Genomic DNA, 56,463 nt, shown 5'->3' with positions numbered 1-56,463 from the left:
GCACGGCGCACGATCTCCCAGGCATCGCGGTAGTCGTTGACGTGACGGCCCCAGGCCAGCGCCTCGTAGCCGACGCGTAGAGAACGCTTTGCCGCGCGATCGCCGAGCTCGCGGAAATCGTCCGCGGCGCGGTCGATGCCACCAAGCGAAGCCGGCGAGACATTGCTACAGATCAGAAGGAGATCGGTGCCGAGCTCCTGCATCAAATCGAACTTGCGCTCGGCGCGGGCAAAGTTGCGCGCGCGCTGCGGCTCCGGCATGCCCTCGAAGTCGCGGAACGGCTGGAAGGCGCAGATCTCGAGATTGAGGTCCTTGCAGAGGCGCGCCACCTCGCGCGGGCTCGCGCCGAACGACAACAGGTCGTTCTCGAAAATCTCGACGGCATCGAAGCCGGCCGATGCGATGGCGCGGAGCTTTTCGTCCAGCGTGCCTGAGAGGGAGACCGTTGCGATCGAGCGCTTGTTCATACTGCTGTCTCCTCCATGGCGCCGCCGAGGAACAATTGTCCGATGCGCGGATCGTTCAGAATTTTCTGTGCCTTGTCGACCATGCGGGTCTGCCCGAGCTCGAGCACGATGCCGAAATCGGAGATCTCCAGCGCCGAGCGGGCGTTCTGCTCGATCATCAGGATCGTCACGCCGCGATCGCGCAGGGATTTTAGGATATCGAAGGTTTGCTGCACCATCAGCGGCGACAGGCCAATCGAGGGTTCGTCGATCAGCACGAGCTTTGGCTCCAGCAGGAGCGAGCGCGCGATCTCGAGCTGCTTTTGTTCGCCGCCCGACAGCGTGGAAGCCTGCTGCGCCGACTTGCGCCGTAGCGCCGGGAACAGATCGAGCGCGGCCTCGATGCGCGTGTGTAGATCGACGTCCTTTGCGGCCGCGACGCCGCCGAGCTCGATATTGTGGCGCACCGACAGCTCGGGAAAAATGTTGCGGCCCTGCGGCACGTAGCAGATGCCGGCATTGAGCAGCGTACGCTGGCTCAAGTTCGTGACGTCGCGATTCGCGAAGCTGATCTTGCCCTCGCGCAGCTTCAAGAGGCCGAAGATCGCCTTGAACACGGTGGATTTGCCGGCGCCGTTGGGGCCGATGATCGTGGTGATGGTGGCCGGCGGCACAGAAAACGTCGTGCCGTTCAGGATCGTCATCTTGCCGTAGCCGCCGACGAGATTGTGAACCGAGAGGATCGGATCGCTCATGGTCTAGTGTCCCAAATAGGCTTCGATCACGGCGGGGTTCCTGCGGACTTCGTCGGGCCGTCCCATCGCCAGTACCTTGCCTTCCGCCATCACCATCACGCGCGAGCACAGCGACATCACGAATTCCATGTTGTGCTCGATCACCACGAAAGTCGCGTTCTTCTCGCGGTTGATTGCGATCAGGCGCTCCTTCAGGTCCGACAGCATCGTCGGGTTGACGCCGCCTGCGGGCTCATCGAGCAGCACCAGGCGCGGCCCGCCCATGAAGGCCATCGCGGCATCGAGCAGCTTCTGTTGGCCGTAGGAGAGGCCGCCAGCAGGTTCAGCGGCGAGATGGTCGAGCTTGAAGAAGCCGATCATCTGGTTGGCGGCGTTGGTCAGGCCGGCATCGGAGCGGCCGACCAGGCGCGATGCCATGTTGCCCTGGTGCTCCTGCCCGGCAAGGATCAGGTTCTCGCGCACCGAGAGTTTTGGAAACACTTGCAGGAGCTGGAACGTGCGGCTGACCCCGAGCTTGTTGAGCTCGGAGGGGCGCAGGCCCGTGACGGTCCTGCCGTCGAGCTTGACCTCGCCACTGCTCGGCATGAGCTGGCCGAGGATGCAGTTGAACAGCGTCGACTTGCCGCAGCCGTTCGGCCCGATCAGGCCGAGGATCTCGCCTTCGCGGACGTCGAAGCTGACGCCATCGACCGCGTTGATACCGCCGAAGTTCTTCTTGATGTCCGTGACTTCGAGCACCGCACTCATTGCGCCGTCTCCAGGCGGGATTTTGCGACGGCCCGCAGCGCCGACGCAGCCTTGGTGCGCCGCGCCGCCATGTAGCGATCGAGGATCCCCAAGATGCCGGTCGGCGACCAGATCAGCAGCAGCATCACCGCGATCGCGTAGAGCATCAGGTAATAGCCCTCGGTGAAGCGCAGCCATTCCGGCAGCAGCACCGCGATCATCGCGCCGAGAAAGGGACCGAGGTAGAAGCCGGCGCCGCCGACGATCACCATCATCAGGAGATCCAGCGAGAGCGACAGGTTGAACGGCACCGGGTCGATATATTGCGTCAGCGGCGCATAGAGCGCGCCGGCGACGCCGCCGAGCGCCGAGCCGATTGCGAACGCCATCAACGTGTAGCGGCGGGTGTCGACGCCGAGCGACTGCGCGCGCAGCGGATTCTCGCGCAGCGCGATGAAGGCGCGGCCCCAGGGCGAGCGAATCAGCCACCACACGGCGAGCGAGACGATGGCAAGCGAGCCGAGACAGACATAGTAGAACGGCAACGGCTTGTTGGTCGCGATGCCGAAAATATGTGGCCGCGGAATATTGGAGATGCCGTAGATGCCGCCCGTGAGCCAGCTCTCATTGCGGAACACCAGGAAGGCGAGGGTGGAGAAGGCGAGCGTGACGAAGGCGAGGTAGTGGTGCTGCACGCGCAGCGCCGGGTAGCCGAGCACCCAGCCGACCGCAAAGCTCAAGCCGATCGCGACGAGGATCGCGGCCGGCAGCGGCCAGCCGTGGGTCGTCATGATCGCCGCGGCGTACGCGCCGATGCCGACGAAGGCGCCCTGTGCCAGCGAGACCTGGCCGGCATAGCCGAGCGTGAGATTGAGCCCCATCGCGGCGATCGTCATCACGGCCCACTGGCTCAGGATGAACAGGCCGTAGCGGTTGAAGTTCATGGGGACGACGATCAGCGCAGCGATGACGATAAGGCCGAGCGCGATCTTCAGGGGTTTGGCGAATCCGGTCATACCGTACGCTCCTCGGCGCGGCCGAGCAGGCCCTGGGGACGGAACAGGATGACGATGATCAGAACGAGCATCGGCACTGCCGAGCGATATTGCGTCGAGACGTAGGAAGCCGCGAGATTGTCGAGCACCCCGATCAGGAGGCCGCCCGCAATCGCGCCGCGCACCTGGTTGAAGCCGCCGACGATCGCGGCGATGAAGGCAGCCTGGCCCAGCACCTCGCCGGAGGAGAATTTCGCCAGATAGATCGGCGTGATCAGGAGCGAAGCCAGCGCGACCAGGAAGGCGTTGATCAGGAAGGTCAGGAGGATCATCCGCTCGACCGGTACGCCGATGATGCGCGCCACCGTCGGGTTCTGCGCCGCCGCCTGCATCTGGTGGCCGAGCGAGGTGCGGTTCAGAAGCGCAGTCAGGCCGACCACGGCGAGAATAGCGACGACGAGCACGCCGATGCTTTGCAACGAGACCGCATGTCCAAAGACAGAGACGTCACCAGTCGGCACGATCGAGGGGAAGGGCGAGGCTTCGGCGCTGAAGAACTGCTTCACGGCCTCCTTGATGCCGATTGCCAGCGCCATGGTGGCGATCGCCAGCGGCAGCACGCCATGGCGCAACATCGGATCGACCAGCAGCATCTTGAAGGCGAGGCCAAGCAGGATCATCGAGAGCAAGGTGCCGAGGATGATGGCGAGCCAGAACGGCGCCCCCACATGCATCGCCGCCAGCATCAGAAACGCCGGCAGCATCACGAACTCGCCCTGCGCGAAATTGATGGTCTGCGAGGTCTGCCACAGCAGCGTGAAGCCGACCGCCACCAGCGCATAGATGGCGCCTGTTGCAAGTCCCGCGACCAGAAGATCGAACAGATTGGACATTTTCCCCTCTCCCCGCTCTCACTCTTCTCCCTCTCACCGTTCTTACGGGCCGCGACGAGCATCGCTCGGGCTGAGAGGGTCGGGTGAAGGGCTCGCTCCGCAAATACGGTGATAATTCGCGGAAGCCGCCCCTCACCCCAACCCTCTTCCCGCGAAGAGCGGGGAGAGGGAGTAGGGCGCAAGGTCACTTCAGCTTCGGCAGCACCTGCTTCACCACCTGCTTGCCTTCCACGACCTCGACCAGGAAACTCTGGCGGTCGATGTCGCCGTTCTGGTCGAAGGTGACGTCCATCAGGATGCCCGGTTCGTCCGCGGCCTTGATGGTCAGGCCGTGCAGCGTGTCGGCAAACGCCTTGGGATCGACCTTGCCCATCTTCTCGGTGGTGGCCTTCACCATGTAGACGGCGAGGTAGCCCTTCAGGCCGTTATGGTCGGGCACGTAGTTGTACTTTTTGGAGAACCGATCGCGGAAGCCCTTGATCAGGTCGACCGGTGCGTCGGTGGTGAGGCCGACATGGCCGCGCGCGCCGTTGGCGGCGTCGCCTGCAAGCTCGATCACCTTCTGGCCGATCAGCGTGGTCTCGCCCATCAGCGGCGCGGTGACGCCCTGGCGCTTCAGCTCTTTGAGGATGCGCGCGCTCTCTTCCTCGTTCAGATAGACGAACACCGCGTCCGGATTGGCGGCCTTGATCTTGCCCACGTCGGCGGCGAAGTCGGCTTGGCCGGCTTCGGTCGAGAGATCGGCGACGACCTTGGAGCCGAGGCGGTCGAGCTCCTTGACGATGACGTCGCGTCCGCCGCGGCCGAAATCATTGTTGACCCAGACGACAGCGACCGTCTTCGCCTTCATGTCGTCGTGGATGTACTTTGCGACCTTCGGCATCGAGGATTGCTGGCCAAAGGAGGTGCGGAACAAGAACTTGTTGCCTGCCTGGGTCAGCTCGGCGGCCTCACCGCCCATGATCTGCGCGATGCCAGCTTCGGCCGCGAGCGGCGCGGTGACTTTCACCGAGCCGGAATAGCCGGGCCCGAGCAGCACATAGGGCTCGGCGTCGAGCGCCTTTTGCACTTGCGCGCGCGCCACGCCCGGGTTGGACTGCGAGTCGGCATGGGTGACCTCGAGCTTGCGACCGAGCACGCCGCCCTTGGCGTTGATTTCCTCGATCGCGAGATCGATGCCGTTCTTCCAGTTGGTGCCGACGGTGGCGCCGCCGCCGGACAGCTCGGCGACGTCGGCCAGCTTGATCGGCTGCGCAAAGGCGCTCGTTGCCATGGCAACCGCAAACAGGGCGCCCAGTAATGTCGATTTCATCTCACTCCTCCCATTTCTCTTCAGTTATGCAAGCGGTCTTGTTTCCGGCCGCTTTCCGTCAAGCTACCTGATAGGCGGCGCTGCGCGCTGCCATCACGGCGTCAAAAGCCTCGCCCATGACCTCGGTCGATGGGGCAAGGCCGGTGAACAGTTCGAACGCGTCTGCGGCCTGGTAGATCGCGAGCTCGCGGCCGGTCATGATCCGCGCGCCCTTGGCCTGCGCTGCCGCGAGCAGCGGGGTGATCAGCGGTGAATAGACGGCGTCGGCGACCCAAAGGTCTGCACGCAGCAGCGCCGTCGGCACCGGCGTGTCCCGGTTCGGCAGCATGCCGACCGGCGTTCCGTTGATCAGGCCAGTTGCGCCCTCGAGCGCATCCTCGATGCTGGATGCGACTTTTGCGCCGTTCGTGGTCAGGAGCGATGCGAGCTTCTCGGCCCGCGCCGGTTCGCTGTCGACGATGCGGATGTCGGAGACCTTCTGGCTCGCCAGCGCGAAGGCGATCGCCTTGCCGACGCCGCCGGCGCCGATCACGGCGACCGCATTGCCCGCGGGCGCCAGCAGGGGCGCCACCGCACGGGCAAATCCCGTGGTGTCGGTGTTGTGGCCGATCAGCCGGCCATCGCGAACGACGACGGTGTTGACTGCACCCATGGCGGCTGCGCCGGGCGCAAGCTCGTCGAGTAGCGGCACCACCGCTTCCTTGTAGGGATAGGTGACGTTGACGCCGGCAAAGCCGAGCCGCCGCACCCCCTCGAGCATCATGCTGAGCCCGGCAGAATCCGCGCCGGCGACCTCGATGAGCTGGTAATGGCCGCGCAGCCCCAGCGCCTCGGCGGCGTGCTCGTGCATGGCAGGCGAAGCGGAATGCTTAATCGGCGCACCGATCAGGCCGGTGAGGAGTTTCTGAGGTGCGGCAGGTCGGCGCGTTGACATGATCCGAATTGGTCTGGGTGTGTATGTGTTTCGCCACGCGGTGTTGCGCGGAAATCGGCAAAGCTCAAGCCCGACGATAGCCTGTCCCCCGCCTAACACAATTACCCATTTATCCTACAAACCTAACATAATGTTATTTCCTGCGACCGCGAGCCGCGGCGCCCTTCTGGCCGCTGCGCGAGGGCTCGACCGCGCGCATCTCGGCGCGGAGCTGCTCGATGAAATATTCGACGTGGAGCGAGAGCGGTGCGCCGCGTTTCACCGCGATATAGGTGTCGAACCGCGTCGGCTCGGTGATCCTCAACAGCTCGATGCCGGGATAGCCGCCATGGGCGACCGTGAACTGGTCGATGATCGCGATCCCCAGGCCCGCCTTCACCAGCGCGCACACCGTGGTGCCGAAGCGAGCGCGGATGGTGATGTTGTATTCGAGCCGGTGACGGGCAAAGATCTCGGCCATGATCCTTCCGTAAGGATCGTTCGGATCGATGCCGATCAGCGGATAGCGCGTGATCTCGGCCGCCGAGACCTGCTTGCGGCCGGCGAGCTCATGGCCGGGCGGCACGATGCAATAGAGCTCGCCGGAAGCGAGCGGCATGAAATCGAGGCCGGAATGCTCCAGGCGGTAGCTCATCGCGACGCACTCGCCGCGGCCGAGCATGAGATAGTCGATCGCTTCCTCGAGCTTGAGGATGTTGATGTCGATGCCGAGATCCGGATAGCGCCGCCGGACCCGCTCGATCGCACGCGGCACCATCACCTGCGAAATGCTCGGCACCGAGCCGATGCGCAGCTCCGACAATCCGCCGCGGCCGATCTTGGAGATGATCTCGGAGAGGTCATCGACCTTCTTGTAGACGCCGTTGATCTGCTCGAAGATGTTCTCGGCCTCGGGCGTCGGGAAGTAACGTCCGTTCTGGCGCTGGAAGAAGCGGATGCCGAGCGAGCGTTCGGTGTATTTGACGAGACGGCTGATGCCGGGCGCCGATACGTTCAATAGCTTCGCCGCGCCGCCAATGGTCCCCGTCACCATCACGGCGCGGATCACTTCAACCTGGCGTAGCGTCATCATGCTCTGGGACATCCCGACGGACGATCGTGAGTGACGATCATCTCACGACAGGCGTCATGTCATCCAGCCGCAAATGCCTGTCAACGTGAATAGCCCGCGGCGCGCGCTATCTTTGGCCATGAAGGGAGAACGGACTAGGAAGCGAGAACGGACTCAATTTCGCGGTCAGATTGTTTCAGCTAAAACCGGCGCGTTCGAATAGAAGGCCATCGCATCGCGACGTCTCACCCGCGCGATTGCTGCAACTGCGTTCTAGCGTGCCGGCCCTTCGGGTGAGACGCTATCGGGCAGCGCGGCGCGTTCGCTTTCCAGCACCTCGCGCGCGAGCTCGATGATCTTCTGCTTGTTCGCGGTCTCGCGCACGGCGAAGAACACGCGGTTGAGTTCCAGGCCGAGCACGCTGTTGAGGGCGATGTTCTCATCTTCCATCGTGGCTCTCTCGCTCCAGACGACGGAGGTGTATCTTGACCTCCCTTCCTCCACAAGTAGATTAAATCTTCAGAGCCTGCCGCACCGTGAAACTACGGAGGCGATGCATTGAGACGACGCCCGAGTCAGGCTACAAAGCAAGCTACGGAGCGAGGGGGCAGGAACGAACCGATGTCCGCTGTGGACTATGGCCGGGAAGCGCTCGACTTCATCGAAGGCCTGGAAGCTTACAGCAGGGTTCCGGATGCGATGAACGCGCTTGAGGCGGCATTTGGCCGCTTCGGTTTCGAGCACATCATCGTCACGGGGCTACCGAATCCGGAGCAGCACTTCGAACAGATGGTGCTCGCCAAGCGCTGGCCTGCGGAATGGTTCAGGATGTACACCGAGCGGAACTACGTCCGCTTCGATCCGGTGATCCGGATGTGCCGGCAGTCGGTGAATCCCTTCGAATGGTCGGAAGCACCGTACGATGCCGAGCGGGAGCCCGGTGCGGTGGAAGTGATGAACCGCGCCACCGATTTCCGCATGTCGCGCGGCTTCGTCGTGCCGATCCACGGGCTGACCGGTTATGAGGCCGGTGTTTCGCTCGGCGGCGTGCATCTCGATCTCAATGCACGAAGCAAGCCGGCGCTGCACCTGATGGCGATGTACGGCTTCGACCGCATCCGCCGCCTGCTCGATCCGCGTCCGACGCCGCCGGCGCTGCTCACGCCGCGCGAGCGCGAGGTGCTCGCCTGGGCCTCACAAGGCAAATCGGCCTGGGAGATCGGCGAGATTCTTCACATCACGCAGCGGACCGCGGAAGAGCACCTTGCAACCGCTGCGCGCAAGCTCGGTGCCGTCAACCGTACGCATGCAGTCGCGATCGCGATCAAGCACAAAATCATCAATCCATAAGCTCTCACTGGGAAATTTCCCAATATCGAAGCCGCCTCTTTTCAACGAGGCTTCCCCCGTTTCGAAGAACGGGGGATTTCATGATCCATGCAATTTCTTCGGCGAACCGACATCTGTACGAAGACGTCGTCGAGCAACACTTCCGCTTGCGGCACGAGATCTTCGTCGACGAGCGCAAGTGGGAAGCGCTGCGCAAGCCCGACGGCCGCGAGGTCGACGTCTACGACGACGACGATGCGATCTACATGCTCGCGCTGGAGAGCCGCCGCGTGATCGGCGGCTACCGGCTGTATCCGACCACGAAGCCGACGATGATGAGCGAGGTCTTTCCGCATCTCGCTGCGGTGCGCGGCTGTCCGGCTGGCGCGCTGGTGTGGGAATGGTCGCGCTTCTTCGTCGCGCGTGACCGCCGCGATGGAGCCATCAATCTGCAATTGATGGCGTCGGCGCAGGAGTTCTGTCTCGACCAGGGCATCGAGCGTCTCTGCCTCGTCATGGAGACCTGGTGGTTGCCGCGCTTCCACGACATCGGATTCGTCGTCACGCCTCTGGGATTGCCCGCGCTGGTCGACGGCTCTTGGACCATGGCTGCCATGATCGACGTTTGCCGGGAGTCGCTCGATACCGTGCGCGAGCGGATCGGCATGGCGAGCGTCGTACGCCAGGATGGTCCGCGCCTCGACGCCGTCGCCCGTGCCAACACCTGCGGCCTCACCGCCGCGCAACGAAAGACCGCCTGAGATGTCGAACATGATGCGAGACACCCGAACCCTTGCGAAGCTTAAGATGAAAATGAAGGAAGAGAATCTCGGCTACATGTCCGACATGGCGCTCGAGCTGGCGCAGATGGCGGATGATTGCGGCCACGCCACGCTCGCCTATCTGTTCCGGATGGCGGCGCTCGAAGCTTCCACCGCCGACGGCGTCGCGACTGACCGGGATGACTTTCCTCACTCGATGACCTCGCACTGAGCGCGACGATGGCCTGCCTCTCCCTCTCCCCGCACGCGGGGCGAGGTGAAGCGCGTTACTCGGATGAATCGTGAGGCGAGCTGTCGACCTCAGCATTCTTGATGTGAGTGCGCGAGACAATCGCCGGGATGCCGGCAGCAACCTCACCGTTCAACATCTACCCTGCGCCTCGTCTGAGTAGACGTGGGTGCGGCAGCTTGACCCATCCCCCACGCAATCTTCTTGCAAGTCGCACTCAACGCCTGTTCGATGAGATGCAACAAAGTGCATGTCGGGCATAGAATCGCTCTTGCGTCGGAACGATACTGCCGTTACCGATTTTGGCCTTGAAGAGGTAGGGGGAGCTCTTTCACTGATGGCGGCCGTGTTCGAACATCGGCGCAACGTGATGCCTGGCTGAAAGAGCGTCGATGCTGCTCGTCGTCGAACAATTCCTCAACGGATTGCAGTTCGGGCTGCTTCTCTTCCTGCTGGCCGCCGGGCTGACGTTGGTGTTCGGGATCATGGATCTCGTCAATCTCGCGCACGGCTCGCTCTACATGATGGGCGCCTATTTCGCCGCGACCTTCGTCGCCTGGACCGGCAATTTCCTGCTCGGCGCGCTGCTCGCACTGGGCGCGACGCTCGTGCTCGGCATCGTGCTCGAAGTGGTTGCGCTCAGGCATCTCTATGGCCGCGACCATCTCGACCACGTGCTCGCGACCTTCGGCCTGATCCTGTTCTTCAATGAAGCGGTGCGGCTGATCTGGGGCCCGGCGGGTCTCGCGCTGCCGCTGCCGCCCTGGCTCACCGTGCCGGTGCCGATCCTGCCCGGCATCTATTACCCGGCCTATCGCCTTGCCATCATCGTGGTCGCGCTTCTCGTCGCGTTGCTGCTCTATCTCGGCGTGATGCGCACGCGCATCGGCATGCTGATCCGCGCCGGAGCCTCCAATCGCGAGATGATCGGCGCGCTCGGCATCAACATCAAGCTGCTCTATACGCTGGTGTTCGGTCTTGGCGCGGCGCTCGCCGGCCTCGCCGGGCTTATGCAGGCGCCGATCCTCACCGTGCAGATTGGCATGGGCGAGAACATCCTGATCCTTGCCTTCGTCATCATCGTGATCGGCGGCATCGGCTCGATCCGCGGCGCGTTCCTCGCGGCGATCTTCGTCGGCATGATCGATACGCTCGGCCGCGCCTTCCTGCCGAACCTGCTGCGCCAGATCCTGAGTTCAACCGCAGCGTCCACCGCCGCGCCCGCGCTGTCCTCCATGCTGATCTATCTCTTGATGGCTGTCGTGCTGGTGGTGCGGCCGGAGGGGCTGTTTCCGGCCAGTCGTCGATGAAGGCTTTGAGCGTGAGCAAGGCCGTCACGGCCCTGGTGCTGGCAGGCCTCGTGTTGCTGCCGCTCTATTCGCAGCTTTCCGGCAACATCTTCATCCTGACGCTATTCACCCGCATCGTCATCCTGGCGCTCGCGGCCGCGAGCCTCAACCTCATCATGGGCTATGGCGGCATGATGAGCTTTGGTCACGCCGCCTATCTCGGCATCGGCGGCTACGCGGTGGGCATCCTGGCGCAGGAAGGCATCGGAAGCGGCTTCATCCAGTTCCCGGTCGCGCTTGCGGCGTCCGCGCTGTATGCGCTCGTGATCGGCGCGCTGTCCTTGCGCACGCGCGGCGTCTATTTCATCATGATCACGCTCGCCTTCGCGCAGATGGCCTACTACGTCGCATCGGGCCTCGCGCGCTACGGCGGCGACGACGGTCTCACCGTCTACAAGCGCAGCGATTTCTCCGGGCTGATCAATCTCTCCAGCCGTGTGCAGTTCTACTATCTCTGCCTCGGCTGCCTGCTGGGCGTCATTGTCTTGATCTGGCGCATCGTCAATTCGCGCTTCGGTCTTGTCGTGCAGGGCCTGCGCTCGAACGAGCAGCGCATGCAGGCGATCGGATTTCCCGCGAAGCGCTATCAGCTCGTCTGCTTCGTCATATCGGGCACCATGTGCGGCCTTGCCGGTGCGCTGCTCGCCAACAACACCGACTTCGTCAGCCCGGCCGTGATGTACTGGACCCGCTCCGGCGACCTCATGGTGATGGTGATCCTAGGGGGAATGGGTACGCTGTTCGGCCCGGTCGTGGGTGCGGTGGTATATCTGCTGCTGGAAGAATTCCTGTCGCAGATCACCGAATATTGGGCGCTGATCATGGGCCCGCTCCTGCTGCTTATCGTGCTGTTCGGGCGCGGCGGCATCATGGGCCTGCTCGGGAGGGCCGGTCGTGGTTGAACCGCTGCTCCGCGTCGAAAAGCTGGTGCGCCGCTTCGGCGGCATCATCGCGACCGATCACGTTTCGCTCGATGTTGCGGCCGGCGAGCTGCACGCCATCATCGGTCCGAACGGCGCCGGCAAGACCACGCTGATCAGCCAGCTCACCGGGCACCTCTCGCCGCATGCGGGCAGCGTCTTGCTCGGCGGGCGCGATATCACCTATCTGCCGGCCTATCGCCGCTGCGCGCTGGGGCTCGCGCGCTCGTTCCAGATTACCTCGCTGCTGCTCGACTTCACCGCCGCCGACAATGTCGCGCTGGCGGCGCAGGCGCACGCGGGCACGTCGTTCCGCTTCTTTGCCAATGCGCGGAAGGAGCGATCCTTGCGCGATGCCGCGCAAGCCGCGCTTGATCGCGTCGGCCTGTCGCATCGCGCAGATGTCGTGGTGAGCAGGCTCAGCCATGGTGAGCGGCGCGAGCTCGAGCTTGCGGTCGCGCTCGCAAGCAAGCCGAAGATCCTGCTGCTGGACGAGCCGATGGCCGGCCTTGGCGTTACCGAATCCCAGCGCATGGTGAAGCTGCTTCAGGATCTCCGGAAAGAAGTCTCGATCGTACTGGTCGAGCATGACATGCCGGCGGTATTCGCGCTCGCCGACCGCATCTCGGTGCTGGTCTATGGCCGCGTCATCGCCTCCGGCGATCCGGCCGCGATCCGCGCGAACGACGAGGTCAAGCGCGCCTATCTCGGCGATCAGCATGTGGTGAGGCGCCATGATTGACCAGATGGCCGACTCGCTGCTCGACGTCGACGGCATCGAGACCTGCTATGGCCTCTCCCAGGTGCTGTTCGGTCTGTCGCTATCCATCAAGGCGGGCGAGATGGTCTCGCTGATGGGCCGCAACGGCATGGGCAAGACCACGACCATCCGCTCCATCATGGGCCTGACACCCGCGCGCGCCGGCGCGATCCGCTTCGCGGGCTCAGAGGTGCGCCAGCTTCCGCCCTACCGGATCGCAAAACTCGGCGTCGGCCTCGTGCCGGAGGGACGCCAGATATTTCCCAATCTCACCGTGCGCGAAAATCTCGTCGCGGCGGCCGCTGATCGCTTCGGCATCGACAATCCCTGGACGCTGGCCGCGATCTACGTCCTGTTTCCGCGCCTCGCCGAGCGTGCGTCGAACATGGGCAACCAGCTCTCCGGCGGTGAGCAGCAGATGCTCGCCATCGGCCGCGCGCTGATGACCAATCCAAAGCTCCTGATCCTCGACGAAGCGACCGAAGGCCTCGCCCCGCTGATTCGCGAGGAGATCTGGAATTGCCTGTCGCTGCTCAAGAAGCGCGGGCAATCGATCCTGGTCGTCGACAAGAACGTCGACCACCTCGCCCGCATCTGCGACCGCCACTACATCATCGAGCGCGGCAAGACGGTGTGGAGCGGCACCTCGGACCAACTGACGGCCGAGCCTGAGCTGCAGCACCGGTATCTCGGAATTTGACGCGTTCCTCAGTGCGGGCACAACGTCGTCCGTTCTAGCCGCGCTCACGGGGGATCGGCAGCCGTCTTCGACGAAATCTAGTTTCGAAGCCCTCCAAACTGTTCGCACAGCTCTTGAGCGCACCGTCGCTGGTCGTAAAAGTTTGCAGCGTAGTGATGCAAGACTTCTATGATCAAATCGTCGGACGGCGTGGAGACAACGTTGACGCCACACGATCCGGCGCTTCAGCGGCGGCGCAATGGCTGGATTTCCCGGGCTGCCTGTTTGTGAGGGGTGAGTTTCAAGCCGCTGCAGACTGGCCTGCGATCGCGCAGCCGGGATTGTTCATTTCCGTGGCGTTCGACGGTGGGAAGGGCCGCGGCAATCTGGCGCATGGGAGGGGTTGCAGAAAGCAGATCACGGTGATTGCCGTCCGCGAAGCCGCTGCAGTCGCGCGCCCGGTTCAGTGTGATGAAAGGCCTGCGATAGGCCTGGCGTTGCCCAAAGCTTCCATCGACGGTCTCGGTCTCGAGCATGATTTCCGGGCACTGTTTGAGAACGACGAGTCCGGTGCGGTTGTCGTCTCTTTGAAGGCATCGCCGCGCATTCAGGCCATCGCGGCAGAAATGTTCTCGCCGCCGGTCGACGGAAACGCTGCAAAATTGTTGCTGTCGGCGCACGCTGCCGAGATCATCGTTCATGCACTGGCCGGCGAGCAGGGCAGGATCGAGATCGATCCGGTAGCCGATCTCCAGCGGATGCGATTGCAGTCGGTCAAGGCGCGCATGGACGCCGATCTGGCCTACCCGTGGAGCATCGACGAGTTGGCGCGGAACGCCGGGCTGAGCCGCCGGTCCTTCAACCAAAAATTCAAGATGGCGTATGGCGAGAGCGCGATCGATCACTTGAGGGCCCGGCGGCTGGATGCTGCTCGGGCCCTTCTGATTCATCAGCGGTTGTCGGTCACCGAAGCGGCCTATCGGGTCGGCTATGCCCATCCGGCAAATTTCGCAACGGCCTTCCGCAGACGCTTCGGCTATTCGCCGAGCGACTGCCAGTAGCAGAGTTCGACTGAGCTCGCGGGCGTTCTGCACGCAGCTGCATGAGTCTGCACGACGTGTCCATGTCGTCGACGACGAAGGCCTATCCGTTCGCAGACTTGAGAGCCTCCACGTGGAATCAAAGGTGATTTGCGCACGCGCAAAGGCGGTGCGCGCCGCGATCTGATTACTCCCCGATCGTTCGAAGATGGAACTCGGGGACGACGATGAGACGCGACGACGGGCATAAGTTGGTTTGGGAGCGGTTGATGAGATCAGGCCTGGGCCTGGGGATGGCTGGCCTGGGAGTGCTCCTGCAACCGACACCGTCGATCGCGCAGATATCCGAGCCGAGGTCCGGCTCGAGCGCAGGGACCTCATTGCCTCCCGTCACGGTGGATGCACCCGGACAGGCGCGTCCGCGCGCCCAGTGAGCGTCGCAATCGCCGCGCGACCGCAACCTGACACAGCGCAATGCCGGGCCCGTGGATACCAGAAATCAAAACGCGCGTGAGGCCGGTGCCGGTCGCGGCAATGCGTCAAGCGAGAGCAGCTACGTTGCGGGCACGAGCTCGGCAGGCACGAAGACGAGCACGCCATTGCTCGAGACGCCGCAGTCGATCTCGGTCGTGACGCGCAAGGAGCTCAACGATCGCACCGTGCAGACGCTGACGGAGGCGGTCGGTTACGAGCCGGGCGTCCGCATCGATGCTGCCGGCTACGATCCGCGCTTCGATTCGATCTCGATCCGCGGCTTCGATATCACCTATAACGGCACCTATCTCGACGGACTGCGCCTCGTCGGTGCCGGTCTCGGCGTGTTCAAGACTGAACCTTATGGCATCGACAGCATCACCGTCGTTCGTGGGCCGAGCTCAGCGCTTTATGGCCTCGGCTCCCCCGGTGGACTGATCGATCTACAGAGCAAGCTGCCGACCAGCCAGCCGTTTCACGAGGTGCAGACCCTGTTCGGCGACCGCAGTCGCTTTGAGGGCAATTTCGATCTTTCCGGGCCGCTCGATGCCAGCGGCCAGTTTCTCTATCGGTTGACCGGGGTCGTTCGCGAGGCGGACGTGTTCGTGCCGGGCGGCAAGGACGATCGTGTCTATGTGGCGCCAGCCGTCACTTGGAAGCCTGATCAATCGACGTCTTTCACGGTTCTCGGCGCCTACCAGAAATCGAAGACGCCGGGGTCGATGTTCACCTACTCCTCGGGGACCGGGACGACCAACGACATCTACACCGGCAGTCCGTCCTACAATTCGCTGGATCAGGAGCAGGGGCGCGTCGGCTACATCTTCGAGCATGCCTTCGACAACAGCGTCACGGTCCGGCAGAAGTTCCGTTACACGGATGTGGACGCGGTCACCCGCTATGTCGGCTTTCTCGGCGCTCCGGTGGGCGACGTCGTTTCGCGCTATACCGGCTACGTCCACGACAGGCTGCAATCCGCCATCGTCGACAACCAGGTCGAGGCCAAGGTCGCTACGGGACCTGTGCAGCACACCCTCCTGATCGGCACCGACTACACCTGGTCGAAATTCTCTGACATGCAGGGGTTCGGCTTCGGTGTGTCCGATCTCAATCTGGCAGCGCCGGTCTATGCGCCCGAATCCATTCCTGATCCGGCAATCTCGTCCTCGACGGCACAGCGGCAAATCCAGTCCGGCGTCTATGTCCAGGACCAGGCCAAGCTCGATCACTGGATCTTGACGCTGAGCGGTCGCAGTGACTGGGTGCGCACCACGGGCGAGGATCTGTTCGCGGTGACCCGGCAAGTGCAGTCCGACCAGGCCTATAGCGGGCGAGCCGGGCTGACCTATGTGTTCGATTCCGGCGTTGCGCCCTACGTCGCCTATTCGACGTCGTTCTTTCCCAATCTCGGCGTTGATCCGTCTGGCGCCTTCTTCAAGCCGACCACCGGCCGGCAGACCGAGGTCGGTGTGAAGTATCAGCCGCCCGGCACCAGGAGCTTCATCACCGCCGCTGTCTTCGACCTCACCCAGGACGGCGGGCTCGTGACGACGGGGACGGGGGTCACGGTCCAGCGCGGAGAGATTCAAAGCCGCGGCTTTGAATTGCAGGGGCTCGCGAGTCTGGGTGGTGGTTTTGATATCACCTCGTCGTACACCTATCTCGACATGGTCACCAAGCAGGCTGCAGACAGCTCGACGCTTGGTAAGTTTCCATCCGGCAACCCCCCGCACACCGCGACGTTGTGGGGCAACTATGCCCTGCCGCTGGCCAGTCCGTTCGCAGGACTAAGCGTCGGCGCGGGCGTGCGCTACATGTCCTGGAGCTTTGGCGACGACGAGAATACCTTCAAGAACAGCGCGGTTACCTTGATCGATGCGGCGCTGAAATATGATCTTGGCCAGGCGGCGAAGGAATTGAAGAGTGTGCAGTTCCAGGTCAATGCCAAGAACCTCTTCAATCTGCACTACACCACGTGCCAGGTTGGATATTGCTACCGCGGTGCGCCGCTGACCGTCATCGCGACACTCGGCTACCACTGGTGAATGGATCCCCGGGGATGACGCGTTTTGCCCTGCAACCCGCGTCATAAGGTCAATCCGTCTTACCTAAGCGTACCTGGCGCTCAGCGTGACAGGCGATGCACGCCGATCTCGATCAGGGTGGTGCGGCAGGACAGACGGTAAATCAGGCTGAACAATTGACCCCACATGACCGAACTCCATCGTCTGATCACATAATCGCACTCTAGCGCTGCAGTCTTTCCGGCGCTTTTCGAGGCATACGGAAAATGGCTTCGTCCGGCGGCAACGTGATGTCGTCGGAACAGGCGGGACGAAGTCGTCTCACAGGAGGGTGAGGTATGCCCGCAGGGCGCCGTGGGGTTACCGTCACCACGGCGAGTAGCCGGTCTCAAAACATCTCGAAATATTCGCGATGCTCCCAGTCGGTCACCTCGGCCAGGAAGCGGTCGATCTCGGCATTCTTGATGTGGGTGTAGTAGTCGACGAACTCCGCCCCGAGCTTCTCGCGGAAGAATGGGTCGTCCTTCAGCGCGCCGACGGCATCGCGTAAGGATTTTGGCAATAGCGGCGCCTTGGTCTCGTAGGGCGCGTCCGCAGATGGGCCGGGATCGAGCTTGCGGTCGACGCCGTCCAGCCCCGAGAGGATTTGCGACGCCATGTAGAGATAGGGGTTGGCTGCGGGCTCGCCGATCCGGTTCTCGAGCCGCGTCGCCGGATCGTTTGCACTGCCGAGCACGCGGATCATCACGCCGCGATTGTCGCGACCCCAGATCGCGCGGTCCGGCGCCAGCGAATAGGAACGGTAGCGCTTGTAGCCGTTGATCGTCGGCGTGGTGAACACGGCTGAGGCGCGGGCGTGGTCGAGCAGGCCTGCGAGCCAGGCGCGGCCGAATTCGCTCAACGGCTGACTGGCATCTTTCGCCATGAACAAGTTCTCGCCGCCCGCGCGCGAGGTGATCGACTGGTGCAGATGCCAGCCGCTGGCGAACACGTTCGGCAGTTTTGGCCGGCACATGAAGGTGGCGTGATAGCCGTGACGGCGCGCGATCTGCTTCACGGCCGAGCGAAACAGCACCATGTTGTCGGCGGGCTCGATGCCCTTCCGCGGCTGGAAGGTGAACTCGCACTGGCTCGGCCCGAACTCGACCTCGACCGAGCGCAAGGGAAGCCCGAGCGCGACGATGTCGCGGCGCAGGATCTCCAGCACCGGCTCCATCTGATCGAAGCGCTGCTCGGTGAGGTATTGATAGCCGTGGCTGAGCAGGCTCACCGAGGGCGGCGTGCCGGGCTGGCCGGCATCCTCCGGGCGCATATGCCCGTCGTCGAGCTTGAAGATGTGGAATTCCACTTCGAGGCCGGCGACGAAATCAAGGCCGCGCGCGCCGAGCTCGTCGAGGACCCGCCGGTAAAGCCCGCGCGTCGCGAATGGCACAGGCCGTCCGTCGTTGAAATGGAGATCGCACAGCAGCCAGCCCGTGGTCGGCGCCCAGGGCAGCACGCGGAAAGTGGTGGGGTCCGCGACCATCAGCACGTCGGCCGCGCCCTCCATCTCCTTCATGCCGAAGCCGCCGCCCGATGTGAACACCGGAAACACCGTGCGGTGCGAAGTGTCCTTGGCGAGCATGGTGGTGGTGATGGAGCAGCCGCTCTCCAGCGAGGCGATCGCCTCGGCCGCGATGATGGTCTTGCCGCGCAAAATGCCGTGCTGGTCGGGGAAGGCGAGGCGGATGACTTCGAGGTTGTTCTCCTCGACCATCCGCCGCACGCGCAGCGCCGCGTCCTTCTGCTCGGCCGACCAGAGCTCATGACGCGCGACGAAAGTCACTGCATTACTCCGTCAGTTATTAGGCGTGAAGTACGCGCCACATACTCCGTCATTGCGAGCGCAGCGAACCAATCCAGAGTCTTGCGCCGGCGACAGTCTGGATTGCTTCGCTGCGCTCGCAATGACGCGGGAGGGGCCTTCACGTTTACTCCACTGCCGTAGGGCGGGCAAAGGCGCAAAGCGCCGTGCCCACCAGCTCTCCACGATATCGACAGAAGTGGTGGGCACGCTTTGCTTCGCCCACCCTACGATTTTCATGATGTGGCCTCACGAGCGCGAGCCTCACTCTGCCGCCGTCAGCCGATGCACCTTGCCTTCAATGTCCTTCGGCACCGGCGCCGTCCAGGGCGCGCCGCGGCGTCGCTTGACGTCGACTTCCATCCAGTAGGTCTCCCAGCCCCGTGTCGGCCCGATGCCGTCCATCGTTGCAGGCCCTTGGATCGAACGTGCGTTATCTTCATCGAGAAACAGCATCGGCTTCTCGCCGCCCAAGACCCTCTCGATCTCCTGCCGCAACAGGCGGCGATACTGCACGATCGCCTTGTCGCTCTGGCCGAGATGCTCCTTGGTACGATCCTGGATCGCGCCCATCGATTCCACCGCCCACTGGTCGTGGACGTTGATGTCGGTGCCCATGCCGGTATAGGTCGCGGTCTGCTGCTCGTGCGGATCGAAGCCGTAGTCGTTGGCCTTGTTCTTGCGCGATTTGTAGTCGGGCAGCTCATAGAGTTCGAGCCGCTGGTCGCGCATCTTCTTCTTGTCGACCGGGTTCGTGTAGCTGGTGAAGATCGCGTACCAGTAGCAGTTCTCGTCATCGACCGGCACGTGCCACTGCGTGATCGTCATCTCCGTGCTCATGGGGATGACGAAGCCGTGCGGGAAGAGCTGATTTGTCACCCGCACATGCGTGCGCTCGTCGTCGATCTCGCGTAGCGCGATCAGCCGCAGGCCGTATTCGGTGTGCTCGACGTTGATGATCGGGCGGTCGTATTCGCGCAGGATTTTGGTCATCGGCAGGTCAGAGCCGGCAGATGCGCCGCGGAACTGTTTGCCGTAGGCGGTCGAGGTGTCCTCGTCCTCGAAGAAGCGGTGCAGATAGGAGGCGTGTGCGGGATCGATGCCGACCTCCAGCGCCTGGAGCCAATTGCAGGCCATGTGGCCCTTGAAGGCAAAAGTGTGCGTGCCGGGTGCGACGAAGCAGTCGAGCTCCGGAAAAGCGGGCGGGGCGCCCTCGCCAAGATAAGCCCAGAGGATGCCGCTCTTCTCCACCACGGGATAGGAGCGCTGACGGATGTTCTGGCAGAGTTTTGAATCCTTCGGCTCGGCCGGCGTCTCGATGCACTGCCCCGTCGCGTCGAACAGCCAGCCATGGAAGGCGCAGCGCAGGCCGCCAGTCTCGAGACGTCCGAAGGCGAGGTCTGCGCCGCGATGCGCGCAGTGGCGGTCGATCAGGCCGTAGCGGCCGCTCTCGTCGCGGAAGAGCACGAGGTTTTCGCCCAAAAGTTTGACGGGCCGTACCGGGCGAGCGTCCTCCAGCTCGTCCACCAGCGCCGCCGGCTGCCAGTAGCTCCGCATCAGTCTGCCGCAGGGATCTTTCGGCCCGGTGCGGGTGATCAGGTCGTTCTGCTCCTGGCTCATCATGGCGGCGGCGTCCTTTTTGCGCGGAGGGGCGTTGTTCGCCTATTGAACGAATGGGCGAATTATGACATGCCGTGGTTTGGCAGCAAGCAATATTTTGCAGGCGCGGAGCGGATGCCCAAGCTGAAGCGGAACGAGACGGACGAGCGCGCGACGGATTTCGTCGAGAGCCTCGATCGCGGCCTGCGACTGTTACAGATGTTCGGCGCGACCGCCGGCCCGATGACGCTGAGCGATCTCGCCCGCGCCGCCGAGCTGCCGCGCGCCACCGCACGGCGCATCCTGTTCACGCTCCAGCGCGGCGGTTTCGTCGCCAGCGACGGCAAGCTGTTCGCGCTGACGCCCCACGTGCTGACGCTCGCAGCGTCGTATTTGCGCTCCAACCAGCTCGTTGCCGTGCTGCAACCGGCGCTTGACCGCATCGCAACCGCGGCGCAGGAGATCTCCTCGCTCGCGGTGCTCGACGGCGACGACGTCCTGTTCATCGCGCGCGGCAGCCCGATGCGGGTGTTCTCCGGCGGGCTCGAGATCGGCTACCGGCTGCCGGTCTTCTGCACCTCGGTCGGCCGCGTCATGCTTGGCCAGTTCGACGACGCCACGCTCACCGTCCGCCTGAAGAAGATGAAACGCGAGGCGCTGACGCCGCAGACCGTGACCGATCCGAAGCTGCTCGTTGCGAAGATCGCCGCCGATCGGGCGCAGGGTTTTTCGCTGGTCGATCGCGAAGCCGAGCCGCATTTCCGCTCGATCTCCGTTCCTGTCCGCCGCTACGACGACACCATCGTTGCCGCCATCAACATGGGTGCCCATGTCGACCGCGTGCCGACGCGGGAGCTGATCGACCGCTTCCTGCCGCTGCTCCGCGAAGGCGCGGAGGCGGTGCGCTCGCAATTGCTGTAGCGCCACAGTAGCTACGTAGGGTGGATTAGCGAAGCGTAACCCACCGCTTCGCCCAACGCGTGGCGAGCAAAGAGGTGGGTTACGCTGACGCTAACCCACCCTACGCCGCTCGCTTGTGCTATAATTCCCGCAAACGCAAAAACCCAGGGAGCACGCCATGCACACCATGGTTCCCAGCGATCGCGTGGAGCACGTCGCCGTCTTCGGGCGCGACGGCACGAAGCTCGGCACGATCGAGCGGCTGATGCTCGACAAGCTGAGCGGAACGGTCGCCTATGCCGTGATCAAGACCGGAGGGCTGCTCGGCACGCATCACCATTATCCCCTCCAGTGGAGCGCGCTGAGATACGATCCGCACCGTCAGGCCTTCCAGGTCGAGGTGACGCTGGACGAGCTGAGCACCGGCCCGTGCGAGTTCGACGGCGAGGAATTCGATTGGGGCGACCGCTCGCGCGCCTACCAGCATGCGAATTACTGGTCGGTATAGCTGGGCTGTGTAGGGTGGGTTTAGCCGGAGGCCTAACCCACCACTTCTGTAAACGCGGAAACGAAAGAGGTGGGTTACGCTTCGCTAACCCACCCTACGACCTGTTTGCACGCTCCCGTACGGACTAGGCTAGTTTCGTGCCTCGATCACCGACCGCCGTGCAGCAAGGTAAGACTCACAATGACATTCTCCGGACTAGGCCTCCATCTCGGCAATCTCTCGCGCCTGTCGAACGCGCGGTCGCGCTCGATCAGTCCGGAAAATTTCACTGGCGAGAAAGGCAAGGGCGGCATGGCCGTCGATGGCCCGGCAGCACCTCAGGCGCGCGATCTCGGACGAGGCTGGAAGATTTCACCTTACGTCGTCATCGCGCCCGGCGCGACCTTTACGCTTGCCGACATCGAAGGCGCGGGCGCGATCCAGCAGATCTGGATGACGATTTCGCGCGGCCGTCTGCGCCACTCCATCCTGCGCATCTATTGGGATGACCAAGCGCACCCGAGCGTCGAATGCCCCGTCGGCGACTTCTTCGCCTGTGGCTGGGAGGAATTTGCGCAGGTGTCCTCGCTCGCCGTCTGCGTCAATCCGGGCCGCGGCTTCAACTGCTATTGGGAAATGCCGTTCCGCAAGCGTGCGCGCGTCACTCTGGAGAACCGCAACGAGGAGGCGCAGACCATCTATTACCAGATCAACTACGCGCTGACGGATGTGCCGGAAGATTGCGCCTATTTTCATGCGCAGTTTCGCCGCGCCAATCCGGTGCCGTACAAGGAGGTCCACACGCTGCTCGACGGCGTCACCGGGCACGGCCACTATATCGGCACCTACATGGCCTGGGGCTCGAACAACAATGGCTGGTGGGGCGAGGGCGAGATAAAATTCTTCATCGACGGCGACGGTGAATTTCCGACCGTCTGCGGGACCGGCACCGAGGATTATTTTGGCGGCGCCTATAATTTCGATCCGCGCGTGCCGTGGCAGCTCGCCAATCCCGGTGCGAGCGGTGGGCCAGTGTCGCGCTATCTCGAGTTCACCACGCCCTATGCCGGCCTGCCGCAGGTGATCCGTCCCGACGGCGTCTACAAGTCGCAGCAGCGCTTTGGCATGTACCGCTGGCACATCCCCGATCCCGTGCGCTTCCAGAGCGATCTGCGCGTGACGATGCAGGCACTCGGCTGGCGCTCCGGCGTGAAGGAGCCGAAATACCTGCCGTTGCAGGACGACGTCGCATCAGTCGCGTTCTGGTACCAGGCGCTGCCGACGGCGCGGTTTCCGGAATTGCCGGGGGCGGATTATCTCGAGGTGGATTGAACCCGCGCTTCCTCGATGTCGGAGATGGCGGGAATTACGTCGCCGGCGCCGCCGCGCGCTTACAGCGCCACGCTGCGCAGCCCGAAGCTGCGCGCTTCGTTCTGCAGCACCGGCCGCACCGCATCGATCAGCCGCGCCGCCGCGGCGTCTACGCTCAGCCCCGCAGTATCCACTACCGCCGTCGCCCGCGAATACAGCGGCTCGCGGCTGAGCAGGATGTTGCGCAGCTCCGTCATCGCGGAGCGGTCGTCGGCCATCGGGCGCAGGTCGCCCTGGCGGCGCACGCGCGCCATGTGCTCTTCGGGCTCGGCTTTCAGCCAGATCGTGTAAAAGGATGACAGGATCTGGTCGAAGGTCAGTGGCTCCGAGACGATGCCGCCGCCGGTTGCGAGCACCATCAACTCGTGGCGTGCGAGGAGCTGTTGCAGCGCCGCCTGCTCCATGCGGCGAAAGCCTTCCTGGCCGTAAAGCGCGATGATCTCGGCGATCGAAAGCCCGTTCTGCTCCTCGATCGCCTTGTTGAGCTCGACGAAGCTCCAGCCGATCTTCTTCGCCAAGATCTTGCCAAGCGTGGACTTGCCTGCGCCGCGCAGGCCGATCAGCGCGATACCGCAGAACGGCGCGCGCCGCGGCGCCGACGCGCTGCCGCCGGCGAGCAGGTCCTTGGCCTGCGCGATCTGGCCAGGCGTCGCCTTGCGCAGGAGATCGCGGAACATCTGCCAGTCCGGCGCTGGCTCGATCGTCGGCAGCAGGTCTTCCAGATGCGCGCCCATCGCGTTCGACACGCGCCTGAGCAGCACGATCGAGACGTTGCCTTTGCCACTTTCGAGCTGGGCGATGTAGCGTTCGGAAATGCCGGACACCTTGGCGAGCACTTTTCGTGACATTCCGCGCAGCGCGCGCATGGTGCGCACGCGCTGGCCAAGCTGTTCGAGGAATTGGGATTCGGCGTCGGGACTTTCGGTCATTTGCCTTCTTTAGCGGATGTCCGGCGGCGCATTTGTCGGAAACATAATGCCTGATGGCATTGACAGCAAGCCGACGGAGTGTCTTTCTATGAATTATAATTCAAAATTCGGGGGAGAAGTCCGTGAGCGAGGCATCCTACAACGCGGTGACCTGGCTGCTCGACCGTAACATCGCGGAGGGCAGGGGTAACAAGCTCGTCTTCGACGATACCGTCTCCCGCCTGACTTACCGCGAGCTCCAGCAACAGACGCGTCGCGCGGCCAACATGCTGCGCCGTCTCGGCGTTCGCCGCGAGGAGCGCGTGGCGATGATCATGCTCGACACGATCGATTTTCCGCTTCTGTTTCTCGGCGCAATCCGCGCCGGCATCGTGCCGGTGCCGCTCAACACCCTGCTGACCGCGGAGCAATACGCCTACATCCTCGCCGATTGTCGCGCGCGTGTGCTGTTCGTGTCCGAGGCGCTCTATCCCGTCATCAAGGACATCGTCGGCCGCATGCCGGATCTCGACCATGTCGTCGTCTCCGGCAACAAGCAGAACGGCCACAAGCAGCTCGCGGAAGAACTTGCACAAGAGACCGATGATTTCGCGACCGCTGCTACGCATCCGGACGAGCCGGCGTTCTGGCTCTATTCATCAGGCTCGACCGGCATGCCCAAAGGCGTGCGCCACCTGCATTCGAGCTTGCAGGCGACCGCGGACACCTATGCCAAACAGGTGCTCGGCATTCGCGAGGACGACGTTTGTCTGTCCGCGGCAAAGCTGTTCTTCGCCTATGGCCTTGGCAATGCGCTGACCTTTCCGATGTCGGTCGGCGCCACCACTGTGCTGAACACCGAGCGGCCGACGCCAGCGCGCATGTTCGAGCTGATGAACCGATACAACCCGACCATCTTCTACGGCGTGCCGACGCTGTTCGCGGCCATGCTCAATGACGAAGCCGGCAAGCAGGAGCGCGGCGGCAAGGCCCTGCGCATCTGCACTTCCGCCGGCGAGGCGCTCCCGGAATCGGTGGGCAATGCCTGGAAGGCGCGCTTCGGCGTCGACATCCTCGACGGTGTCGGCTCGACCGAGCTCTTGCACATCTTCCTGTCGAACGCGCCGGGCGACATCAAATACGGCTCGTCCGGCAAGCCGGTGCCGGGCTATGCGGTGCGGCTGGTCAACGAAGCCGGCCATGATGTGCCGGACGGCGAGGTCGGCGAGCTGCTGGTCGATGCCCCCTCGGCCGGTGAGGGCTACTGGAACCAGCGCCACAAGAGCCGCCGCACCTTCGAAGGTCCGTGGACGCGCACCGGCGACAAATATGTCCGCGACGCCGAGGGCCGCTACACCTTCTGCGGACGCTCCGACGACATGTTCAAGGTCTCCGGCATCTGGGTGTCGCCGTTCGAGGTCGAGAGCGCGCTGATCACGCACCCGGCCGTGCTGGAAGCCGCCGTCGTTCCCGAAGCCGATCCGGAAGGCCTGTTGAAGCCGAAAGCCTTCGTGGTGCTGCGTCCCGGCGCCAAGGCCAGCGATCTCCAGGAGATGCTGAAGGAGCACGTCAAGCAGAAGATCGGCCCCTGGAAATATCCGCGCTGGATCGACGTCGTGGAGTCCTTGCCGAAGACGGCAACCGGCAAGATCCAGCGCTTCAAGCTGCGCGCAGGCGCGAACTAGCAGCAGGTCGTCATGGCCGGGCTTGTCCCGGCCATCCACGCGCCACCGTGATTGAGGATAGACGTGGATGCCCGGGTCAAGCCCGGGCATGACGACGGAGAGCAGAGTGACAGCATGACCAATCTCGCCCCCACAGGCTTCCTCACCATCGGCGGCGCCAACCTCGAATACAAATGGCTTGCGCCGAAATCCGCGAATGCGTCGACCATCGTCATGTTGCATGAGGGGCTCGGCTCAGTCGGCTTATGGGGCGACTTTCCGGAAAAGCTGCAGGCCGCTACCGGCGCCGGCATCTTCCTTTATTCGCGGGCGGGCTATGGTCAGTCGAGCTCGGTGACGTTGCCGCGAACGCTCGACTACATGCATCGCGAGGCGCTCGACGTGTTGCCGGGGGTGCTCGACGCGATTGCCTTCAGGCGCGGACTGTTGCTCGGCCATTCCGACGGCGCCTCGATCGCGACTATTTACGCAGGTTCACATCAGGATCACCGCCTGCAAGGCCTTGTGCTGATCGCGCCGCATTTCATCGTCGAGGACATCTCGGTGAAGTCGATCGCCGAGATCAAGAGGACCTACGAGACCACTGATCTAAGAGCGAAACTGGCGCGCTGGCACAAGGACGTCGATAACGCCTTTCATGGCTGGAACGGCGCCTGGCTCGACCCAAAATTCCGCAACTGGGATATTTCCGAGTACCTCGCCTATATCCGCGTCCCCGTCCTGGTCGTTCAAGGTGTGGATGACCAATACGGGACCATGCGACAGGTCGAGATTGCGCAGGAAGAATGTTATTGTCCGGTAGATTTGAAAGTCATTTCAGAGGCGGGGCACGCTCCGCATCGTGAAGCGCCGGGGGCGACGCTTGACGCTATTGCAGAATTTGCCCAGGCGGCGTTGCGCGCCGACCGGGGTCTTGAGGGACATGCGGCATGAATCATCGGAGGCTTCGCTCCGATGATTGCGCGACCACCCGTGGCCGGCTCCTTGCCGTGGCCGCAATGGGCCTATGTGCCCGGTGAAACCGATCTCGACGCCGATTGCGAAACGCTCGACATGGCCAAGGCGCTCGTGCCGCCGGCGTTCCGCGGCCATGTGCCGGCACGACATCCCGCGCTGCGCTATGGACTCGCGCTGAACGATCGCGGCTACTTCTGGGAATCGCAGGAGGTCCTGGAAGCGGTGTGGGCGGCAGCTCCCCAGCGTGGCCGCGAGCGCATCCTGCTCCGCGCCTGCATCTATGTTGCCAACGCGAATCTGCGGTTGCGCATCGTCAGGCCGCATTCGGCCTCGCGCCTGTTTGGCGAGGCGCTGGAGGAGCTGCGCGAGCTCCGGACACGCAAGGCATCCGCAGCCGGTGACGGCTTCGTCGACCGCTTTCCGACCGAGGCGCTCGTCGCTCTTCTCCAGGCCAAGCTCGGCCGCCCGAAGCTGTTGTCGAAGGCCGATTGGGTCCCGCTCGGGACGATTCCGCGCCCCGAGTAATCATGAAGCAAAATGCATGTATTGATCGCAACGGACTAGACGCGGCCTGAAAGATGCACTATTTTGCATGAAAAGGTTAAAGCCAGACGCGCATAATCGAGCTCAAGGGTGGCCCATGGCCGGGGAAGATCGTCGTCTCGCAGGCGGTGCGAAATTCATCGATTTCCAGACAGATCCGTCGCGCTACCGGCACTGGAAGCTCGCGATCGCCGGCGAGGTCGCGACGCTGACCATGGACGTCGACGAAAACGGCGGCCTGTTCGAGGGCTACCAGCTCAAGCTCAATTCCTACGACCTCGGCGTCGACATCGAGCTTGCCGATGCGATCCAGCGGCTGCGCTTCGAGCACCCCGAAGTGAAGGTCGTGCTGATGCGCTCGGCCAAGAACCGCGTGTTCTGCGCTGGCGCCAACATCCGCATGCTCGCCGGCTCGACCCATGCCCACAAGGTCAACTTCTGCAAGTTCACCAACGAGACCCGCAACGGCATGGAAGACTCCTCGGAGAATTCCGGCCAGCGCTTCATCACTGTCGTGAACGGCTCGGCCGCCGGCGGCGGCTATGAGCTGGCGCTCGCAACCGACCACATCATCCTTGCCGATGACGGCTCCTCCGCCGTGGCGCTGCCCGAAGTGCCGCTGCTTGCCGTGCTGCCGGGTACCGGCGGGCTCACGCGCGTCGTCGACAAGCGCAAGGTGCGCCGCGACCACGCCGACTTCTTCTGCACCATCGAGGAAGGCGTGAAGGGCAAGCGCGCCGTCGCCTGGCGGCTCGTCGACGAAATCGCCCCGAACTCCAAGCTCGAGGCGAAGATCACCGAGCGCGCCAAGGAATTTGCAGCGTCATCCAAGCGCAAGGGAAGCGGCGAGGGCATTGCGCTCACCCCGCTCAAGCGCATCATCGATGAGACCAGCATCAGCTATGGCTTCGTGAGCGTCGATATCGATCGCGCCGCGCGCATCGCCACCATCTCGATCAAGGCGCCGGAGGCTGCCCCGCCTGCCGACATCGACGGCCTGCTGGCGCAGGGCGCATCCTTCTGGCCGCTCCAGGTCGCGCGCGAGCTCGACGATGCGATCCTGCACCTGCGCATCAACGAGCTCGAGGTCGCGATGCTCGTGTTCAAGAGCCATGGCGAGCGCGCCCATGTGCTCGCCTGCGACGCTTTCCTCGAAGCCAATAAGACGCACTGGCTGGTCAACGAGATCCGCCATTACTGGAAGCGCGTGCTCAAGCGCATCGACGTCACCTCGCGCACGCTGGTGACGCTGGTCGAGCCCGGCTCCTGCTTTGCCGGCACGCTCGCCGAGCTCGTCTTCGCCGCCGACCGCTCGTACATGCTGATCGGCACCCGCCAGGGCGACAATCGTCCGCCGCCCTCGATCGAGCTCTCCGCGATGAATTTCGGCCCCTATCCGATGAGCCACGGGCTGACCCGCCTGCAATCGCGTTTCCAGGCCGATCCGTCCGATGTGGAGCGGGCGGAAGCCACCGTCGGGATCAGCCTCGACGCCGAGGAGGCCGAGGAGCTTGGCCTCGTCACCTTCGCGCTCGACGACATCGACTGGGACGACGAGGTCCGCGTGTTCCTCGAGGAGCGGGCGAGCTTCTCGCCCGACAGCCTCACCGGCATGGAAGCGAGCCTGCGCTTCGTTGGTCCGGAGACGATGGAGTCAAAAATCTTCGCGCGCCTGACCGCATGGCAGAACTGGATCTTCCAGCGCCCGAACGCGGTCGGTGAGGAAGGCGCGCTGCGCCGCTACGGCAGCGGCCAGAAGCCGAAATTCGATATGACGCGGGTTTGATGACTTTCGCGTCCCGGGCGCGCTGCGGCACGAAGTGACGCTGCGCAGAACCGGGACCCGGACGGACCATATGGGTCCCGGCTCACCGGCGCAACGCTTCGCGTTGCACCGCGTCCGGGACACGAGATCGCAAGGAGCACGGCCATGAACATGAACATCATGAACGTCGATTACTCGACCAAGATTCCTAACAACGTGAATCTCGCCGAAGACCGCCAGGTGCTGAAGGCGTTGGAAGGCTGGCATCCCGGCTACATGGACTGGTGGAGCGACATGGGCCCGGACGGCTTCCAGGAATCGCTCGTTTACCTGCGCACCGCCTATTCGGTCGATCCGCGCGGCTGGGCCAAGTTCGACTATGTGCGCATGCCCGACTATCGCTGGGGCATCCTCCTTGCTCCCCAGGAAGAGAACCGCGTCGTGCCGTTCGGCGAGCACTATGGCGAGCCGGCCTGGCAGGAGGTCCCCGGCGAGCATCGCGCGATGCTGCGCCGCTTGATCGTGATCCAGGGCGACACCGAACCCGCTTCCGTCGAGCAGCAGCGCCATCTCGGCAAGACCGCGCCCTCGCTCTACGACATGCGCAACCTGTTCCAGGTCAATGTCGAGGAAGGCCGTCACCTCTGGGCGATGGTGTATCTGCTGCAGAAATATTTCGGCCGCGACGGCCGCGAGGAGGCGGACGAATTGTTGCGCCGTCGCTCGGGTGACGCGGATGCGCCGCGCATGCTCGGCGCCTTCAACGAGGCGACGCCCGACTGGCTGTCCTTCTTCATGTTCACCTATTTCACCGACCGCGACGGCAAGATGCAGCTGCACAGCCTCGCGCAGTCGGGCTTCGATCCGTTGTCGCGCACCTGCCGCTTCATGCTGACCGAAGAGGCGCACCACATGTTCGTCGGCGAGACCGGCATCACCCGCGTGGTGCAGCGGACCTGCGAGGCGATGAGCGAGGCGGGCATCTCCGACCCCAACGACATCGCCAAGGTGCGTGCGCTCGGCGTCATCGACCTGCCGACCATCCAGAAGAAGCTGAACCTGCACTATTCACTGTCGCTCGACCTGTTCGGCTCGGAAGTATCGACCAACGCTGCGAACGCGTTCAACGCCGGTATCAAGGGCCGCTACAAGGAAACCTCGATCGAGGACGATCACCAGCTCAAGACCGCGACCTACCCGGTCATGAAGTTCGTCGACGGCCAGATCAAGATGGTCGACGAGCCGGCGCTGACAGCGCTCAACATGCGGCTGCGCGACGACTACACCCAGGACTGCGTCAAGGGCATGCTGCGCTGGAACAAGGTGATCTCGACGGCGGGCTACGACTTCAAGCTGACGGTGCCGCACGTCACGTTCCACCGGCACATCGGCGAGTTCAAGGACGTGCACGCCACGCCCGAGGGCATCCTGATCGACGACGCCACCTGGGCCAAGCGCAAGGACGACTGGCTGCCGTCAACGAACGACGGCGACTTCATCGCTTCCCTGATGAAGCCCGTCACCGAGATCGGCCAGTTCGCGTCCTGGATCTCGCCGCCGAAAGTCGGCATCGACAACAAGCCCGGCGATTTCGAATATGTGAAGATCGAGTCGTAGGTCGCTGGACACGACAGCACGCCAGGCCCTTCGATGTCGTCCCGGCCTTTGCCGCGGCGACAGCGGAGAGGGAGGCTACGCCGCCGCAAACCGGCGGAAGCCGTTCCACATTGCGGTGGCAGCGCCCGAGGTCAGCACCGGCAGGATGCGGGCATCCTGATAATTGCCGTTGAGCGAGACGCGCGGCAGTGCGGTCGGGTAACCGGCATTTTCGGCGAACAACATGCCCGGGCGCGTGGTCACCGCGGTCTTGAAACCGCTCGCCGCGGCCAGCGCGAATTCGCGTTCGCCCGCGGCATGGCGGTCGCCATAGGGATAGGCGAGGTGCTGCACGGGGCGTCCGAGCGCGTGCTCGATGCGCACGCGGCCCACCGCCATCTCCTGCGCGGCAATCTCCTCGCTCTGCTTGGCAAGGTTGCAATGGCTGATGGTGTGGGCGCCGATCGCGACCTGCGGATCCGCCGCCAGCGCCTTCAGCTCGTCCCAGGACAGGCAGAGGTCGCGGCAGAGCGCCGCCATGTCGACACCGTGCTTCGTGCAGAGCGCCGTGATCTCGCGCTGAAGGTCGTGCTCGCCCGGCAACGCGCGCAGCCAGTCATGGATGCGGTCGAACGCGGCCTGTTTCGCAGGCGCGCTCGTCGCATCGAGACGGAGCGCGGCATGGCCGATCTGCACGTCGATGTGACTCGCCTTGGCGATGACGGCCTCAAGTGCGATCCACCAGAGACGTCCGGTCCCCTCGGCGAAATCGCTCGTGACATAGATGGTCGAAGGTGCGCCGAATTCGCGCAGCACGGGGAGGGCAAAATCGCGGTTGTCGCGGTAGCCGTCGTCGAGCGTGAAGGCAGCGAAGCGGCGGGTGAACTGGCCCTGCGCGAGCCGATCATGCAATTCGTCCATCGAGATGATGTCGATGTCGTGCGAGCGCAGATGGCACAGCGTGGCGCGCAGGAAGTCCGGCGTGACCTCGAGATGCCGATTGGGCTGGAACGCATCCTCCCGAGGTGGTCGCACATGGTGCAGCATGAAAATGGCGCCGACGCCGGCGAGCAGCGGCCGCAGGAGGTGGTGCGCCCCGCTGAAATAGAGTGCTTCCAGCCCGACGCGGATGACGTTGTTGCGCAGTTGTTTCATCGAAGGCTGGTTGACCCCGGCATTCCACGGTCAACCTAGGGGAAGACCCTTGAAGAAAAAGTTAGTCCGGTTGCTCATCCAGAGCCTTCACAAGGCCGCCATTTCCGGTTTGACAGCCCGTCAAGGGTTTGTTTTGTCTCCGGTTCCAGAGGTTCGGGTCGTCGAATGCAGAAGCTTTTCAAGTGGGCCAGCAAATGGTGGCCGGGGTTGATCCCCTTGGCCATCATGTGGGGAATTGCGGCCTGGAATGACACTTTGCCGCTGGAAGCCGACTTGTCTGCCCGCTCCGCTGCCGCGCTGAAGAACACCGTTCTGGACAAGACCCGGATCGCGGTGGCCGGCCGCGACGTCACTTTTGCCGCCGAAGCGTTCTCGGAGGAGGGCCGCCGCGACGCCGTCACGGCGGTCGAAACCGTGCCGGGCGTGCGTCTGGTCGACGACCAGACCCGGCTGGTTCCCGAGGCCAAGCCCTTCGTCTGGAACGCCGAACGGGACGTCGTCCGGGTCACCCTGTCCGGCAGCGCGCCGTTGCCGGGGGTGAAGGGCCGGCTGGTGGAGGCCGCCCGCAAGGACCTCGGCGGCATCGAGGTCGCCGATCAGATGGGATTGGCGCGCGGTGCGCCGCCGCGCTTCGAAAATGCCGCGATGCTCCTGCTCGACCAGGTCGGCAAGCTCAAGGACGGCAAGATCACGATATCCGACACCAACGTCAGCCTGTCCGGCATGGCGCGCGAACTCGGCGGCCGAGAAGCCATTGCGGCGGCGCTGAAGAATTTGCCTGAGGGTATTTCGGTCGCGACCAACGACATCAAGGCGCCGCCTTACATCTTCCAGGCCTACAAGGATCCGGTCGCGGCGACCGTGACGCTAACCGGCTACGTCCCCGACAACAACGTCCACGCGGTCATCGCCACGGCGGCAGGGCAAAAATTCTTCGGCGAGAAGGTCGTCGACAATCTCAAGGCCAGCATTGGCGCGCCTGCTTCGTTCGGCAATTCGGTGGTTGCCGCGCTTGGGGCTCTGTCACGGCTCTCGACCGGCACGCTGGTGGTGACGGATCGTGAGGTGAAGCTGTCGGGCGATGCGCTCTATGAGGGCGCGGCAGCCGATATCCGCGCAGGCCTCGGCAAGGATTTTCCCAAGACCTGGCAGTACAAGCCGGAAATCACCGTGAAGCCCGCCGCAGGTCCGGTCGACGGCACGGTCTGTCAACAGCTGTTCTCCGAGCTCCTGACCAAGGGCAAGATCCGCTTCGAGCCGAAGCGCGCCACGATCGATCCGGATTCCGCAGGTCTCCTCGATCGCCTCATCGAAACGGCGCTGCGGTGCCCGAACGCCACCATCGAGGTGGCGGGCCACACCGATTCCGACGGCGAGGATGCCTTCAATCAGGCGCTGTCGGAGAAGCGCGCCCAGGCGGTGATCGACTATCTCGTCAAGGCGGGCCTTCCGGCCGATCGCTTCACGGCAGTCGGCTATGGCAGCACGCAGCCGGTCGCCGGCAACGATACCGACGAAGGCAAGGCACAAAACCGCCGCATCGAATTTCTGGTGAGATGACATGTCATTTCTGTTGGCGTTCCATTGGGGTTGGCTGGTCGGATCGCTGCTGCTCGGGCTGGCGATGGGTTGGATCTCGGTGGTCCAGCGCGGTAACGGCACCTCGAAGGTGCTTGCGCGCTGGCTCGCGGTCCTCGCGGCGGCCCTCGTCGCGGCGGCGCTCGCCCGTGTGGTCCCCGGCCGCTTCGGCTACTGGCTCGACCTCGGCCTTACCATGTTCGGCTGCTATCTCGTCGGCTGCACCATCGGCGCATGCCTCCGCGACCGGGTCGTCTCGCGCAGCGCGCCCGCGGCCTGAGCTTTGCGCTTGCACCCTGCCTATGCGCAAGGCGCCGGACTGCCCTGATGACTGCGCCTTGGGCGCCGCACAGGGTCGCCGCGCTTCGGCGCATGCCAAATCGCGTTCCGGCCTGCCTTTACCACCGCCGATCGCGGGGCCAAAGATTGACGCCGGCTTAAGCCGCAGCGGAACATTGTCCGGGTGAAATCATCAAAACTTCACGGCCCGTACGCAGGATCGCGATACAGATTCGGCAGAGGCCGTCGCGGAAAAGAGCCAAACGGTGCAAGGCAAGCGCGGATACCCGCCTAAAATATTGAAGAAACGCGTTTTTGCGCTTATTGGCGAATTCCACTCCGGCCCAAAACGCGCTACTGGAGGGTCGGGGAGCATGCGCGAAGCTGGAGCCGGCGCCAAGGGGTCGCCGGCTATCTGTACGTTCGCCCGTTCGCCGGCCGCTATGGCCGCGGAAGCGTAGTTCGAGGTCTAGATGCTGGAAGCCATACGCAGGGCCATGACGTTTCTGCGCCAGAAGCAAATCCTGCATAAGCTTGGCGTCGTGATCAGCGTGACGGTCATCGGCATCGCTTGCTACGTGCTCTATCACATGCTGCGCGGCATCGACTTCAACGAGGTGGTCGAGGCGATCAAGAGCACCGAGCCGAGCCAGATTGCGATGGCGGCGCTGTTCGTGGCCGCCGGCTATTTCACCCTGACCTTCTACGATCTGTTCGCGACGCGTGCGATCGGCCACGCCCATGTGCCCTACCGCATCAATGCGCTCGCGGCCTTCACCAGCTACTCGATCGGCCACAATGTCGGCGCCAGCGTCTTCACCGGCGGCGCGGTGCGCTATCGCATCTACTCGGCCTGGGGCCTCAACGCGATCGACGTCGCCAAGATCTGTTTCCTCGCCGGCCTGACCTTCTGGCTTGGCAACGCCGCCGTGCTCGGCCTCGGGATCACCTATCACCCCGAAGCTGCGGCCTCGATCGACCAGCTGCCCCCCTGGCTCAACCGGCTGGTCGCGATGGCGATCATCGTCGCGCTGGTCGCCTATGTCGTGTGGGTCTGGACCCAGCCGCGCGTGGTCGGTCGTGGTCCATGGACGGTGGTGCTGCCGGGCGGCCCGCTGACGCTGCTCCAGATCGCGATCGGCATCGTCGATCTCGGCTTCTGCGCGCTCGCGATGTACGTGCTGGTGCCGGACGAGCCCAATCTCGGCTTCGTCGTGGTCGCTGTGATCTTCGTCTCCGCCACACTGCTCGGCTTCGCCAGCCACTCCCCCGGAGGTCTCGGCGTATTCGATGCCGCCATGCTGGTCGGGCTGTGGCAGATGGACCGCGAGGAGCTCCTCGGGGGAATGCTGCTGTTCCGCGTCCTCTATTATCTTTCGCCCTTTGTCATATCTGTAATCTTGCTGACGTTTCGAGAGGTTATTATCGGAGCCCGATCGAAACGCCTGCAGCAGGCGGCCCTCAAGCTCGATCCCGGCCCTGCGCGCGAAGCCGCTTACGTGAGAGAGCGCAGCGACAAGAGCGCCTGACCGGCCTACAATTCTTAAGGAGAAGCCTGCCCCGATGGCGATCGACGCCCACCCTTCTCCCTCGGTCCAGCCCTGGTCCGATCGGCTGCGGCATTCGGCGATCATCCTGATCGCGGCGGCGCTGGCGCTGTCGGTGGTGGTCTCGCTCGGGGAATTGTCGGCGACGCGGGCTGTGGCGGTGTTTCTCTGCATCGCCGCGGCCGCGCTGATCCCCTGGCGCCTGCACGATACCGCCGCCTCGCGCGACGACGTCCGCCGCATCAACCCGGTCGAAAACGCGGCGGTGGCCGCGGTTGTCTCGGGCATGCCGGACCCGGCCGTGCTGCTCGATCGCGCCGGGCGCGTCATCCATCTCAATGCTGCCGCAGCCCAGCTCGCGCCAGCGCTGCGCAAGAACGAGCTCGCCCAGTTCGCGCTGCGCTCGCCGGAGATCATCACCGCGCTGCGCGAGGCGATCGCTACATCCGAGCCGCGCCGCGCCGACTATCTCGATCACGTGCCGGTCGACCGCTGGATGGAGCTGATCATCACACCGGTTCCGGTGCCGACCACGTTCGGCGGCGCTGACAAATGCATGCTGATGACCTTCCACGATCAGACGCCGCTACGCCGGGTCGAGGAGATGCGCGCCGATTTCGTCGCCAATGCCAGCCACGAGCTGCGCACGCCGCTGGCCGCGCTCTCCGGCTTCATCGACACGCTTCAGGGCCAGGCCAAGGACGATCCCAGGGCGCGCGAGCGCTTCCTCGGCATCATGCACACCCAGGCGACCCGCATGGCGCGCCTGATCGACGATCTGTTGTCGCTTTCGCGGGTGGAATTGTCGGCGCATGTGCGGCCCGACACGCTGGTCGATGTCGTGCCGATCATCCGCCAGGTCGCTGATGGGCTCGAACCGCTGGCGCGCGAGCGGCAGGTGGACGTCGAGATCAATCTGCCGGAGACGGCGGTGATGATCGCGGGCGACCGCGAGGAATTGTTGCGGCTGTTCGAGAACCTGATCGAGAACGCGCTGAAATACGGCGCCTCGGGCGGGCGGGTGATCGTCTCGCTCGGCATGGTCACGGCGGCTGACGGCTCGCCGGAAATCCGCGTCCTGGTGCGCGACTTCGGCCCCGGAATTGCACCGGAACACCTGCCAAGGCTGACCGAGCGGTTCTACCGGGTTGACGTCGGCGACAGTCGCTCGCAGGGCGGGACGGGCCTCGGATTATCGCTGGTGAAACATATCGTTAACCGGCACCGCGGCCGGCTTTTGATCGAAAGCGTGCTCAAACAGGGCGCCACTTTCACGGCCTGTTTTCCCCAGGCCAAGCCCCCAGCTGCAAGCTGAAAATCCAGCTATCTCAGGCGCTTAAGCCTGTCATCCGACTGTCACGAAACCTTCGTAAAAGCACTACCGATCGCTCCTAAAGGGGCGGCGCGGGAGCGCGATCGGGCGCGCATGGCGCTTCGCTCCCCACTATGGAGACCAGCATGAATTTCATCAAAACTATCGTCGCTGCTGGCCTGGTGGCCGCATCGACGTCGGCCTTCGCTGCCGACATCACCGGCGCCGGCGCGACGTTCCCGTTCCCGATCTATTCGAAGTGGGCTGACGCCTACAAAAAGGAGACCGGCAACGGTCTGAACTATCAGTCGATAGGCTCCGGCGGCGGCATCAAGCAGATCCAGGCCAAGACCGTGACCTTCGGCGCCAGCGATGCGCCACTCAAGGCCGAGCAGCTCGAGAAGGACGGCCTCGTTCAGTGGCCGATGGTCATGGGCGCCATCGTCCCCGTGGTCAACATCGAGGGCGTGAAGGCCGGCGAGCTGACCTTCGACGGCGAGACCCTCGCCAACATCTACCTCGGCAAGATCACCAAGTGGGATGATGCTGCCATCAAGAAGCTCAATCCGAACGTGAAGCTGCCGTCGGACGCGATCACCGTGGTCCGCCGCTCGGACGGTTCGGGCACCACCTTCAACTTCACCAACTACCTCTCCAAGGCCAGCGCGGACTGGAAGAGCAAGGTCGGTGAGGGCACGGCCGTCGAATGGCCGGTCGGTGTCGGCGCCAAGGGCAACGAGGGCGTGTCGGGCAACATCAGCCAGACCAAGAACTCGATCGGTTATGTCGAGTACGCCTATGCCAAGCAGAACAAGCTGACCTACACCGGTCTCGTCAACAAGGCCGGCAAGCCGGTGCAGCCGACCGTCGAGGCCTTCCAGGCGGCCGCGTCCAACGCCGACTGGGGCAAGGCTCCGGGCTACTACGTCATCCTGACCGACCAGCCCGGCGACAAGTCCTGGCCGATCACCGCGGCGACCTTCATCCTGATGCACAAGGACGCCACCGACAAGGCGGCCTCGCAGGAAGCCATCAAGTTCTTCCGCTGGGCCTTCAAGAACGGCAGCAAGGCGGCCGAGGAGCTCGACTACATCCCGATGCCGGACAGCGTCGTCCAGCTGATCGAGAAGACCTGGGCTGCCGAGATCAAGAGCTGATCGCAGCGGCTCTCGTCTCCCGGACGCGGTACGGCATGAAATGACGCGCCGCTGAGCCGGGACCCAGAAGACTTTGGGTGCAATAACTTCGGCCCCGGATCAGCGTCGCACCGCTTCGCGCTGCGCCGCATCCGGGGCACGAGACCGACAATAAGCGTAGATAAATTGGTACAGGGGATCGGCGTGGCAGAGATGGCCGTTCAAAGCGATATCGTCGACGACGCCGGACCATATGATCGCGCCAAGGCCTTGAGCGCGTTCAAGCTCGGCGACATGACCTTCTATTGGATCACGCGGCTCAGCGCGATCTCGGTCCTCCTGATCCTCGGCGGCATCATCGTGTCGCTGATCGTCGGCGCCTTCCCGGCCATCAGGGAATACGGCCTCGCCTTCCTGTGGACCCAACGTTGGGCGCCCTCTGCCGATCCGCCGGTGCTCGGCGCGCTCGGGCCGATTTACGGCACGCTCGTCACCTCCTTCATCGCAATGCTGATCGCCATTCCCGTCGGCCTCGGCATCGCGATCTTCCTCACCGAGCTCTGCCCGCAATGGCTGCGCCGCCCGATCGGCATGGCGGTCGAGTTGCTCGCCGGCATTCCCTCGATCATCTACGGCATGTGGGGCTTCTTCGTGCTGGGTCCGTTCCTGGCCAACACCTTCCAGCCCTTCATGATCAAGCTGTTCGACGGCGTTCCGGTGCTGGGCGCGATCTTCGCCGGCCCGCCGTCCTATCTCAGCCTGTTCAACGCCTCGCTGATCCTCGCGATCATGGTGCTTCCCTTCATCACCTCGATCTCGGTCGACGTGTTCAAGACCGTGCCGCCGGTCCTGAAGGAAGCCGCCTATGGCGTCGGCTGCACCACCTGGGAAGTCGTGCGCAGCGTGGTGATCCCCTACACGCGCGTCGGCATCATCGGCGGCGTCATGCTGGCACTCGGACGTGCGCTGGGTGAGACCATGGCGGTGACCTTCATCATCGGCAACTCCTTCCGCATCTCGTCGTCGATCTTCGCCCCAGGCACGACCATCTCGGCGGCGATCGCCAGCGAGTTCGCCGAAAGCGACGGCCTGCATCAGTCCGGCCTGATCCTGCTCGGCCTGCTGCTGTTCGTGCTGACGTTCTTCGTGCTCGCCGGCGCGCGGCTGATGCTGCTGCGTCTCGAAAAGAAGGCGGGGAAGTAACATGAACCCGATCTACGCACGCCGCCGCCGCAAGGACATCGTCATCCGTGGTCTCTGCATCGCTGCCGCCGCCTTCGGCGTCACCTGGCTCGCGCTGATCCTGATCACCTTGCTTTACAACGGCCTCACCGGTCTGAACCTTCAGATCTTCGTCGCGGACACTCCGCCTCCGGGCTCGACCGAAGGCGGCCTGCGCAACGCCATCATCGGTTCGATCATCATGACCGTGATCGGCGTCGGCATCGGCGCGCCGCTTGGCCTGTTCGCCGGGACCTATCTCGCCGAATACGGTCGCAACGACAAGTTGACCTCGGTAATCCGCTTCATCAACGACATCCTCTTGTCGGCACCCTCCATCATCATCGGCCTGTTCATCTATGGTGCGGTGGTGGTGCCGATGCGCGGCTTCTCGGCGATCGCCGGCGCGCTGGCGCTGGCCGTCATCGTGATCCCGGTCGTGCTGCGCACCACCGAGGACATGCTGCTGCTGGTGCCGAACGCGCTACGCGAGGCGGCTTCTGCTCTTGGGCTGCCGCGTTCGCTGGTGATCAAGCGGATCGCCTACCGCGCGGCGCGCTCCGGTCTCATCACCGGCGTGCTGCTCGCCACCGCACGCGTCGCCGGCGAGACCGCGCCGCTGCTGTTCACCGCCTTGTCGAACCAGTTCTTCAGCCTCAGCCTGAACAAGACGATGGCGAACCTGCCGGTCACCATCAACAATTTCGTGCAGAGCCCCTATGCCTACTGGAAGCAGTTGGCCTGGAGCGGGGCGCTGCTGATCACCCTGACCGTGCTTGCCCTGAACATTGGCGCGCGCATTCTTGGCGCCGAGAGGACTGCAAAATGAGCGATCTGTCCGTTTCCGTAAGTTCCACCGGGCGTCAGGCGTCTCCGACGCTGCCCGAGGCTCCGGCCAAGGTGACGGTGCGCAATCTCAACTTCTATTATGGCGAGCACCACGCGCTGAAGAACATCAACCTGACGCTCGGCACCAATCGCGTCACGGCGTTCATCGGCCCATCCGGCTGCGGCAAGTCGACCCTGCTGCGCATCTTCAACCGGATGTACGATCTCTATCCGGGACAGCGCGCCACCGGTCAGCTCATGCTGGACCAGACCAACATCCTCGACTCCAAGCTCGACCTCAACCTGCTGCGCGCCCGGGTCGGCATGGTGTTCCAGAAGCCGACGCCGTTCCCGATGACGATCTACGAGAACATCGCCTTCGGCATCCGCCTCTATGAGAAGATCTCCAAATCGGAGATGGACGTCCGCGTCGAGAAGGCGCTGCGCGGCGGCGCGCTGTGGAACGAGGTCAAGGACAAGCTCAACGCCTCCGGCCTGTCGCTCTCCGGCGGCCAGCAGCAGCGTCTCTGCATCGCCCGCACCGTGGCGGTGCGTCCCGAGGTGATCCTGTTCGACGAGCCCTGCTCGGCGCTCGATCCGATCTCGACCGCTAAGGTCGAGGAGCTTATCCAGGAGCTCGCCGAGAACTACACGATCGCGATCGTCACCCACAACATGCAGCAGGCGGCGCGCGTCTCGGACAAGACCGCCTTCATGTATCTCGGCGAGCTGATCGAGTTCGACGAGACCAGCAAGATCTTCACGTCGCCCAGCGACCGGCGTACCCAAGACTACATCACCGGCCGCTTCGGCTGAGGAGACAGGAAATGGCTTCTGAACATACCGCAAAGGCCTTCGACACCGACCTGCAAGAGCTCACGCGGCTCGTTGCGGAGATGGGCGGCCTTGCCGAGCGCATGATCGTCGATTCCGTCGATGCGCTGATCCGCCGTGACGTCGCGCTCGGCCAGCGCGTGGTGGCAACCGACGCCGAGATCGACGCGCTCCAGAAGAAGATCGAGGAGCGCGCCGTGCTCACGATCGCGCGCCGCCAGCCGATGGCGGTCGACTTGCGCGAGATCGTTGGCGCCATGCGCGTCGCGACCGATCTGGAGCGGATCGGCGACCTTGCCAAGAACATGGGCAAGCGCGTCGCCGCGCTCGAGACCGATTTCCATCCGCTAAAGCTGTTCCGCGGCCTGGAACACATGACCGACCTCGTGCAGCAGCAGGTGAAGTCGGTGCTGGACGCCTATGCCGCGCATGACCTGCCGGCGGCGATGGTGGTGTGGAAAGGCGACGAGGAGGTCGACGCGATCTGCACCTCGCTGTTCCGCGAGCTCCTCACCTACATGATGGAGGATCCGCGCAACATCTCGTTCTGCATCCATTTGATGTTCTGCGCCAAGAACATCGAGCGGATCGGCGACCATGCGACCAACATCGCCGAGACCGTTTTTTACATGATCGAAGGTCAGGCCATCGCCGACAAGCGCCCGAAGGGCGACATGACGACCTTCGCCACGACCGTGCCGAACACTTAAGGAGCGACGACGCCATGGGCGCACGCATTCTGGTTGTTGAGGACGAGGAAGCGCTGACCGAGCTATTGCGCTACAACCTCGAAGGCGACGGCTACGATGTCGAGACGGTGATGCGCGGCGATGACGCCGACACCCGCCTCAAGGAGCATATCCCCGACCTGATCGTGCTCGACTGGATGCTGCCGGGCCTGTCCGGCATTGAGCTGTGCCGCAGGCTTCGCGCCAGGCCCGAGACCAAGCAGCTGCCGATCATCATGCTCACGGCACGCGGCGAGGAGAGCGAGCGGGTGCGGGGGCTTGCGACCGGCGCCGACGACTACATCGTCAAGCCGTTCTCGGTACCTGAGTTGCTCGCGCGCGTGAAAGGCCTGCTCCGGCGTGCAAGCCCCGAGCGGCTTGCGACCATACTCGCCTACGGCGACATCGAGCTCGACCGCGAGAAGCGTCGCGTCGCGCGCTCCGGACGGCCGATCGACCTCGGCCCGACCGAATATCGCCTCTTGGAGTTCTTCCTGGAGCATCCCGGCCGGGTGTTCTCGCGTGAACAGCTGCTCGACAGCGTCTGGGGCCGTGACATCTATATCGACGAGCGCACCGTCGACGTCCACATCGGCCGTCTGCGCAAGCTGCTCAATCTCGGCCGCGAGCAGGACCCGATCCGCACCGTCCGTGGCGCCGGCTACGCGCTGGACGATCGTTTCGCGAAGGCGGAGCAGACTTAAGGTTTGCAGGTGGCAGCGGTGATCCAGCGGGCTGCCGCCACATTCTCCGATGTCGTCCCTGCGAAAGCAGGGACCCATAACCACGGGGAGTGGTTTGGCGAAGACTCGGAGTGATCTTCCCGCGCAATAACTGCGCCCTGGATTATGGGTCCCTGCTTTCGCAGGGACGACATCCAATTTGTTGAACCATCGTTGCGCGTCGGCCAGCCCCGCGCGCTGATGACCTCAGCGCGTGCCGGGCTTGGCCGGTGCGCGTCGGCGGTCCGCCGCCGGCTGGTAGGCGACGCGCGAATGCTGCGCGCAGTAGGGCAGGCCCGAGAGCGACTTGCCGCCACAGAAGAAGAAATCCGGGCTCGAGGGATCGCCGACAGGCCAGTGGCAGGTCGCCTCGTTGAGCTCGAGCAGCGACAGGCGCTGGCTCATCGGAACGACGTTGTCGTAGGTGATCGGATCGGGCTCGACCTCGACCTCGAAGGCCTGGGCGAGGGCGGTGTTGCCGCGCGAGATCGGGCGGCTCACCCGCATCATGTGCTGTGCGGGGCGCGCCTTGCGGGGCCGGGGAGCCGCCGAGGACGGGCTCTTGGCGCGACCGGACAGGCCCAGCCGGTGCACCTTGCCGATTACGGCGTTGCGCGTCACATTCCCGAGCTCGGCAGCGATCTGGCTGGCCGAAAGCCCGGCTTCCCAGAGCTTTTTCAATTGCTCGACGCGATCGTCGGACCAGGTCAAAACCGTCATTGCACCCTTCCCTTCGCCGCGCGCCTGCCAATCCTTGGGGCCGCGTGGCGATGTCTAAGCCTCGAAAAACCCGTGCCCCCAGAATCCCTTAAGGCTCGCCGGGCGCGAAAAACGCACCTGAACGTTACGCCGGTACATGAGGACTAAGAGGATCAGAACTGCTGCACGAGATGTCGTATCTGACACGGTAAACGCTACAATATGGCGTGACTCCCGCGCAAGAGTCTGCGGCTCCGCGTCCACATGTTCCGTCGCTAAAAGAACTCAAAATCGCCACCGCAAGACTACGGGTCAGGCGCCTTGCAGGGCCTTCTGGCGGCATTGACAGCGGTTTTTCCAAGCATAAAATGGTGACACGTGCCGCCCTTAAAAGGCGGCACGTTTCGTTTTCCGGGCAGGTCAATGATGCGCTGCGCAAGGCAGCCTCAGCCGGCCCCAACATCCAAGTGACCGCCATGACCAAGAGCGCCGCGACGCATCTGCTTCCCGTTTTCGCCAGGGCCGAGCTCGGCTTCGAGCGCGGCGAAGGCTGCTGGCTGGTCGCAACCAATGGAGAGCGCTATCTCGATTTCACGTCGGGCGTCGCCGTGAATGCGCTCGGTCACGCGCATCCGCATCTGGTCGGGGCTCTGCAGGAGCAGGCGACAAAGCTCTGGCACATGTCGAACCTGTTCCAGAGCCCGGACGGTGAGAAGCTCGCGGTCAGGCTCTGCAACGAGAGCTTTGCGGACTTCGTGTTCTTCTGCAATTCCGGCGCCGAGGCGATGGAATGCGTGATCAAGGTGGTGCGCCGCTATCATGCCACCAAGGGCCATCCCGAGCGCTACCGCATGATCACTTTCGAGGGCGCTTTCCATGGCCGCACGCTGGCAACGCTCGCCGCTACGGGGTCTGCAAAATATCTCGAAGGCTTCGGTCCGCCGATGGACGGCTTCGACCAAGTGCCGCATGATGACCTGGAAGCCGTCAAGAAGGCGATCGGCCCACAGACCGCAGGCATCCTGATCGAGCCGATCCAGGGCGAGGGCGGCGTGCGCTCGGCGTCTCCCGCCTTCTATCGCGCGCTGCGCCAGCTCTGCGACGAGCATGGCCTGCTGCTCGCCTTCGACGAGGTGCAGACCGGCATGGGCCGCACCGGCGAACTCTTTGCACATCGCCGCCTCGGCGTGACCCCTGACGTGATGTCGCTGGCGAAAGCGCTTGGCGGCGGCTTTCCGATCGGCGCGTGCCTTGCGACCGCCGAGGCGGCCTCCGGCATGACGCCCGGCTCGCACGGCTCGACCTTCGGAGGCAATCCGCTCGCCGTGTCCGCGGCGAACGCCGTGCTCGACGTGATGCTCAAGCCCGGCTTCTTCGATCACGTGCAGAAGATGTCGCTGCTGCTCAAGCAGAAGCTCGCCTCCGTGATCGACCGCCATCCTGATGTCGTCAGCGAGGTGCGCGGCGAGGGGCTGTTGATTGGCGTCAAGGCCGTGGTGCCCTCGGGCGATCTCGTCACGGCGCTGCGCAACGAAAAGCTGCTCACCGTCGGCGCGGGCGACAATGTGGTGCGCTTCCTGCCGCCCTTGATCGTCACCGAGGCGGAGATCGAGGAGGGCGTCGCGCGGCTCGAGCGTGCCTGCACCGCGATCGAATCCACTCTCAAGACGCCGGCGGCAAGCTGATGAGCAAGACGCCCAAGCACTTCCTGGACATCAACGAGCTGCCGCTGTCCGAGCTCAAGAGCATGCTCGCCGCCTCCTCCGCCATGAAGGCGAAGCAGAAGGCGCATCAGCCGGTCAAGCCGCTCGAGGGCAAGACGCTGGCGATGATCTTCGAGCGTCCGTCGACGCGGACGCGGGTGTCGTTCGATGTCGCCATGCGCCAGCTCGGCGGCGAGCCCATCATGCTCACCGGTGCCGAGATGCAGCTCGGCCGCGGCGAGACCATCGCCGACACCGCGCGCGTACTGTCGCGCTATGTCGATGCCATCATGATCCGCATCCTCAATCACGATGCACTGCTCGAGCTCGCAGCGCACGCGACTGTGCCTGTCATCAACGGGCTGACGCGGCGCTCGCATCCGTGCCAGGTGATGGCCGACCTCATGACCTATGAGGAGCATCGCGGGCCGATCGAGGGCAAGACGGTGGCCTGGACCGGCGATGACAACAACGTGCTCGCCTCCTGGGCGCATGCCGCCGAGCGCTTCAAGTTCAACCTCAATGTCGCCACCCCGCCGGAGCTCGCGCCGAAGAAGGCGATGCGCGACTGGGTCAAGGCGACGGGCGCCCCGATCATGCTGGGCACCGATCCGGAAGCCGCTGTCCGCGGCGCCGATTGTGTCGTCACCGATACCTGGGTCTCGATGGGCGACAAGGAAGGCGAGCACCGTCACAACGTGCTCAAGCCCTACCAGGTCAACGCCAAGCTGATGTCGCTGGCCAAGCCCGATGCGCTGTTCATGCATTGCCTGCCCGCCCATCGCGGCGAAGAGGTCACCGACGAGGTGATCGATGGCCCGCAGTCCGTCGTGTTCGACGAGGCCGAAAACCGCCTGCACGCGCAGAAGGGTATCTTGGCCTGGTGCTTTGACGCGGTGAAGTGATTGGTCGTCGTCCGGCGGACGATAGTGAGAAATCCGTGACGACGGCAGTATGGAGTTGCTTTCGCCTCATGTTCGGTCGTCGTCCCGGACAAGCGCAGCGAAGCGGAGCGCGGATCCGGGACCCATAGCCACAGGGCGCGGTTTGGTGACGATTCGGAGTTGTCATCTCGCGCCACAACACAATCATGTGGTTATGGGTCGCGGGCTCGCGCCATGCGCGCCCCGGGACGACATCGAATTTGCGGAATCGTAGTGCCGCAAGACTGCACCCGGAACAGGTTGCCTCGCCGCCCCCTTTCATTTCACCTCCTCCGACCCCAGATAGAGCGCCATGGTCTCTCAATCCCCTGACATCAAAGCCGGGCCCGAAAGCCCGGTTCGCGCGCCGTCTTCCGTTCCCGTCGACGATGCGGTGCTGCCCTTCGAGGTCGATGCGCTCGACGTGCGCGGGCGCTTGACCCGGCTCGGGCCCGCGCTCGACGAGATCCTCACCAAGCACGACTATCCCCCGCCGGTCGGCAAGCTGCTCGGCGAGGCCATCGTGCTGACGACGCTGCTCGGCTCGGCGCTGAAATTCGAAGGCCGCTTCATCCTTCAGGCGCAGACTGACGGTCCGGTGTCGTTCCTGGTGGTCGACTTCAAGGCGCCCGACCGCCTGCGCGCCTATGCCCGCTACGACGTCTCGCGGCTTGGCGAGGCCAAGGACTCCGGCTCGCTGCTCGGCCGCGGCCATCTCGCCATGACCATCGATCAGGGTGCGGATATGAGCCGTTACCAAGGCCTCGTCGCACTCGATGGCGGCAGCCTGGAAGATGCCGCGCACGAGTACTTCCTGCGCTCCGAGCAGATCCCGACCCAGGTGCGCCTCGCCGTCGGCGAGGAATGGCGCTCGAGCGACGGCGGCAAGCATCGCTGGCGCGCCGGTGGCCTCTTGATGCAGTTCCTGCCGAAGGCGCCGGAGCGTGCGCGACAGGCCGACCTGCATCCCGGCGACGCGCCCGAGGGCACCACGCCGCATACCGTCGCCGAGGACGATGCCTGGGTCGAAGCGCGCTCGCTGATCGGCACGGTCGAGGACGTCGAGTTGATCGATCCCGATCTCTCCGGCGAGCGCCTGCTCTACCGCCTGTTTCACGAGCGCGGCGTGCGCGTGTTCAATCCGCAGAATTTGAAAGCGGAATGCTCCTGCTCGCGCGATGCGGTGGCGGCGATGCTGAAGAGCTTTTCGCCGGATGACCGTGCCGCGATGGTCAAGGACGACAAGGTCGTCGTGACCTGCGAGTTCTGCAGCTCGGTGTATCAATTTACGCCGCACGAGGCGGGCGTGGAAAACGCCTAGTCTAACATTCGGAAATCGTAGGGTGGGCAAAGCGAAGCGTGTCCACCAACTTCTGTCACATAATTGAAGAGCTGGTGGGCACGGCGCTTCGCGCCTTTGCCCACCCTACAGCAGCCCGCCGCCTCTCAATTCAACACCCGCTTGCCGCCGTCCGGGCTATCGAGCGAAAAGGTCGGCACGTCGATCTCAAAACGCTCGCCGCTTTCGTTGACCATCTGGTAGCGGCCGGTCATGAAGCCCGAGGCGGTCGAGAGCGGGACGCCCGAGGTGTATTCGTAGCGCTCGCCGGGCGCGAGGATCGGCTGCTCGCCGATCACACCTTCGCCCTTGACCTCCTGCTGCCGCCCCGTCGCGTCGGTGATGATCCAGTGCCGCGTCTTGAGTTGCACGGTCTCGTCGCCGGAATTGGTGATCACGATGGTGTAGGACCAGAAGTAGCGCGAGCGCTCGGCCGACGACTGCTCCGGGACAAAGTTCGGCTCGACGGTCACTTCGATCTGGCGGGTCACGGCACGGTACATGGTTGCCATCATAACGAAAACCTTGCCGGGAACCAATCGTGGCCCGCGGCGTCAGCGACATCGTGCCGCCCGAATTGGCACTGTAGTTACACCCCAATGTGATCCGATCGCTTTGCGAGCAGGCCATCGGCCCGGTACACTCCTCAAACGCTGCGATTTGCGCAAGGGTTTTGGCCCGATGACCATTGCCGACCAAGTGACGGGATCGCGGATCGCGGGAACCGCGGATGCCAAGGAGGCGAAGCCGCGCGCGGCGGCGCCGGCCATCACGCTCCCCGTCATCGGCGAGCGCGAGCTTCGCCTCGACCTCTTCCGCGGGCTGGCGTTGTGGCTGATCTTCATCGACCATTTGCCGCCAAACCTGCTGACCTGGTTCACCATCCGCAACTACGGCTTCAGCGACGCCACCGAGATCTTCATCTTCATCTCCGGCTACACCGCGGCCTTCGTCTACGGCCGTGCGATGTTGGAAAACGGCTTCGTCATCGCCACCGCGCGGATCCTGCGCCGGGTCTGGCAGATCTACGTCGCCCACGTCTTCCTGTTCACGATCTTCCTCGCGGAAATCTCCTACGTCGCCACCAGCTTCGAGAATCCGCTCTACACGGAAGAGATGGGCATCATGGATTTCCTCAAGCAGCCTGACGTCACCATCGTGCAGGCGCTGCTGCTGCGCTTCCGGCCCGTCAACATGGACGTGCTGCCGCTCTATATCGTGTTGATGCTGGCGCTGCCGCTCATCCTCTGGCTGATGAAATGGAAGCCGGATCTCACGCTCGGCCTGTCGGTCGTGCTCTACGTGGTGACCTGGGAGTTTGACCTCTATTTTTCGGCTTATCCGAATGGTTTCTGGGCCTTCAACCCGCTCGCCTGGCAATTGCTGTTCGTGTTCGGTGCCTGGTGTGCGCTCGGAGGTGCACGGCGCATGACGCGGATCCTGGCATCACCCGTGACGATGTGGATCTCGATCGCCTATCTGGCCGCTGCGTTCTACGTGACGCTGACCTGGTACGTGCCGCAGCTCTCCCACTTCATGCCGAAGCGGATCGAGCAGTGGATGTATCCGATCGACAAGACCGATCTGGACGTGCTGCGCTTCACGCATTTCCTGGCACTGGCCGCGCTCACAGTGCGCTTCCTGCCGCGGGACTGGCCGGGCCTGAAATCACCCCTCTTGAGACCGCTGATCCTCTGCGGCCAGCACTCGCTGGAGATATTCTGTCTCGGCGTGTTCCTGGCCTTTGCCGGTCATTTCATCCTGGCCGAGGTGTCGGGCGGCCCGGGCATGCATGCGCTGATTAGTCTCTGCGGAATCCTGATCATGTGGGCCATGGCCTGGGTGATTTCATGGTACAAGCAGGTCGCTGACAAGAGCGGTTCGAAAACCAAAAACGCCGTCGGCAACGCCGATCTGGCGGGAGGGGGCTGATGAAGGCGAAGGTTCTCCTGAGCCTGATCCTGCTATGCGGTGCACTCGCCGCGCCTTCCGCGCGCGCCGAGGATAATGCTGCGCCTGCCGCTCCCGCAGGACCGTCGGCGTGCGAGGTGCCGTCGTATCTGCTCGCCACCGAAAGCCAGCTCCCGAAGGTCGCCGAGGCCGTGAAGAGCGAAAAACCGCTCGAAATCCTGGTCATCGGCAGCCGGTCGACCACCATCCCGTCATCCGAAGAGAGCTCCTATCCGGCCCGGCTTCAGGCGATCTTGAAGGAGAAGCTGCCTTCGGAACCGGTGCACGTCTCCGTAGAACTACAGAGCAAGAAGACCGCAGAAGAGACCGCATCCGGCTTCGTTAAGCTTATGGAAGCGAAAAAGCCTACTTTGGTCATCTGGCAGACCGGGACCGTGGATGCTATCCGATCCATCGATCCCGATGAGTTCCGCGGTGCCGTCACGGATGGCGTTACTGCGCTGCAAAATGCGGGGGCCGACGTTATATTGATGAATTTGCAGTACAGCCCGCGGACCGAAACCATGATCTCGGTGCCGCCCTATCTCGATAATATGCGCGTGGTGGCGCAGGAGCATGATATCCCGCTGTTCGACCGTTTCGCGATCATGCGTCAATGGAATGATCAAGGTCAGTTTGACCTGTTCAATCCCTCGCGCGGACCGGAGTTGGCGAAACAGGTCCATGATTGCCTTGGCCGGGCGCTGGCGCAATTCGTCGTCGACGCCGCGCATCTCGGTCCGGCCCAGCAGCAAAATTGAGGTTTAGCGTAAATGAGTTCTTTCCGCCCTTTTGGCCTGACGGCATGGCTGGCTGCGCCCATTGTGGCCGCGCTGCTGATGCCTGTGTCGCTCTCACCCGTCCGCGCGCAGGCCGTGGCTGTCGCGCCGACGGCCCCGCAGGCCGCTAGTCCGGCGCCCGCGCCGCAGGCCACGACCGCCGCGACCAGCCAGCAAGAATCTTCCGAGCAGCGCGGTCTTACCGCGCGGGCCATCGACAAGGTCAAGCAGGTCGCCAAATCCGCCGGCGACATCTTTAGCCGCGTGCCGTGCCTGCCGCCTAGGGGCAGCGCGAACAAGGGCGGCGCAAAATCGATGGGCTCGCTGCCGCACGTCGCGAACAAGCTGGTCGCGGGCAAGCCAGTCGTCATCGTCGCGTTCGGATCGTCATCGACGGCAGGCTTCGGTGCAAGCTCGCCTGATTTCAACTATCCGAACCGCCTCGCCGGGCAGCTTCGCCGGCAATATCCGACCGCCGACATCGCCGTCATCAACGCCGGCGTCGGCGGCGAGGACGCGCCCGAGATGATGAAGCGCCTCCAGAAGGAGGTGATCGACGTGCATCCGGATCTCGTGATCTGGCAGGTCGGCACCAATGCAGTGCTGCGCAACCTCGATCCGGGCGACACCGCAAAGCTCGTCGAGGACGGCATCACGCGCATCCAGGCGGCCGGCGATTCAGACATCGTGCTGGTCGATCCGCAATATTCGCCGCGCGTCACCGAGCGTCCCGAGAGCGCCGGCAAGATGGTGAAGCTGCTCGGCCGCGTCGCGGAGCTCCGCCACGTCGGCATCTTCCCGCGCTTCGAGGTGATGCGCGACTGGCACGAGAAGCAGGCCATTCCGGTCGAGAGTTTTGTGATCTCCGACGGCCTGCACATGAATGATTGGGGCTACGCCTGCTTCGCGCAGCTCCTCGGCGACGACATCATCCGCTCCGTCGGCCAGATCAAGTTAGGGGTCAACGTGCCTGCGGACGTGCGGACCTATCGGCCGATGTAGCTCGGCTGCTGTAGCGATTGTAGGGTGGGTTAGCGAAGCGTAACCCACCACTTCTCTCGACGAGTGGAGAGCAAAGAGGTGGGTTACGCCTTCGGCTAACCCACCCTACTTTTCCGAAAGCGTGGCTACCTTACGCCTTCTCCAGCGCCGCGGTGAGATCCTCGATCAGATCGTCGGCATGCTCGAGCCCCGCCGAGAAGCGGATAAAGCCTTCGCTGATGCCGAGCGCAGCGCGGTCTTCCGGCTTCAGGCGCTGATGGGTCGTGGTCGCCGGATGCGTCACCAGGCTCTTGGCGTCGCCGAGATTGTTGGAAATCTTGGCGAGCTTCAGCGCATTGAGCACGCGGAATGCGGCCTGCTTGCCGCCCTTGACCTCGAACCCGACCAGCGTCGAGCCGCCGCGCATCTGCTTCTTCACGAGAGCTGCCTGCGGATGATCGGCGCGGCCGGGATAGACCAGACGCGAAATTTTTGGATGGCTGGCGAGCACCTCGGCAACGCGGGCCGCGGTGTCGGTCTGTGCGCGCACGCGCACGCCGAGCGTCTCCAGCCCCTTGAGCAGGACCCAGGCGTTGAACGGCGAGATCGACGGCCCGGTCTGGCGCATGAAGTTGTGGATGTGCTCGGCGGTGAACGCTTCGGACGACAGGATGACGCCCCCCAGACACCGGCCCTGGCCATCGATGTGCTTGGTCGCGGAATAGACCACGACATCGGCACCGAGCGCGAGCGGGCTCTGCCAGATCGGCGTCGCGAACACGTTGTCGACCACGAGCCGCGCGCCGCCTTTGTGTGCGATTTCTGCGATGGCGGGAATGTCGAGCACGTCGAGCGTCGGATTGGTCGGGCTTTCCAGGAAGAAGGTCTTGGTGTTCGGCTTGACCGCGCGCTGCCACTGGTCGAGATCGAGACCGTCGACCAGCGTGGTCTCGATGCCGTAGCGCGGCAGCAGATCCTGCACCACGTAGAGGCACGAGCCGAACAGCGCCCTCGATGCCACAACGTGATCGCCAGCCTTCAAGGGCGCCAGGATTGCGGTCGTCACCGCGGCCATGCCGGTTGCCGCCGAGCGGGCGGCTTCGGCGCCCTCGAGCTCGATCATGCGCTGCTCGAACATCGCGATCGTCGGGTTGGAATAGCGCGAATAGATGAAGCCGGGATCCTCGCCCTTGAACCGCGCCTCGCATTCCTCGGCGCTCGCGTAGACGTAGCCCTGGGTGAGGAACAGCGCTTCGGACGTCTCGCCATATTGCGAGCGCAGGGTGCCGGAATGAACCAGCCGGGTTTCGGGACGGTAGTTGGCGGGCGACTTCGACATAGGTACCTCCGACATGACCATCGATGCGAAAATGGTCACAAAAAAACCGGCCTGGATATCTCCACTGGCCGGGATCACAGAGGTCCCCGGCCTGTTTAGCGATTTATTTAACGTGGCTGCAAGCCGGCCGGCTCAAATCACCACGGGATAAGTCATGCTCATATTCCGCCATGGCCTTTTCGTCAAGGCATCCATCGGATAGCGGTAAAAGGTTCGTTTTTCCGCATTTTTGGATGCGTTTGACCCGAGATGAGGACCACCGGTTGACGTTCACGGTCGCCGCCGACGCCAATGGTATCCTGCCCGACCGCATGATCGCGGCGATGGCGGATGATGGGCTTATCCTGCCCGCCTACGACTTCGTCGAAAGCCAGATTCAGCCGGCAAGCCTCGATTTGCGACTCGGTGATATTGCTTACCGCGTCCGCGCGAGCTTCCTGCCCGGGCCCGGCGCCACCGTCGCCGAGCGCATCGACGAGCTGAAGCTGCACGAGTTCAGCCTCACCGACGGCGCGGTGCTGGAGACCAACTGCGTCTACATCGTGCCGCTGCTCGAGAGTCTCGCGCTGCCGCCGGAGATCGTCGCGGCCGCCAATCCGAAGAGCTCGACCGGTCGGCTCGACGTCTTCACCCGCGTGATCGCCGATGGCACCCGCCGTTTCGACATGATCGGTGCGGGCTATCACGGCCCACTCTATGCCGAGATCAGCCCTAAAACGTTTCCGGTGCTGGTGAGCGAGGGCTCGCGGCTGTCGCAGGTGCGCTTCCGCACCGGCGATGCCATCCTCAGCATTGACGAGCTCGAGGCGCTGCATGCGACAGAGCGTCTCGTCGACATCGACGATGCCGATCTCACCGGCGGCGTCGCCGTCTCCGTCGATCTCTCCGGCGAAAAGGGCGGCGGCTTCGTCGGCTATCGCGCCAAGCGCCACACCGGCGTGGTCGATGTCGATCGCCGCGCCGGCTACGCGATCGAGGATTTCTGGGAGCCGATCTCGGCGCGTCCCGACGGCAGCCTCATTCTCGATCCCGGCGAGTTCTACATCCTAGCGTCCAAGGAAGCGGTGCAGGTGCCGCCGGACTACGCCGCGGAGATGGTGCCGTTCGATCCCCTGGTCGGTGAATTCCGCGTGCACTATGCCGGTTTCTTCGACCCCGGCTTCGGCTATGCGGGCGCCGGCGGGCAGGGGGCGCGCGCGGTGCTCGAGGTGCGCTCGCGCGAAGTGCCCTTCATCCTCGAGCACGGCCAGATCGTCGGCCGCCTCGTCTACGAGAAGATGCTGGCGCGGCCCGATGCCATGTACGGCCAGCGCATCGGCTCGAACTACCAGGCGCAGGGATTGAAGCTGAGCAAGCACTTTCGGGTGTAGCTGCTAGCCCACCCACCCGCCGCCGTCATGCCCCGGCTTGATGACCGGGGCATCCAGTACGCTGCGGCCTATCGACTCTATAATAGCTGCCTCTGGAATACTGGATCGCCCGAACAAGTCGGGCGATGACACCGAATGTGTGCCAGGATGTGAACCTAAATCCGAGCTGTAAGCGAGGTGGCGACATGACAGATCAATCCGACCTCGACACAAGAATTCTGGAAGACGCCGCGGATGCGCTGATCTATTCGGATCGCTCGGGCACGATCGTCCGATGGAATCGTGCATCGAGCGCGCTGTTCGGGTTCTCCGCGCAAGAAGCGCTCGGCCAGAACCTCGACCTGATCGTTCCCGAACATTTGCGCGCCGCGCACTGGAAGGGCTTTGAGACTGCGACGTCGAGCGGCATGATGAAGCTTGCCGGCCGTCCTACGCTGACCCGCGCACTGCACAAGAGCGGACGCAAGCTCTACATCGAGATGACGTTTGCGCTTGTCAGAGATGCCGGCGGTGCCGTGCACGGAGCGGTGGCGATGGCGCGCGACGTGACCGAAAGGGTCGAGCGCGAGCGCGCGGCCAAGGCTGCGCCGCCTCCGCAGGCTTCGTGATGCGGAATTGGCGAGGGAGCGTGCAGGGCGCCCTGCATGAGCGTCAGGTTGCCCGCCACGGATTGCAGTGACACACTCGATCAAAACGACGATCGGGAGCGAACATGGCCGCCGCTTTGGACTCCGCGCAGGAAGCCCAGTGGAAACGCTGGCGTGCCATCGCCGATCTCTACCATGCCTATTTCACCGGCCTCATCCTCACCGTGGTGACGCGGCGCGGCACTGCGGATGCCGCGGAATTCGTCTTCCGCGTGTTTCGCCGCCAGCAGCAGGAGCGTTTCCTGCCCGGGCTCGACAAGCTCGGGCTGCGCCATCTGCCGCCGGCGGTCGCGGCCGCGCAATACCACTATCTCTCCAACTGGATCGGCGGCGTGCGTGTCGAATACATGTATGAGAGCGATCGCAAGGCCTGGATCCGCTATCCGCCGCCGCGCTGGATCTGGAAGGGCCCCGCGATATGCGGCATTCCCGGCGAAGTGTCGCGCGCGATGCTGCGCGGCTGGCACGCCAACAATGGCGTCGTGCTCGGTGACCTCAGGCTCGGTTTCGTCTGCACCAAGCAGAGCGTCGATGGTCAGGACGGGCTCGAAGGTTACTACTACGAACATGATCACCCGCTCGAACTCGACCAGCGCCTGGTATTCGCGCGTCATCTCGAAGCACCGCTGTTCGATGCGAACAACGCGCCGGCGCTGCCGGTTGCGAGTTGGCCAAAGCCGCGACTGGAAAAGGCCTATCGCAACTACGCGATGGAATATGTCCGCACGGCCGCGCCCGTGATGGTGCAGTTGTTCGATCCTGGGGATGCCGGATATCTGCTGCATCTGACGGGCAAGCTGATCGGCATGCAGAGTTTCGACGAGGTCGCGGCGGCGCTGGGGATGAGCCGCGGCGGCGCGAAAGAGTTTGCATCTTTCCTCAACGCGCTGCTCGCCGCGCAGGACGATGCGGCCGATCTTGCGGGATCCGAAGGCGGCTTCGAGATCCGTCAGCAGAGCTGGAAGCTGATGGATGATGTTGCTGATTATCATCCGGTGATCGCGAAGGTGCTGGAAGGCCTGTTCGAAGGGCTTGCGGCCGGGTGCGGGCGTCATATCGGTGTCAGTTTGAAAGCTGGTGCAGGCGGCAGGTCTCCACTGGTGTGGAGCATCGGCTAAGCAACCCTCGATCCCTGCACTCCATCCCCGCTTGCGGGATGGTGAAGCGCCTTCCACGCGCCGAAATGCGCTGCCGCAGGGGGGCCGTGCGCCGGACGCAGGCGGAATCAGCTCGTGGCATGCTAACACGGGTCATTCATTTCGTTCGTGCAGGGGTTGAATCCGGTCAATTGACGGTGAACGTGATCGCGCTCACAGACGCCGCGGCCAAATCGCCGTAGCAGTTGAAAAGGTTTTTCGGAGAGGAAATGTCCGACGTCGGCGTCGCCGAGCTTCCCGTCGATGAGGAGGAGCGTCCCGAGCCGCCGCCATCGCGGCCGGCGAGGCTTGCCGCGCCACGCAGCGCGCTGGTTGATGGGCCGATCCTGCGCACGCTGCTCAGCCTGGCCTGGCCGAACGTGATCGGACTATCAGCGGGCACCTGCGTGGTGATCGCGGAGACCTCCTATATCGGCCGCCTCGGCGTCGAATCGCTCGCCGCGATGGCGCTGGTGTTTCCCTGCGTGATCCTGATGATGACGATGTCCGGCGGCGCTATGGGCGGTGCCGTGGCTTCCGCGATCGCGCGTGCGCTCGGTGCGGGCGACCGCGAGCGCGCCGGTACGCTTGCCGCGCACGCGCTCCTGATCGGCATCGCCTTCGGTCTCGTCTTCATGCTGGGCATGCTGATCTTCGGGCCGCATCTGCTCGAGCTGCTTGGCGGCCGCGGCAACGTGCTGGCGCAGGCGATCGCCTACATGCAGGTGTTCTTCGGCGGCGCGGTGCTGGCCTGGCTGCTCAATACTCTGGCCGGCGTGCTGCGCGGCACCGGCAACATGAAGCTGCCTTCGCTGCTGATGCTCAATTCTGCGGTGTGCCAGATCATCCTGGGCGGCACGCTGGGTCTCGGGCTCGGACCGATCCCGCAATTCGGCATGCGCGGCGTCGCCGCCGGCGCGCTGATCGCCTATTCGATCAACATTAGCGTAATGAGCTGGTACCTGTTTTCCGGCCGCGCGCGTGTCGTGCCCAAGCTGATTGGCCTCCGGATCCAGTGGGCGATGTTCTTCGACATCCTGAAGGTGGGCGCCATCGCCTGTTTCTCGCCGCTGCAATCGGTGCTGACGATCTCGATCCTCACCCACATGCTGGCCAAGTTCGGCACCGCAATCCTCGCCGGCTACGGCGTCGGTGCGCGGCTCGAATTTCTGCTGATTTCGATCGCGTTCGCCTTCGGCATCGCCTCGGTGCCGATGGTCGGCATGGCGATCGGCGCCGGCAAGATCGCGCGCGCACGCCGCATTGCCTGGACGGCCGGTGTGGCCGCATTCCTCGCGGTGGGCACGCCCGCGAGCCTGGTTGCGATCTTCCCCGATCTCTGGGTCAATATCTTCACCGACAGCGCGACCGTGCGCGCGATGAGCCATCAATATCTCTCTACCGTCGCACCGTTCTACGCCTTCATGGGCCTCGCCACGGCGATGTATTTCTCATCGCAGGGCGCGGCCAAGGTGCTGGGACCGGTGTTGGCGCAGACCGCACGGCTCGTCTTCATCGCAACCTGCGGCTGGTGGCTGTCGACGCATGAAGCGACCGCGCAAAGCTTCTTCTGGCTCGCGGCAAGCTCGATGGTCCTACTTGGAACGCTCTCCTGTTCCAGCGTGGTGCTGACGCGCTGGGGAACGCGCGCCACCAAGCCGGATATCCGGCCAGCTCTGTCCGGCGTTGCGGATTAAAGCATGATCCGGAAAAGTGTGGAGCGGTTTTCTCTCGCGACAAACGCGGAACGCGCTTGCGCGGAGATCATGCTCAAACATCAACCTAAAGCGCGATGACGATTCATCCTAATCTCATCGCGCTTTAGTCTTACTGTGTCATAAAATCATCCGCACGGTACGTCTTTGGATGAGAGCAGTACAGCACGGACATCGTCGCAGGCGACTG

At 63.9% G+C, this 56,463-nt stretch carries 53 protein-coding genes and 1 riboswitch (1 of these 54 only partly in view); of the genes, 37 read left to right on the top strand and 16 right to left on the bottom strand.

The features are described from left to right. The 9 genes from SO180_RS05260 to SO180_RS05220 all read right to left on the bottom strand — a co-directional run. A protein-coding gene (locus SO180_RS05260) for a bifunctional sugar phosphate isomerase/epimerase/4-hydroxyphenylpyruvate dioxygenase family protein (RefSeq protein ID WP_449377754.1) crosses the window boundary here: on the bottom strand, positions 1-467 show its 5' end (the start). The gene continues 1,405 nt to the left of window position 1, outside the view; the window shows 467 of its 1,872 coding nt (coding positions 1-467); its start codon is at positions 465-467; its stop codon lies off the left edge, out of view. Continuing rightward, positions 464-1,201, bottom strand: a complete 738-nt coding sequence (locus SO180_RS05255; RefSeq protein ID WP_449377753.1) for an ABC transporter ATP-binding protein — start codon at positions 1,199-1,201, stop codon at positions 464-466. Before SO180_RS05255 ends, SO180_RS05260 begins: the two co-directional genes overlap by 4 nt. A 3-nt stretch (positions 1,202-1,204) precedes the next feature. Then, positions 1,205-1,948: an ABC transporter ATP-binding protein gene (locus SO180_RS05250; protein ID WP_449377752.1), complete on the bottom strand. Its 744-nt coding sequence runs from the start codon at positions 1,946-1,948 to the stop codon at positions 1,205-1,207. Further along, the gene (locus SO180_RS05245; protein ID WP_449377751.1) at positions 1,945-2,943 is read right to left on the bottom strand and encodes a branched-chain amino acid ABC transporter permease; all 999 of its coding nucleotides are present in this window, start codon (positions 2,941-2,943) and stop codon (positions 1,945-1,947) included. The genes SO180_RS05250 and SO180_RS05245 overlap by 4 nt, the downstream gene beginning before the upstream one ends. Continuing rightward, positions 2,940-3,815, bottom strand: coding sequence for a branched-chain amino acid ABC transporter permease (locus SO180_RS05240; protein WP_449377750.1), 876 nt, complete (start codon positions 3,813-3,815; stop codon positions 2,940-2,942). The genes SO180_RS05245 and SO180_RS05240 overlap by 4 nt, the downstream gene beginning before the upstream one ends. 184 nt (positions 3,816-3,999) lie before the next feature. Next, positions 4,000-5,127 (bottom strand): ABC transporter substrate-binding protein, encoded by a 1,128-nt coding sequence (locus SO180_RS05235; RefSeq protein WP_449377749.1) that lies wholly within the window; start codon positions 5,125-5,127, stop codon positions 4,000-4,002. 58 nt (positions 5,128-5,185) lie between these two features. Beyond that, positions 5,186-6,061, bottom strand: coding sequence for a shikimate dehydrogenase (locus SO180_RS05230; RefSeq protein ID WP_449377748.1), 876 nt, complete (start codon positions 6,059-6,061; stop codon positions 5,186-5,188). A 133-nt stretch (positions 6,062-6,194) separates the two neighbouring features. Next, positions 6,195-7,133: a LysR family transcriptional regulator gene (locus SO180_RS05225; RefSeq protein WP_449377747.1), complete on the bottom strand. Its 939-nt coding sequence runs from the start codon at positions 7,131-7,133 to the stop codon at positions 6,195-6,197. Between the two features lie 252 nt (positions 7,134-7,385). Continuing rightward, positions 7,386-7,562 carry a hypothetical protein gene (locus SO180_RS05220; protein WP_449377746.1) on the bottom strand — a complete coding sequence of 59 codons (177 nt, stop codon included), beginning with the start codon at positions 7,560-7,562 and terminating at the stop codon, positions 7,386-7,388. Positions 7,563-7,733: 171 nt separating this feature from the next. Between SO180_RS05220 and SO180_RS05215 the strand changes: the two genes are divergently transcribed. The 9 genes from SO180_RS05215 to SO180_RS05175 all read left to right on the top strand — a co-directional run bounded on the left by SO180_RS05215 (position 7,734) and on the right by SO180_RS05175 (position 16,719). Beyond that, on the top strand, positions 7,734-8,462 hold the full coding sequence (locus SO180_RS05215) for a helix-turn-helix transcriptional regulator (RefSeq protein ID WP_449377745.1): 729 nt from the start codon (positions 7,734-7,736) through the stop codon (positions 8,460-8,462). A gap of 80 nt (positions 8,463-8,542) precedes the next feature. Then, on the top strand, positions 8,543-9,202 hold the full coding sequence (locus SO180_RS05210) for an acyl-homoserine-lactone synthase (protein WP_449377744.1): 660 nt from the start codon (positions 8,543-8,545) through the stop codon (positions 9,200-9,202). Between the two features lie 46 nt (positions 9,203-9,248). Continuing rightward, a complete protein-coding gene (locus tag SO180_RS05205; protein ID WP_254102280.1) occupies positions 9,249-9,434 on the top strand; it encodes a hypothetical protein in 186 nt (61 codons plus the stop codon). A gap of 410 nt (positions 9,435-9,844) precedes the next feature. Further along, positions 9,845-10,762: a branched-chain amino acid ABC transporter permease gene (locus SO180_RS05200; RefSeq protein ID WP_449377743.1), complete on the top strand. Its 918-nt coding sequence runs from the start codon at positions 9,845-9,847 to the stop codon at positions 10,760-10,762. Next, positions 10,759-11,703, top strand: a complete 945-nt coding sequence (locus SO180_RS05195; RefSeq protein WP_449377742.1) for a branched-chain amino acid ABC transporter permease — start codon at positions 10,759-10,761, stop codon at positions 11,701-11,703. The genes SO180_RS05200 and SO180_RS05195 overlap by 4 nt, the downstream gene beginning before the upstream one ends. Continuing rightward, positions 11,696-12,463 carry an ABC transporter ATP-binding protein gene (locus tag SO180_RS05190; protein ID WP_449377741.1) on the top strand — a complete coding sequence of 256 codons (768 nt, stop codon included), beginning with the start codon at positions 11,696-11,698 and terminating at the stop codon, positions 12,461-12,463. The genes SO180_RS05195 and SO180_RS05190 overlap by 8 nt, the downstream gene beginning before the upstream one ends. Before the next feature lie 4 nt (positions 12,464-12,467). Next, positions 12,468-13,181 (top strand): ABC transporter ATP-binding protein, encoded by a 714-nt coding sequence (locus SO180_RS05185; RefSeq protein ID WP_449377839.1) that lies wholly within the window; start codon positions 12,468-12,470, stop codon positions 13,179-13,181. Positions 13,182-13,294: 113 nt separating this feature from the next. Further along, positions 13,295-14,221, top strand: coding sequence for a helix-turn-helix transcriptional regulator (locus SO180_RS05180; RefSeq protein ID WP_449377740.1), 927 nt, complete (start codon positions 13,295-13,297; stop codon positions 14,219-14,221). 464 nt (positions 14,222-14,685) lie between these two features. Then, positions 14,686-16,719: a TonB-dependent siderophore receptor gene (locus SO180_RS05175; RefSeq protein ID WP_449377739.1), complete on the top strand. Its 2,034-nt coding sequence runs from the start codon at positions 14,686-14,688 to the stop codon at positions 16,717-16,719. A gap of 367 nt (positions 16,720-17,086) precedes the next feature. Here SO180_RS05175 and SO180_RS05170 read toward each other — a convergent pair whose 3' ends face one another. Both SO180_RS05170 and SO180_RS05165 read right to left on the bottom strand, forming a co-directional pair. Further along, positions 17,087-18,523 carry a glutamine synthetase family protein gene (locus tag SO180_RS05170; protein WP_449377738.1) on the bottom strand — a complete coding sequence of 479 codons (1,437 nt, stop codon included), beginning with the start codon at positions 18,521-18,523 and terminating at the stop codon, positions 17,087-17,089. Positions 18,524-18,805: 282 nt separating this feature from the next. Next, positions 18,806-20,164 (bottom strand): aromatic ring-hydroxylating dioxygenase subunit alpha, encoded by a 1,359-nt coding sequence (locus SO180_RS05165; RefSeq protein WP_449377737.1) that lies wholly within the window; start codon positions 20,162-20,164, stop codon positions 18,806-18,808. Positions 20,165-20,275: 111 nt separating this feature from the next. Between SO180_RS05165 and SO180_RS05160 the strand changes: the two genes are divergently transcribed. From SO180_RS05160 to SO180_RS05150, 3 genes are all read left to right on the top strand, one after another. Then, entirely contained in the window at positions 20,276-21,061 is a 786-nt protein-coding gene (locus SO180_RS05160) for an IclR family transcriptional regulator domain-containing protein (RefSeq protein WP_449377838.1), read from the top strand. Between the two features lie 157 nt (positions 21,062-21,218). Beyond that, positions 21,219-21,548 carry a PRC-barrel domain-containing protein gene (locus SO180_RS05155; protein WP_449377736.1) on the top strand — a complete coding sequence of 110 codons (330 nt, stop codon included), beginning with the start codon at positions 21,219-21,221 and terminating at the stop codon, positions 21,546-21,548. Positions 21,549-21,728: 180 nt separating this feature from the next. Beyond that, complete coding sequence (locus SO180_RS05150) at positions 21,729-22,859, top strand: glycoside hydrolase family 172 protein (protein ID WP_449377735.1); 1,131 nt, start codon at positions 21,729-21,731, stop codon at positions 22,857-22,859. Between the two features lie 59 nt (positions 22,860-22,918). On the opposite strand, the gene SO180_RS05145 is transcribed toward SO180_RS05150, so the two are convergent. Beyond that, positions 22,919-23,827, bottom strand: a complete 909-nt coding sequence (locus SO180_RS05145; protein ID WP_254102299.1) for a helix-turn-helix transcriptional regulator — start codon at positions 23,825-23,827, stop codon at positions 22,919-22,921. 122 nt (positions 23,828-23,949) lie between these two features. Here SO180_RS05145 and SO180_RS05140 point away from each other — a divergent pair, with 122 nt between their 5' ends. The 5 genes from SO180_RS05140 (at position 23,950) to boxB (ending at position 30,373) form a co-directional block, all read left to right on the top strand. Further along, complete coding sequence (locus tag SO180_RS05140) at positions 23,950-25,491, top strand: benzoate-CoA ligase family protein (RefSeq protein WP_449377734.1); 1,542 nt, start codon at positions 23,950-23,952, stop codon at positions 25,489-25,491. Between the two features lie 114 nt (positions 25,492-25,605). Beyond that, positions 25,606-26,424, top strand: a complete 819-nt coding sequence (locus SO180_RS05135) for an alpha/beta fold hydrolase (RefSeq protein WP_449377733.1) — start codon at positions 25,606-25,608, stop codon at positions 26,422-26,424. Between the two features lie 21 nt (positions 26,425-26,445). After that, positions 26,446-26,973 (top strand): DUF309 domain-containing protein, encoded by a 528-nt coding sequence (locus SO180_RS05130; RefSeq protein WP_449377732.1) that lies wholly within the window; start codon positions 26,446-26,448, stop codon positions 26,971-26,973. A 115-nt stretch (positions 26,974-27,088) separates the two neighbouring features. Further along, positions 27,089-28,777, top strand: coding sequence for a 2,3-epoxybenzoyl-CoA dihydrolase (boxC, locus tag SO180_RS05125; RefSeq protein ID WP_449377731.1), 1,689 nt, complete (start codon positions 27,089-27,091; stop codon positions 28,775-28,777). Between the two features lie 144 nt (positions 28,778-28,921). Further along, complete coding sequence (boxB, locus tag SO180_RS05120) at positions 28,922-30,373, top strand: benzoyl-CoA 2,3-epoxidase subunit BoxB (RefSeq protein WP_449377730.1); 1,452 nt, start codon at positions 28,922-28,924, stop codon at positions 30,371-30,373. 75 nt (positions 30,374-30,448) lie between these two features. Here the strand turns inward: boxB and SO180_RS05115 are convergent, their stop codons facing one another. Continuing rightward, positions 30,449-31,507, bottom strand: coding sequence for a polysaccharide deacetylase family protein (locus SO180_RS05115; RefSeq protein ID WP_449377729.1), 1,059 nt, complete (start codon positions 31,505-31,507; stop codon positions 30,449-30,451). Between the two features lie 165 nt (positions 31,508-31,672). Here SO180_RS05115 and SO180_RS05110 point away from each other — a divergent pair, with 165 nt between their 5' ends. The 10 genes from SO180_RS05110 (at position 31,673) to phoB (ending at position 41,674) form a co-directional block, all read left to right on the top strand. Then, positions 31,673-33,067, top strand: a complete 1,395-nt coding sequence (locus tag SO180_RS05110; RefSeq protein ID WP_449377728.1) for an OmpA family protein — start codon at positions 31,673-31,675, stop codon at positions 33,065-33,067. Position 33,068: 1 nt separating this feature from the next. Next, positions 33,069-33,365, top strand: a complete 297-nt coding sequence (locus SO180_RS05105; protein WP_449377727.1) for a hypothetical protein — start codon at positions 33,069-33,071, stop codon at positions 33,363-33,365. Between the two features lie 472 nt (positions 33,366-33,837). Then, positions 33,838-34,893 carry a putative bifunctional lysylphosphatidylglycerol flippase/synthetase gene (locus tag SO180_RS05100; RefSeq protein WP_449377726.1) on the top strand — a complete coding sequence of 352 codons (1,056 nt, stop codon included), beginning with the start codon at positions 33,838-33,840 and terminating at the stop codon, positions 34,891-34,893. A 34-nt stretch (positions 34,894-34,927) separates the two neighbouring features. Further along, positions 34,928-36,226 carry an ATP-binding protein gene (locus SO180_RS05095; protein WP_449377725.1) on the top strand — a complete coding sequence of 433 codons (1,299 nt, stop codon included), beginning with the start codon at positions 34,928-34,930 and terminating at the stop codon, positions 36,224-36,226. A 143-nt stretch (positions 36,227-36,369) separates the two neighbouring features. Next, on the top strand, positions 36,370-37,380 hold the full coding sequence (gene pstS / locus SO180_RS05090) for a phosphate ABC transporter substrate-binding protein PstS (protein ID WP_449377724.1): 1,011 nt from the start codon (positions 36,370-36,372) through the stop codon (positions 37,378-37,380). Between the two features lie 192 nt (positions 37,381-37,572). Next, complete coding sequence (gene pstC / locus SO180_RS05085; protein ID WP_449377837.1) at positions 37,573-38,562, top strand: phosphate ABC transporter permease subunit PstC; 990 nt, start codon at positions 37,573-37,575, stop codon at positions 38,560-38,562. A gap of 1 nt (position 38,563) precedes the next feature. Then, positions 38,564-39,409 carry a phosphate ABC transporter permease PstA gene (gene pstA / locus SO180_RS05080; protein ID WP_449377723.1) on the top strand — a complete coding sequence of 282 codons (846 nt, stop codon included), beginning with the start codon at positions 38,564-38,566 and terminating at the stop codon, positions 39,407-39,409. Continuing rightward, positions 39,406-40,224 (top strand): phosphate ABC transporter ATP-binding protein PstB, encoded by an 819-nt coding sequence (gene pstB, locus SO180_RS05075; RefSeq protein ID WP_449377722.1) that lies wholly within the window; start codon positions 39,406-39,408, stop codon positions 40,222-40,224. Before pstA ends, pstB begins: the two co-directional genes overlap by 4 nt. A gap of 11 nt (positions 40,225-40,235) precedes the next feature. Continuing rightward, the gene (gene phoU / locus SO180_RS05070; protein WP_449377721.1) at positions 40,236-40,952 is read left to right on the top strand and encodes a phosphate signaling complex protein PhoU; all 717 of its coding nucleotides are present in this window, start codon (positions 40,236-40,238) and stop codon (positions 40,950-40,952) included. Between the two features lie 14 nt (positions 40,953-40,966). Beyond that, positions 40,967-41,674, top strand: a complete 708-nt coding sequence (gene phoB, locus SO180_RS05065; RefSeq protein WP_449377720.1) for a phosphate regulon transcriptional regulator PhoB — start codon at positions 40,967-40,969, stop codon at positions 41,672-41,674. A gap of 225 nt (positions 41,675-41,899) precedes the next feature. Here the strand turns inward: phoB and SO180_RS05060 are convergent, their stop codons facing one another. After that, positions 41,900-42,412: a GcrA family cell cycle regulator gene (locus SO180_RS05060; RefSeq protein ID WP_027521514.1), complete on the bottom strand. Its 513-nt coding sequence runs from the start codon at positions 42,410-42,412 to the stop codon at positions 41,900-41,902. Positions 42,413-42,867: 455 nt separating this feature from the next. On the opposite strand from SO180_RS05060, the gene SO180_RS05055 reads away from it, so the two are divergent. The 3 genes from SO180_RS05055 (at position 42,868) to SO180_RS05045 (ending at position 46,338) form a co-directional block, all read left to right on the top strand. Then, positions 42,868-44,076, top strand: coding sequence for an aspartate aminotransferase family protein (locus SO180_RS05055; protein ID WP_449377719.1), 1,209 nt, complete (start codon positions 42,868-42,870; stop codon positions 44,074-44,076). Next, positions 44,076-44,999, top strand: a complete 924-nt coding sequence (gene argF / locus SO180_RS05050) for an ornithine carbamoyltransferase (protein ID WP_449377718.1) — start codon at positions 44,076-44,078, stop codon at positions 44,997-44,999. Before SO180_RS05055 ends, argF begins: the two co-directional genes overlap by 1 nt. Before the next feature lie 331 nt (positions 45,000-45,330). Further along, entirely contained in the window at positions 45,331-46,338 is a 1,008-nt protein-coding gene (locus SO180_RS05045; protein ID WP_449377717.1) for an Hsp33 family molecular chaperone, read from the top strand. Positions 46,339-46,463: 125 nt separating this feature from the next. Here the strand turns inward: SO180_RS05045 and apaG are convergent, their stop codons facing one another. Further along, a complete protein-coding gene (apaG, locus tag SO180_RS05040) occupies positions 46,464-46,859 on the bottom strand; it encodes a Co2+/Mg2+ efflux protein ApaG (protein WP_027521510.1) in 396 nt (131 codons plus the stop codon). Positions 46,860-47,037: 178 nt separating this feature from the next. Here apaG and SO180_RS05035 point away from each other — a divergent pair, with 178 nt between their 5' ends. Genes SO180_RS05035 through SO180_RS05025 form a run of 3 tightly spaced genes read left to right on the top strand, consistent with a single transcriptional unit; the run spans position 47,038 to position 50,087 of the window. Next, on the top strand, positions 47,038-48,288 hold the full coding sequence (locus SO180_RS05035; RefSeq protein ID WP_449377716.1) for an OpgC domain-containing protein: 1,251 nt from the start codon (positions 47,038-47,040) through the stop codon (positions 48,286-48,288). After that, on the top strand, positions 48,288-49,067 hold the full coding sequence (locus SO180_RS05030) for an SGNH/GDSL hydrolase family protein (RefSeq protein ID WP_449377715.1): 780 nt from the start codon (positions 48,288-48,290) through the stop codon (positions 49,065-49,067). Before SO180_RS05035 ends, SO180_RS05030 begins: the two co-directional genes overlap by 1 nt. Positions 49,068-49,079: 12 nt before the next feature. After that, entirely contained in the window at positions 49,080-50,087 is a 1,008-nt protein-coding gene (locus tag SO180_RS05025; protein ID WP_449377714.1) for an SGNH/GDSL hydrolase family protein, read from the top strand. Between the two features lie 130 nt (positions 50,088-50,217). On the opposite strand, the gene SO180_RS05020 is transcribed toward SO180_RS05025, so the two are convergent. Next, entirely contained in the window at positions 50,218-51,405 is a 1,188-nt protein-coding gene (locus SO180_RS05020) for an O-succinylhomoserine sulfhydrylase (RefSeq protein WP_449377713.1), read from the bottom strand. Between the two features lie 74 nt (positions 51,406-51,479). Continuing rightward, a riboswitch (SAM riboswitch) is annotated at positions 51,480-51,559 on the bottom strand. Between the two features lie 79 nt (positions 51,560-51,638). Here SO180_RS05020 and SO180_RS05015 point away from each other — a divergent pair. The 4 genes from SO180_RS05015 (at position 51,639) to SO180_RS05000 (ending at position 56,255) form a co-directional block, all read left to right on the top strand. Continuing rightward, positions 51,639-52,775 (top strand): 2'-deoxycytidine 5'-triphosphate deaminase, encoded by a 1,137-nt coding sequence (locus tag SO180_RS05015; protein WP_449377712.1) that lies wholly within the window; start codon positions 51,639-51,641, stop codon positions 52,773-52,775. A gap of 185 nt (positions 52,776-52,960) precedes the next feature. Beyond that, complete coding sequence (locus SO180_RS05010; protein WP_449377711.1) at positions 52,961-53,383, top strand: PAS domain S-box protein; 423 nt, start codon at positions 52,961-52,963, stop codon at positions 53,381-53,383. A 104-nt stretch (positions 53,384-53,487) separates the two neighbouring features. Then, positions 53,488-54,540, top strand: a complete 1,053-nt coding sequence (locus tag SO180_RS05005) for a hypothetical protein (RefSeq protein WP_449377710.1) — start codon at positions 53,488-53,490, stop codon at positions 54,538-54,540. A gap of 248 nt (positions 54,541-54,788) precedes the next feature. Beyond that, positions 54,789-56,255 (top strand): MATE family efflux transporter, encoded by a 1,467-nt coding sequence (locus SO180_RS05000; RefSeq protein WP_449377709.1) that lies wholly within the window; start codon positions 54,789-54,791, stop codon positions 56,253-56,255. The last annotated feature ends 208 nt before the right edge of the window (positions 56,256-56,463 follow it).

The organism is Bradyrhizobium sp. UFLA05-112, from assembly GCF_053572325.1.
Note: the sequence above shows the minus strand (reverse complement) of the source record. Positions and strands in the feature narration are given on the sequence as shown.

What these genes read in the sequence shown, in the direction of transcription:
- boxC (WP_449377731.1), top strand. Translation starts at nt 27,089, where the DNA reads ATGGCCGGGGAAGATCGTCGTCTCGCAGGCGGTGCGAAATTCATCGAT.
- SO180_RS05230 (WP_449377748.1), bottom strand. Translation starts at nt 6,061, where the DNA reads ATGTCAACGCGCCGACCTGCCGCACCTCAGAAACTCCTCACCGGCCTG.
- SO180_RS05025 (WP_449377714.1), top strand. Translation starts at nt 49,080, where the DNA reads ATGAGTTCTTTCCGCCCTTTTGGCCTGACGGCATGGCTGGCTGCGCCC.
- SO180_RS05035 (WP_449377716.1), top strand. Translation starts at nt 47,038, where the DNA reads ATGACCATTGCCGACCAAGTGACGGGATCGCGGATCGCGGGAACCGCG.
- SO180_RS05200 (WP_449377743.1), top strand. Translation starts at nt 9,845, where the DNA reads ATGCTGCTCGTCGTCGAACAATTCCTCAACGGATTGCAGTTCGGGCTG.
- phoB (WP_449377720.1), top strand. Translation starts at nt 40,967, where the DNA reads ATGGGCGCACGCATTCTGGTTGTTGAGGACGAGGAAGCGCTGACCGAG.
- SO180_RS05135 (WP_449377733.1), top strand. Translation starts at nt 25,606, where the DNA reads ATGACCAATCTCGCCCCCACAGGCTTCCTCACCATCGGCGGCGCCAAC.
- SO180_RS05100 (WP_449377726.1), top strand. Translation starts at nt 33,838, where the DNA reads ATGCTGGAAGCCATACGCAGGGCCATGACGTTTCTGCGCCAGAAGCAA.
- SO180_RS05145 (WP_254102299.1), bottom strand. Translation starts at nt 23,827, where the DNA reads ATGACCGAAAGTCCCGACGCCGAATCCCAATTCCTCGAACAGCTTGGC.
- SO180_RS05215 (WP_449377745.1), top strand. Translation starts at nt 7,734, where the DNA reads ATGTCCGCTGTGGACTATGGCCGGGAAGCGCTCGACTTCATCGAAGGC.
- SO180_RS05210 (WP_449377744.1), top strand. Translation starts at nt 8,543, where the DNA reads ATGATCCATGCAATTTCTTCGGCGAACCGACATCTGTACGAAGACGTC.
- SO180_RS05250 (WP_449377752.1), bottom strand. Translation starts at nt 1,948, where the DNA reads ATGAGTGCGGTGCTCGAAGTCACGGACATCAAGAAGAACTTCGGCGGT.
- boxB (WP_449377730.1), top strand. Translation starts at nt 28,922, where the DNA reads ATGAACATGAACATCATGAACGTCGATTACTCGACCAAGATTCCTAAC.
- SO180_RS05160 (WP_449377838.1), top strand. Translation starts at nt 20,276, where the DNA reads ATGCCCAAGCTGAAGCGGAACGAGACGGACGAGCGCGCGACGGATTTC.
- SO180_RS05010 (WP_449377711.1), top strand. Translation starts at nt 52,961, where the DNA reads ATGACAGATCAATCCGACCTCGACACAAGAATTCTGGAAGACGCCGCG.
- SO180_RS05015 (WP_449377712.1), top strand. Translation starts at nt 51,639, where the DNA reads ATGCGTTTGACCCGAGATGAGGACCACCGGTTGACGTTCACGGTCGCC.
- SO180_RS05020 (WP_449377713.1), bottom strand. Translation starts at nt 51,405, where the DNA reads ATGTCGAAGTCGCCCGCCAACTACCGTCCCGAAACCCGGCTGGTTCAT.
- SO180_RS05245 (WP_449377751.1), bottom strand. Translation starts at nt 2,943, where the DNA reads ATGACCGGATTCGCCAAACCCCTGAAGATCGCGCTCGGCCTTATCGTC.
- SO180_RS05105 (WP_449377727.1), top strand. Translation starts at nt 33,069, where the DNA reads ATGTCATTTCTGTTGGCGTTCCATTGGGGTTGGCTGGTCGGATCGCTG.
- pstS (WP_449377724.1), top strand. Translation starts at nt 36,370, where the DNA reads ATGAATTTCATCAAAACTATCGTCGCTGCTGGCCTGGTGGCCGCATCG.
- SO180_RS05255 (WP_449377753.1), bottom strand. Translation starts at nt 1,201, where the DNA reads ATGAGCGATCCGATCCTCTCGGTTCACAATCTCGTCGGCGGCTACGGC.
- SO180_RS05205 (WP_254102280.1), top strand. Translation starts at nt 9,249, where the DNA reads ATGAAAATGAAGGAAGAGAATCTCGGCTACATGTCCGACATGGCGCTC.
- pstA (WP_449377723.1), top strand. Translation starts at nt 38,564, where the DNA reads ATGAACCCGATCTACGCACGCCGCCGCCGCAAGGACATCGTCATCCGT.
- SO180_RS05110 (WP_449377728.1), top strand. Translation starts at nt 31,673, where the DNA reads ATGCAGAAGCTTTTCAAGTGGGCCAGCAAATGGTGGCCGGGGTTGATC.
- SO180_RS05155 (WP_449377736.1), top strand. Translation starts at nt 21,219, where the DNA reads ATGCACACCATGGTTCCCAGCGATCGCGTGGAGCACGTCGCCGTCTTC.
- apaG (WP_027521510.1), bottom strand. Translation starts at nt 46,859, where the DNA reads ATGTACCGTGCCGTGACCCGCCAGATCGAAGTGACCGTCGAGCCGAAC.
- pstC (WP_449377837.1), top strand. Translation starts at nt 37,573, where the DNA reads ATGGCCGTTCAAAGCGATATCGTCGACGACGCCGGACCATATGATCGC.
- SO180_RS05055 (WP_449377719.1), top strand. Translation starts at nt 42,868, where the DNA reads ATGACCAAGAGCGCCGCGACGCATCTGCTTCCCGTTTTCGCCAGGGCC.
- SO180_RS05220 (WP_449377746.1), bottom strand. Translation starts at nt 7,562, where the DNA reads ATGGAAGATGAGAACATCGCCCTCAACAGCGTGCTCGGCCTGGAACTC.
- SO180_RS05060 (WP_027521514.1), bottom strand. Translation starts at nt 42,412, where the DNA reads ATGACGGTTTTGACCTGGTCCGACGATCGCGTCGAGCAATTGAAAAAG.
- SO180_RS05195 (WP_449377742.1), top strand. Translation starts at nt 10,759, where the DNA reads ATGAAGGCTTTGAGCGTGAGCAAGGCCGTCACGGCCCTGGTGCTGGCA.
- SO180_RS05045 (WP_449377717.1), top strand. Translation starts at nt 45,331, where the DNA reads ATGGTCTCTCAATCCCCTGACATCAAAGCCGGGCCCGAAAGCCCGGTT.
- argF (WP_449377718.1), top strand. Translation starts at nt 44,076, where the DNA reads ATGAGCAAGACGCCCAAGCACTTCCTGGACATCAACGAGCTGCCGCTG.
- pstB (WP_449377722.1), top strand. Translation starts at nt 39,406, where the DNA reads ATGAGCGATCTGTCCGTTTCCGTAAGTTCCACCGGGCGTCAGGCGTCT.
- SO180_RS05000 (WP_449377709.1), top strand. Translation starts at nt 54,789, where the DNA reads ATGTCCGACGTCGGCGTCGCCGAGCTTCCCGTCGATGAGGAGGAGCGT.
- SO180_RS05095 (WP_449377725.1), top strand. Translation starts at nt 34,928, where the DNA reads ATGGCGATCGACGCCCACCCTTCTCCCTCGGTCCAGCCCTGGTCCGAT.
- SO180_RS05005 (WP_449377710.1), top strand. Translation starts at nt 53,488, where the DNA reads ATGGCCGCCGCTTTGGACTCCGCGCAGGAAGCCCAGTGGAAACGCTGG.
- SO180_RS05030 (WP_449377715.1), top strand. Translation starts at nt 48,288, where the DNA reads ATGAAGGCGAAGGTTCTCCTGAGCCTGATCCTGCTATGCGGTGCACTC.
- SO180_RS05225 (WP_449377747.1), bottom strand. Translation starts at nt 7,133, where the DNA reads ATGATGACGCTACGCCAGGTTGAAGTGATCCGCGCCGTGATGGTGACG.
- SO180_RS05185 (WP_449377839.1), top strand. Translation starts at nt 12,468, where the DNA reads ATGGCCGACTCGCTGCTCGACGTCGACGGCATCGAGACCTGCTATGGC.
- phoU (WP_449377721.1), top strand. Translation starts at nt 40,236, where the DNA reads ATGGCTTCTGAACATACCGCAAAGGCCTTCGACACCGACCTGCAAGAG.
- SO180_RS05130 (WP_449377732.1), top strand. Translation starts at nt 26,446, where the DNA reads ATGATTGCGCGACCACCCGTGGCCGGCTCCTTGCCGTGGCCGCAATGG.
- SO180_RS05235 (WP_449377749.1), bottom strand. Translation starts at nt 5,127, where the DNA reads ATGAAATCGACATTACTGGGCGCCCTGTTTGCGGTTGCCATGGCAACG.
- SO180_RS05165 (WP_449377737.1), bottom strand. Translation starts at nt 20,164, where the DNA reads ATGATGAGCCAGGAGCAGAACGACCTGATCACCCGCACCGGGCCGAAA.
- SO180_RS05240 (WP_449377750.1), bottom strand. Translation starts at nt 3,815, where the DNA reads ATGTCCAATCTGTTCGATCTTCTGGTCGCGGGACTTGCAACAGGCGCC.
- SO180_RS05150 (WP_449377735.1), top strand. Translation starts at nt 21,729, where the DNA reads ATGACATTCTCCGGACTAGGCCTCCATCTCGGCAATCTCTCGCGCCTG.
- SO180_RS05115 (WP_449377729.1), bottom strand. Translation starts at nt 31,507, where the DNA reads ATGAAACAACTGCGCAACAACGTCATCCGCGTCGGGCTGGAAGCACTC.